The sequence below is a fragment of the Nonomuraea sp. 10N515B genome (assembly GCF_052245915.1).
In the GTDB taxonomy this organism is placed as follows: Bacteria; Actinomycetota; Actinomycetes; order Streptosporangiales; family Streptosporangiaceae; genus Nonomuraea.
Genome location: NZ_JBQQBQ010000044.1, coordinates 1 through 56,223 on the forward strand (window position 1 = coordinate 1; position 56,223 = coordinate 56,223).

Genomic DNA, 56,223 nt, shown 5'->3' on the forward strand with positions numbered 1-56,223 from the left:
TCCGAGCAGCCCGTCCGAGCAGCCCGTCCGAGCAGCCCGTCCGAGCAGCCCGTCCGAGCAGCCCGTCCGAGCAGCCCGTCCGAGCAGCCCGTCCGAGCAGCCCGTCCGAGCAGCCCGTCCGAGCAGCTCATCCGAGCAGCCCGTCCGAGCAGCTCATCCGCGCAGCCCGTCTGCGCAGCTCATCCGCGCAGCTCGGCGATGCAGGCCCATCCGCGCAGCTCGGGGGCACTGGCCCATCCGCGCAGCTCATCCAGGCACATCACCGGCGCAGTCCATCCGCCCACGTCAGCGGCGCGGTCCATCCGCGCGGTCTGCTCGCGTAGCCATCCGCGCAGCCATTCCCGCAGCCAGTAGCGCGGCCACTCGCGCAGCTCACCCCAGGCCGCCAGCTCCGTCTGGAAGCACCCGAGCTTTCCATCCATCTCGCCCAAGCCCGCCTCGGCTGACCAACCGCCTGCGAGAGGCCGTCTGTCACCCGATGCGCCTGCCTGCCGGGGCCCGACCGTCTTCTCGGCGCAACGGTTTATGCGGATGCCCATGTGTGGCCCCAAGGGTGTGCGGCCCACTGGTCTATCGCCGATCAGCGCACTTATCCACAAGGCGCAGCGACTCACGGCCCGTAATCCCCAGAATCCCGCTCGGCCCAACGGCCACCACCCCGCATCCGCCAAGGTCGGTCCCGCACCGGACCGGATCGACGCCGACCTGACCCGACCTGACGGAGGTGGCACATGGCCACGAAGAACGATCTCGAGCTTGGCAAGCAAGGCGAGGAACTAGCCGTGATCTATCTGAGGGCCAAGGGCATGGAGATCATCGAACGCAACTGGCGCTGCCGCTATGGCGAGATCGACATCATCGCCGAAGAAGGCCCCAACCTGGTCGTCGTCGAGGTCAAGACCCGATCGAGCAGGTCCCACGGCACGGCCCTGGAGTCGGTGAGCCCTGCCAAGCTGGACAGACTTCGGATGCTCACGGCCAAGTGGCTGGCCACACAGTCCCGCACGTTCGAGGCCGTCCGCGTGGATGTGATCGCCTTGGAGCGGTTCGCAGGCAACTTCGCCCTTCGCCACGTGCGGGGGGCGTTCTAGATGGCCGTGGCCCGCACCCGCAGCGTCGCCCTCGTGGGCGTGACGGGCCGTACCGTCGAGGTCGAGGCCGACGTGGGCAACGGCCTGGCGGGCATCCATCTCATCGGCCTGCCGGACATGGCACTGAGTGAGGCTCGCGACCGGGTCAGATCCGCGGTGGTCAACAGCACATACCCGTGGCCCGACGCCCGCATCATCGTCAGCCTCTTCCCTGCCAGCCTCCCCAAACGCGGATCCCAGTTCGACCTCGCCATAGCGGTGGCGATCCTGGGCGCGGCCGGGGTGGTTCCCGCCGAGCGGGTGGCGGAGCCGTTCTTCCTGGGGGAGCTCGGCCTGGACGGCCGCATCAGACCCGTACGCGGGGTGCTGCCCTCCATTCTCGGTGCGGCCAAGCACGGAGACGCCACGGTCATCGTGCCGTCCGCCAACTCGGCGGAGGCGGCCCTGGTCCCCGACGTGAAGGTGGTTCCGGTGGCGACTCTGCGCCAGCTGGTGGAGTGGCTGCGGAGGGGAGACGAACCACCAGAACATCAGGTCGTCGAGGAGCAGGTCGAGCTGCCCTCCACCACCACGGAGCGCACGATCGACCTGGCGGACGTCGTCGGTCAGCCGGTCGCCCGCAGGGCCCTGGAGGTGTGCGCGGCGGGCGGACACAACCTCTGGATGCTGGGCCCGCCCGGCACGGGCAAGACCATGCTGGCGGAGCGCCTTCCGACCCTCCTGCCCGACCTGGAGCTCGACCATGCTCTGGAGGTCACGGCGATCCATTCGGTCGCCGGTGTCCTGCCGGCCAACGCGCCCATGATGAGCAGGCCGCCGTTCGTCAGCCCGCACCACACGGCGACCGCTGCCGCCATCATCGGCGGCGGCAGCACGATCGTGCGCCCGGGGGCGGTCTCTCTCGCCCACCGCGGCGTCCTGTTCATGGACGAAGCCCCCGAATTCCCTCGTCACGTGCTGGACGCGCTGCGGCAGCCGCTGGAGTCGGGCCGCGTGACCGTATCCAGAGCGGCGGGCTCGGTCACGTTCCCGGCCAGGTTCATGCTCGTCCTGGCCGCGAACCCCTGCCCGTGCGCCCAGGCAGAGGACCAGGGGGAAGGTTGCAAATGTTCTCCCACGGTCAGGCGCCGCTACCTCGGCAGGCTCTCCGGTCCCCTGCTTGATCGCGTGGACATGAAGGTCACCGTGGCGCGCGCCTCCAAGCGTGAGCTCATGGCAGACCGCCAGTTCGCGGAATCCAGCGCAAGGGTGGCCGAGCGCGTGCTCGTGGCCCGCGAGCGAGCCGCCAAACGCCTGGCCGGCACTCCATGGCGGACAAATGCCGAAATCCCCTCATCCGTCCTTCACACCGACTACCGCCCGTCCCCCGAGGCTATGAAGCCCATGACGTCCTGCCTCGACTCGGGCACCCTCACCGCCCGCGGCCTGGACCGCGCGGTCCGCGTGTCCTGGACCCTCGCCGACCTGGCCGACAAGGACCGCCCCGAGGAAGACGAAACCACTGCCGCCCTCCACTTCTGGCTAGGTGTGACGTCGTAATGCGCGCCACCACCTCCACAACCCCCGCCCCGCACCCACTAAGCCCAGGAAAGGGTCATGACCCCACCAACGACCTCACACCACGTATGGGATGAACAGAGCCCTCCGCTCGCACCCTCACCGCCACCGCCCGACCACCCGTCCTGGGCCACCACCCACACGTCCCAACAAGCACGACCGGCTGAGAGGCCAGCGGTGCCGTCAGCTTCGCCCTCAGCCGGGACACCGGCCCGGGCGCCAGTCGTGCCCTCAGCTGGGGCGCCAGCTGCTGGGGCGTCTGTCGTGCCGCTTCCTGGGGCCTCTGCTAAGGCGTCTGCCGTGCTGCATGCTGGGCCGCTTGCCGGGCCGCCGGCTGTGCCGTCAGCCGTGCCCTCTGCTCGGCCGTCTGTCGTGCCGTCTGCTGGGGCGTCTGTCGTGCCGCTTCCTGGGGCCTCTGCTAAGGCGTCTGCCGTGCTGCTTGCCGGGCCGCCGGCTGTGCCGTCAGTCGCGCTACGAACCGACTCGGCGATCGGTGCTGAGGCCGAAATAAGTGATCGCAACGGAGTCGATCAGGAGCCTCTCGATGGTGGGGTGTACCAGCATCGAGAGACCGCTCATAGTCATGAGATCGCTCACTGTGGCGAGACCGCTCGGGGTCCTGAGACCGCTCGGGGCAGCGAGGTCGCTCAGGGTGAGGTCGCTCAGGGTCGTGAGGTTGCCCGTCGTGAGGTCGCCCAGGATCATGACGCCAGCCAGCAGCGCGAAGTCGCCCAGAATGGTGCGGCCGTCCAACATCGTGAGGCCCTCCAACGTTTCGAGGTCAGGGAGAGCCTGCCGGGCGACGACGGTGATGATCCGGAGCGGGTCGGACACTCTCGGCCTGTTGTCGAATCTCTTGAGGTGGCCGAGCACCCTCAGGCCGTCGAGTACGAGGCAAGAGCCGCGCTCATGCGGGCAGCGGACGTCGGTGACACGATCATGGGTCGCCTCGTGGCGCAGTATGGAGCCGTAGGTACGGCGCAGGCGATTCGCGCCCGCACGCTTCCGGGGGACTTCACAGTCCAGGAGGCCCGGCAGGAACGTCCCACCGACCTGACGGCACGTCTGAATGCCTGGCACGCGCGGCTGGCTGCCGCAAACCCCGCCGCCGATCTCGAAACCGGGGAGAAAACCGGCGCCCGTCTGGTTATTCCCGGCAGCCCGGAATGGCCCACTCAACTGGACCACCTCGGTCCCAGCCGCCCCCTTGGACTATGGCTGCACGGCACGGCGGACCTCCGCTTCTCCTGTCTCAAATCCGTGGCCGTGGTAGGCGCCCGATCCGCGACCGCCTACGGCGTGCACATCGCGGCCGAGTTCGGCGTCGGCCTCAGCGAGTCCGGCTGGACTGTCGTGTCCGGCGGCGCCTACGGGGTGGACGCCGCGGCCCATCGAGGAGCTCTGGTCGCCGATTCGCCGACAGTCGTCGTCCTGGCCTGCGGCGTGGACTTCTGCTACCCGACCAGCCACGACACCCTGTTCGCGGCCGTCAAAGATCAGGGTGTGGTGGTGAGCGAATGCCCGCCGGGAGTGCATCCGACCCGGGCGCGTTTCCTCATCAGGAACCGCCTGATAGCCGCCCTGTCGAGGGGCACCGTCGTGGTGGAGGCCGCCTTGCGCAGCGGCGCTCTCAACACCGCCGCCCACACCCTGACACTCCACAGGCACCTGGCCGCCGTACCCGGCCCTGTCACATCGCGCATGTCAGCCGGATGCCACAGACTCCTTCGCGAGCGCAAGGCGGTATGCGTCACCTCGGCAGAGGAGATGATCGAACTCGTCGGCGTGATAGGCGACGACCTGGCCCCGCAGATGCGGGCCCCAGCGGTCCCGAGAGACAAGCTCAACGAGTCAACGAGAAGGGTCCTGGACGCGATCCCCAAGCGAGGCGGCGCTGGCCCTGCCTCCATAGCGGTCGCGGCGGGGCTGGGCCTGGACGCCACCCTGAGCGCGCTGGGCGGTCTGGCCGCGGCAGGCTACATCGAGCGCTCCCCTGACGGCTGGCGTCTCCGCAAACAAGGAACCGCCTATCGCAAGGCATCGGAAGTCACTGTCCTGGAGCCGCCGCGGCTTGCGGAGGACGCGGATCCAACCCAGGAACCACCGTTCCCGGACGACGACGATCTCGCACGCCACGAGGATGGCCTTCCCGCCCTGGCAGACGGTTCTCAAGCGGCGGGAGCATGACGACCGGAATGGAAGATCGGGGCTTGCCCTGAGTGAGGAGGCGTATTTACACGGCTTTCTCCGACAAGCCAACAAGTGGGGGTCACTGGTTTTCATGTGCTTCCCCGGTGGCCGGGCCTGGAGGCAGACTGGGGTCTGCGGCCATCGCTTGATGTTCCTTCGATCTCGGTGCAAGCCCTCGGAGGATCGTGCGGTGGCCCGCACCATTTTCGGCCCGCGACGTGCAGGTATGGCCAGGCGAATCGCCCATCACGACCGCGCATGAGCACCACTTTCATCACATACGCCGACTGGGCTGTGCGGATGAGCCGGCTGCATGCCTGCGGGAGGTGCGCGCTCTTCGCTTCTTGCCAGGGGGTCCGCGGGGGTTGGGCGGCGATTGCGTAGGTGGGAGCGTCACTGCGTGGTTGTTCTCGAGGTGGTGTTTGGGGTTGGGTGACGGTGGGACGATCGTTTTTTAGACGGCGTTGAAGGGGAGGCCGGGCGTGGGCAGGGACGAGGTGGTGGCCGAGTTCGGCCGGTACCTGCGGTTCGAGCGCGATGTCTCGCCGCATACCGTCCGGGCCTACCTGGCAGATGTCAACTCTCTGCTCGATCACTTGGACGGGCCGATCGAGGACCTGGACATCGGGGTGCTCAGGGAGTGGCTGGCCGAGCAGCATGGGGCGGGGAGGGCGCGGGCCACGCTGGCGCGCAGGGCGGCCTGCGCTCGTACGTTCACCGCCTACTGCCATCGTCGGGGCTGGTTGCCGGTGGACCCCGGGCTGCTCCTCGGAAGCGCCAAGGCGCCTCGCTCCTTGCCTTCCGTGCTCGATCAGGAGCAGGCTCAGGCCGTCCTGGCCGAGCCTGCGACGGTGGAACCCAAGGAACTGCGGGATCAGGCTCTCCTTGAGATGCTGTATGCCACCGGCGTGCGAGTGAGCGAGCTGTGCGCGCTCGATGTCGACGACGTGGACCGGGATCGGCACATCATCAGGGTGTTGGGCAAAGGGCGCAAGGAGCGTTCGGTGCCGTTCGGATTGCCTGCCCTCCGGGCGTTGGACAGGTGGTGCATTTACGGGCGCCCGCTGTGGGTCCGGGCGGGGTCAGGGCCGGCGCTCTTCCTTGGGGTGCGGGGAGGGCGCATCGATGCGGGGACCGTTCGGCGGGTGGTGCATGCGCGGCTGGCGGCGGTGGACGGGGCTCCGGACATGGGGCCGCACGGATTGCGGCACGCTGCGGCGACCCATCTGCTGGAGGGCGGTGCGGATCTGCGTAGCGTTCAGGAGTTGCTCGGCCATGCGTCCCTGAACAGCACGCAGATCTATACGCACGTCTCGATCGAGCGCTTGCGGGCCGCGTACAGGCAAGCTCATCCGCGGGCATGACCCCTTCCATCGTCCATTTCGCCGGTGTTCCTGCCCTGGGAGTTGCGCTTGCGGACGCCGTCCGTTGTGGGGAGCGCGCTGGTCATGGTGGTGGTGCGGGCGAGGAGCGTTGATCGCGGGCTCCTCTGGCGTGGCGGCTGTGGCGGCGTTTGCGGTGTTGGCCCTTTCTCGGGTTTTGATCGCTGGTTGGCGTACGGCGGCGTCGGCGGCGTCGGTGGAGGACGGTGATCAGGTAGGCCGTTCCCAGCAGTGCGGCGGCCACGGCCACGGTGATGGTGGGTGCCGGGTGGGCCGAGGTCGCGCTGCTCAGGTCAGAACGGTTCAGAGGGCTGGGCGGGGTGGGGGTGTGTGACGACATCTGGCGTGATGCGGCGAAGCCTGTGGTCGTGGTCGAGGTGGGACGCGTCTTTGCTTCCGTTCGTGCTGGTAGTGGCGGTTGGTCCATCTGTGGTGGCGGTGGCGTCGTTGCCCGTGGAAGACGAGGAGGCCAGAAGGGAAGGAGGCGGATCGGGCCGTGGCCCAGCAGGATCAGGGGATTCAGGTAGCGGGTCTCGCGGAGGAGGCCCCAGTGCAGGCATGACTCCGGGCAGTGATCACCTGAGGGCTCGATGACGCCTAGCTCGGTCCCTGAGGTGACGGGCTGGCCGCGTTTCACCGAAGCTGCGACCGGCAGGTATGTCGTGCGTAGGCCGTCTTCATGGTCGATGGTGACCACGCCCTTGCCCGCTACGGGGCCGGCGAAGCGGACGGTGCCTTCGCCTGCTGCCAGGACTGGGGTGGCGGCGGGGGCGGCCAGGTCTATGCCGCGGTGTCCGGCGAGCCAGGGCTCGGGAGGCGGGGTGAAGCGGCGGACAATCCTGGGGTGGCCGTCTAGAGGCCAGCGCCACGTCGGAGGTGACGCGCTTGCTGGGGGAGCGGTGAGGGGGAAGAGCGTGGTGGCGAGGAAGGTGGCCAGCACGGCGGCGGCGTGGGATTTCATGGCGGGAGTGTGTTCGAGACGGCTGGGGCGGTGTTGGGCCGAGCGCCGTTCTGTGGATACTCCGTCGGTCAGTCAGATCTAGGGGCCAGGTTTCATGGTCATGAAGAAGTCCGGGGATCCGGGGCGGCTGGGGCTGGAGGGCGGCGGCGAGGGCGTAGCGGGGAGGTCCAGATCCACAGGGTGCTCACGGCGATGCCGGCGGCGCAGAGGAAGATGACCGGGCGCAGGCCGAGGACGTCGGCTGCGATGCCGCCGGCCAGGCCCCCGAGGGCAAGGACGCCTTGGACCGCGAACGTCGTGGTGGCGTTCACCCGGCCCCGCAGCTCCGGGGATGTCTCGCGGAGGATGATCGCGCCCATGCACGTGGCGAAGGCCACCACGATGCCGCCTGTGATCGTTCCGGTGACGGCCAGCAGCGAGAGCTTCCACCAAAGAGGGCCGGTCAGCAGGCCTACCGCCAGGATCTCCATGGGGAAGAAGATGACTGCCGCGAGCAGGATGCGGTTCTCGCCGTAGCGCTTCGAGAGGCGGGCCGTGATCCAGGCGCCCAGGAGGCCGCCCACGCCGTTGAGGGCGATGAGGGCGCCGATCATGCCCTTGGGGATGCCCAACGTGTTCACCATGAAGAGCATGTAAACGGCCGTGTACGCCATCGCGAAGAAGTTGATCGTGACGCCTGCCGCCAGCAGGGCGCGGAGCACCGGGTGGGTGAGTGCGGCTCGTAAGCCCGTCGTGACATCGCGCCACATGCCCCGGGAAGGGGCGGGCTCGTTCCGCTCCGGGGTGCGGATGGCGCGCAGCAGCAGGGCCGAGGTCAGGAAGGACAGTGCCTCCGCCAGTACGGCCAGCGGGGCCGTGAGGAACTGGACCAGCAGGCCGGCCAGGCTGGGGCCGCCGACCGAGGCGACCGAGTAGGAGGCATGGAAGCCGGCCATCGCCTCCGTGTGCTGGGCGGGCGGCACCACAGCTGCCAGGTGCGGGAAGTTCGCCGCCTTAAAGAGCACTCCGGCCGTGCCGATCACCAGGGCCACGATGATCAGCCATGCCACGTTGAGGAGGCCGAGGAGCCAGGCCAGGGGGACCGTGGCGGCCGCCACGCAGGAGATGAGCTCGCAAGCGATCATGAGCGGGCGGTGCCACCTGAGCCGGTCGACGATGGCGCCCGACTGGAGGGCGAACAGGAGGGCGGGCACCGAGGCGGCCGCGGTCAGCATTCCCATGTGGGTCGGGGAGGCGGTCAGCAGGGTCACCGCCGTCAGGGGGATGGCCAGCTTGGAGACCTCAGAGCCGGTGATGGAGATCGTACGGGCGGTCCACAAGAGGCGGTAGTCGCGTTGCCTGCGGAGGGGCGGCGGGTCGGCGGGAGGTGAAGGAGAATTGTGAAGGGATTGCTTCATAATTTATGAAAGTATCCCTTCATAGTTCTGAAGGCAATACTTCAGACCTTGTCCGGGTACCGTTGGCGCATGACCCGGGACAGTGACGTGCTCAGTGATCCCAAGGCGATGCGAGCGCTGGCCCACCCGGCGCGGCTGATGATCCTGAACAGGCTCGGGGTCGAGGGCAGCGCCACCGCCACGGAGGTGGCGGAGATCGCGGGCATCACGCCCAGCGCGGCCAGCTACCACCTGCGGATGCTGGCCAAGTACGGCTTCGTCGAGGACGCGCCGCCCCGGGGCGACGGCAGGGAGCGGGTGTGGCGGCCGGTCAATCGGTCGATCCGCGTCGGTGTCCAGCCTGGCGACCAGCCGGACGTCCGGGACGCCAAGCTGTCGTTGATGCAGGCGTTCCGGCGCGAGGCGAACGAGGAGGCCGATCGGGCGCTGGCCGGCATCGACCAGGAGCCGGATGAGTGGCGCGACGCGACCAGGTTCAATCGAAGCCTGATCAGGGTGGACGCGGAGGAGATGGCGCGGCTCAACGAGGCGATCCAGAAGCTCATCGAGCCGTACGTGGCCCGCGGTCGCGAGGAGGCGGACGCGCCGAGCGGGGCCAGGATCGCCGAGGTGCAGGTCAATCTGTTCCCGGTCGCGAAGCGGCCGGTTCCCGGCCTGCCCACCGAGGATCATGACGCGCGCTGATGCCCTGGGCCCGGCCGATGTGGTCCGGGCTTGAGGCGTGTTGATTTCCGGTGCCTGCCGATGTGGCCGGAGCTTGAGGCCGGGTGGGCGCCAGGGCTGGTCGATGTGATCTGAGATCGAGGGGCATGGGGTGGGAATGTCCGTTTGACCGCAGACGGTCAGCCAGGGGCGTTGTGGGAGGTAGACTTTTCGGTGGCCTGTCACCACAGGCCGACTTCGCATGCCCCACTGCGGACCGCGCCATCGGTCCGGGCCCACGGCCCGGCTGGAGCGGGTTCGGGGCATCAGGGCGGCAGCCGACGTGTTGCCGCGGCACAACCGAGAACCGCGCCCATCCGCAGGGCGCCCAGACCTGGAGGACCAGCAAATGGCCCCCGTCGTCACCATGCGACAGCTGCTCGAGAGCGGCGTTCACTTCGGCCACCAGACCCGGCGCTGGAACCCGAAGATGAAGCGCTTCATCTTCACCGAGCGCAACGGCATCTACATCATCGACCTGCAGAAGTCGCTCTCCTTCATCGATCGTGCGTACGACTTCGTGAAGGAGACCGTCGCCCACGGCGGCACGATTCTGTTCATCGGCACCAAGAAGCAGGCTCAGGAGGCCATCTCCGAGCAGGCCTCGAGGGTCGGCATGCCCTACGTCAACCAGCGCTGGCTGGGCGGCATGCTCACCAACTTCTCCACCGTGCACAAGAGGCTTCAGCGTCTGAAGGAGCTCGAGGAGCTCGACTTCGACAACGTCGCGGCCTCGGGGCTCACCAAGAAGGAGCTCCTCATGCGCCGTCGTGAGAAGGACAAGCTCGAGCGCACGCTCGGCGGCATCCGCGACATGGGCCGCGTGCCCAGCGCGGTGTGGATCGTCGACACCAAGAAGGAGCACATCGCGATCAGTGAGGCCAAGAAGCTTGGCATCCCTGTCGTCGCGATCCTCGACACCAACTGCGACCCCGACGAGGTCGACTACCCGATCCCGGGCAACGACGACGCCATCCGCGCCGTCGGCCTGCTCACCAGGGTCGTCGCCGACGGTGTCGCGGCCGGTCTGATGGCCCGCTCCGGCGCCGCCCGCGGCGACGAGAAGCCGGCCGCCGCCGAGCCGCTGGCCGAGTGGGAGCGCGAGCTCATCGAGCAGGGCACCACGGCTGACGAGGCCGCCGCCGAGGCCGCTCCGGCCGAGGCTGCTGCGGAAGAGGCTGCTGCGGAAGAGGCTGCTCCGGCTGAGGCTGCTGCGGAAGAGGCTGCTCCGGCTGAGGCCGCTGCCGAGGAGGCCGCTCCGGCCGAGGCCGCCGCCGAGGGCGAGACCGAGCAGCAGGCCTGATCCGAGCGACGGTGAGGACCGCGGGCGGCAGTCCTGACCTGATGGTGTGAACCAAAGGTCAGGGTTGCGGCCGCGGTCGTCGCCACGGCTCGGATGAGGGCAAGCAAGGCGCCACGTGCTCGGGTGAGGGCAAGCAAGGCAAGCTGACATCTGAATAACGGCGAATCACCCATCGGCTGGGCGATGCGCAAGGCACGTGTCCTGACTGGGCAAACGGCTGAACTGCGATCGGCGAGCCCGACCCGCGCCATCCTGATCAGGCGGTCTGCTGAGGCCGATCGCCGGAGGTCATGGCCGATGGTGGTGGCCGGGCTCAGGTGGTAGGTCGCGGCGAGGCTGGGCAGTATGGCCAGCGGAGCAGCGGCGGAGCCGGCCCGGGCCGGAGCAAGGTAAGGCAAGGCTTGTAGGACGGCACGCGCCTGCCGTGCACGACCAAGGGTGGGCAACCGGATCCCCGGCGCCCACCCGATCCACGACGACGAATCCCACGACGACGAAATCCCACAAGGAATAAGAGCAATGGCTTCCGTGAACATGGCCGACGTCAAGCGGCTTCGCGAGATCACCGCTGCCGGCATGATGGACTGCAAGAAGGCGCTCGAGGAGTCCGAGGGCGACTTCGACCGCGCCATCGAGCTGCTGCGCCTCAAGGGCGCCAAGGACGTGGGCAAGCGTGAGGCCCGCACCGCCTCCAACGGCCTCGTCGCGCTCAAGCAGGACGGCGACTCCTCCGCCGCGCTGGTCGAGCTCAACTGCGAGACCGACTTCGTGGCCAAGGGCGAGCGCTTCCAGGAGCTGGCCGGCCAGGTTGTCGCGCACGTCCTGGAGACCAAGCCCGCCGACGTGGCCGCGCTGCTGGAGTCCTCCTTCGACGGCAAGACCGTCAAGGAGCACCTCGACCTGGCCAACGCCGCGCTCGGCGAGAAGATCGAGATCCGCCGCTTCGCGGTGCTCGAGGGCGGCTACATCGGTGCTTACATGCACAAGACCGACCCCGCGCTGCCCCCGGCCGTCGGTGTGCTGGTCCAGCTGGACAAGCCGAACGCCGACGTCGCCAAGGACATCGCGCAGCACGCCGCCGCCATGGCCCCGCAATACCTCAAGGCCGACTCGGTGCCGGCCGAGGTCGTCGACAAGGAGCGCAAGCTCTTCGAGGAGATGACCCGCGAGGAGGGCAAGCCCGAGGCGGCGATAGGCAAGATCGTCGAGGGCCGGGTCAACGGCTGGTACAAGGACTTCACGCTGCTCCAGCAGGCGTTCGTGAAGGACAACAAGAAGAGCGTCGGCAAGTACGCCGAGGAGAACGGCGTCGAGGTCCTCGCCTTTGTCCGTTTCAAGGTCGGCCAGGCTTAGGCTTTAGGCAAGCCACCAGCCCCACGATTCACCGAATGAAGGAGGCCGCCGCCGTGCAGGACCACCGGGAGTCAGCCCACGAATCCACACGGGCGGCGGCTTCCTCATCGCCAATTCCGCTCAATCACCTGAGGTGGAAGCGGGTGATGCTGAAGCTGTCGGGCGAGGCCTTCGCCGGCAGCGAGCCACTCGGCATCGACCCGGGTGTCGTCGATCACCTGGCCGACTCGATCGCCGAGGCGGTACGCGAGGGCGTGCAGGTCGCCGTCGTGGTCGGCGGCGGCAACATGTTCCGCGGCGCCACCCTGTCGCAGGGCGGCATCGACCGGGCCAGGGCCGACTACATGGGCATGCTCGGCACGGTCATCAACTGCCTGGCCCTGCAGGACTTCCTGGAGCGCCGGGGCGTCGAGACCCGCGTGCAGACCGCGATCACCATGCAGCAGGTGGCCGAGCCGTTCCTGCCGCGCCGCGCGATCAGGCATCTCGAGAAGGGGCGCGTGGTCATCTTCGGCGCCGGCCTCGGCTCGCCGTTCTTCTCCACCGACACCGCGGCGTCCCAGCGCGCCCTGGAGATCGGCGCCGAGGCGCTGCTCAAGGGCACGCAGGTGGACGGCATCTATGACTCCGATCCACGGAAGAATCCTGACGCGGTCAGGTTTGACCATCTCGACTACGGCGAGGTGCTGCTGCGCGACCTCGCGGTCATGGACGCCACCGCGATCAGCCTGTGCAAGGACAACGATCTGCCGATCGTGGTCTTCGACCTGATGGGCGAGGGCAACATCCTGCGAGCCGTACGCGGTGAGAAAATCGGCACGCTGGTGAGTCCCGCAGGCAAATGACGGAGTGAGCCCGACACCGGCAGCTAGTAGACGACAGGGAGCCGCTGTGATCGACGAAACCCTCCTCGAAGCCGAGGAAAAGATGGACAAGGCCGTCTCGGTCGCGAAGGAGGACTTCGCGACCATCCGGACGGGCCGCGTCACGCCATCGATGTTCAACAAGATCAGTGCCGAATATTACGGCACGCCGACGCCGATCCAGCAGCTGGCGTCGTTCCACGTGCCCGAGGCGCGCATGGTGCTGATCCAGCCCTATGACAAGAGCTCGATGGGCGCGATCGAGAAGGCCATCCGCGACTCCGACCTCGGTGTCAACCCGACGGACGACGGTCAGGTGATCCGCGTGACGTTCCCGGAGCTGTCCGAGGAGCGCCGCAGGGAATACATCAAGGTCGCCAGGAACAAGGGCGAGCACGCGAAGGTCTCCATTCGCAATATCCGCCGTTCCGCCAAGGAGATCCTCGACAAGATGATCAAGGACGGCGACGCGGGCGAGGACGAGGTCAGGCGCGCCGAGAAGGAACTCGACGACCTCACTCAGAAGCACGTCGCCAAGATCGACGAGCTGCTCAAGCACAAGGAAGCCGAGCTGCTCGAGGTCTGAGCGGCGCACCTGCGGACAGCGGGTCCGGCATCTACGGCCCTCGCCCGAGGCGGCGGGGGCCGTGTCTCATGGAGAACTCTGTGGAAGAACCTACGGCTGGCACCAGCCCGAGCGGCGGCGGCCGTAGCGGACGGAACCTGCCTGCCGCGATCGCCGTCGGCGTGGTGCTGGGCGCGCTGGCGCTCGGCTCCCTCTACACGATCAAGGAGCTGTTCCTCCTGGTGGTCGTGGGCGCCGTAGGCGTCGGCGTGGTGGAGCTGACCAGGGCGTTCGCCACCCGGGACATCAACGTGCCGGCCGTGCCCGTGCTCGGTGGCCTGGTGGCGACGCAGGCGGCGGCGTACTGGGGCGGGCCGGTCTGGTTGCTCACCACGTTCGTGATATTCGCGTTCGTGCTGCTGATCTGGCGGATGTTCAGCGACGGCACGGAAGGCTACGTGCGCGACGCGACGTCGTCGGTGTTCACGCTGTTCTATCCCGCGCTGCTGGCGGCGTTCGTGCCCATGCTGCTGCGGGCGGACGACGGCGACCACCGCGTGGTGATCTTCCTTGCGGTGACCGTGGCCAGCGACATCGGCGGCTACGTCGCGGGCGTGTTGTTCGGCAGGCACCAGATGACCGCCATCAGCCCGAAGAAGACCTGGGAGGGCTTCGCCGGGTCGCTTGTGGCATGCACGGCGGTCGGGGCGTGGCTGGTGACATGGCTGCTCGGTGGCGCGCTCTGGCAGGGGGCGCTGATCGGCGCGCTGGCCGCACTGCTGGCGACCGTGGGCGACCTCATCGAGTCGATGATCAAGCGGGATCTCGGCATCAAGGACCTGGGCACGATCCTGCCCGGCCACGGCGGTCTGATGGACCGGCTCGACTCGCTGGTCACGACGCTGGTGCCGGTCTGGGTGCTGATGACGCTGTTCTTCTAACGGTGCTGGGCCTCGAGCACCTCCCTGGTGACGGGGGTCAGCCAGAGCCACCGTACGGCCTCGCCGCCGAAGGCGAATCCTGACATGTCAGGCATGTGGGGGGCGTCGGCCTGCATCAGCACACCTGAATACTGCGGCCCCAGCGGGAACGTCGACGGCTCGTGATACCACTTCGCGGTGTGCCCGTGGCCCAGCCAGGTGACCGAGTGCCACGGATACTGCGACAACCACACCAGCAGCAGCGCCGCGTCCCTGGGGTCCTCGCGGGTGGCCACGGCCAGCTCGATCCTGGCGTACGCGCCGGGTTTGTCGATCCACTGCTCGACCGTCGGCATCCGCTGGCAGCTCATCCCCACTGTGGACAGCACGCTGAAGCCACGTTTCCGGTGCGGCGGGCGCTCGGTGATCCCGACGGTCGGCAGCCGCTCGCCGCTGGCGTCCCAATACCTGCCTGCCGGCCCCAGCACCCGGTCCAGATGTCCCATCACGAATTGCTGGAACGACGGCCACGACCCCTCGCTGTGCCGCCAGCGCCAGTAGGACTTGGCGTTGGTGATCCGAGGCTCCAGCCCCTCGAGCGCCTCCGCCAGCGCCCACGCGAACGGCGATTCGCCCACCGCGTCCCGCGCGTAGCCGGGCATGCCTCTGCTCATGTCCGCCCAGCCGGGGATGACCGCCAGCAGGACGTCGTCCTCGTAGAGGGCGACCCCGTCGCCTTCCTCGAACCACAGCGCGGTGAGCTGCCCGAGCGGCCGGCGGCCGTCCGGGTGCAGGGTGTTGTGCCTGGGCATCAGCGGCGGCAGTCCGGCGTTGATCCTGGCCAGGTCCACGACGGCGGGGGCCGGGCGGTGGTTGGCGAGCCAGACGGCGCCGTGGACCGTTCCGCCGGGCGAGCACAGGTAAGCTACCGAGGAGTCCTCGTCCCGCTCGACCACGAGCGTCCGGCTGCCGTACGGGTTGCCGGCGGCGAGGACGACCTCGGCGCCACCCTCGCCTGATGCCGCCCGGAAAATCGCCATACGTGAGCACTGTAGATCCGGCGGAGACCATGACGCGACCGTTGGGACCCCCGAACGAGAACCCTCCACAAGCAGCCTGCCGCCCTACTGTCGTTTCTGGTCGAGACCGTAGCGGCAGTCTGCTTGGCAGGCTTCTCATTCGGAGGAATTCCACCTCCGATCCCAGCGTTCACTACCCTGGTCGGAAACACTTGAAGCAAAGGCAGAAACGTGTCCCAGCCCCCTGGTCAGCTCACCTTCGTCGCGCCGCGGCGGGCCAAGCCCGCACGGCACCTGGCCGACCTGTCGATGGCCGATCGGCGGGCCGCGGTGACCGAGCTGGGGGAGAAGGCCTTCCGCGCCGACCAGCTCTCACGCCACTACTTCGAGCGCCTCACCGCCGACGTCGGCGCGATGACCGACCTGCCCGCCGCCTCCCGGGAGAAGCTCGGCGCGCTGCTGCCGACCCTGCTCACCTCGGTCAGGGAGCTGGCCACCGACGGCGGGACCACGCGTAAGACGCTGTGGCGGCTGTTCGACGGCGCGCTGGTCGAGTCGGTGCTCATGCGTTACCCCGACCGGGTCACGATGTGCGTGTCGTCGCAGGCCGGCTGCGGCATGAACTGCCCGTTCTGCGCCACCGGCCAGGCGGGCCTGACCCGCAACATGTCCACCGCCGAGATCGTCGAGCAGGTCGTGGCGGGCGCACGGGCGCTGGCGGCCGGCGAGGTGCCGGGCGGGCCGGCGCGGGTGAACAACGTCGTGTTCATGGGCATGGGCGAGCCGCTGGCCAACTACAAGCAGGTGATCGGCGCCGTCCGCCGCCTGGTCGAGCCCGCGCCGCACGGGTTGGGCATCTCCGCCCGCGGCGTCACGGTCTCCACGGTCGGCCTGGTGCCGGCCATCGGCAAGCTCGCCGACGAAGGGCTGCCGGTCACGCTGGCGCTGTCGCTGCACGCGCCCGATGATGAGCTGCGTGACACGCTGGTGCCGATCAACACGCGGTGGAAGGTGTCGGAGGTGCTCGACGCCGCGTGGGCGTACGCGGCCACGACCAAGCGGCGGGTCTCGATCGAATACGCGCTGATCAAGGACATCAACGACCAGGAGTGGCGGGCCGACCTGCTGGGCAAACTCGTCAAGAACAAACTGGTGCACGTCAACCTGATCCCGCTCAACCCGACGCCCGGGTCCAAGTGGACGGCGTCGCGGCCGGAGGACGAGCGGGCGTTCGTCCGGCGGCTGCAGTTCCACGGCGTGCCGGTCACCGTGCGCGACACGCGGGGGCGCGAGATCGACGGGGCCTGCGGGCAGCTCGCCGCCGCCGAGTAGATCAGCCCTTCAGACGTCGCCAGACGTAGAACGCGAGGGCGAGCAGGCACCAGGCGAGTGAGACGGCGGCCAGCTCGGGGAGCCTGGAGACCAGATCGCCGTCGTTCGCCGCCCGCATCCAGCGCACGACCGGGACCGTGAGCCAGTACAGCGGCGAGGCGCTCAGCAACAACATCAACAGGAACCCGAGCACCAGGCTCATGATCGACAGAGCCGGTGAGGGAAGGATGGCGCGGCTGGTCAGCGCGCCCAGCGCGGTCCCGGTCAAGGCCGCCAGGGCGTGCACGGCGAGAGCGGCGCTCAGCAGGCCGGGCTCCGGGGCGCCGCTCACGCCGAGCAGGAGGGCCGCCGCCAGGCCCATCCCGGCGAAGACGGCGCACGTCGCGAACGCCGCCACGAGCCCCGCCGTCAGTTCCCGGCCCCGGCCGCCTGCCGCGACCGCGGACATCTCGCGTTGCCGGTCGGGCTCGGTGTCGAGGAGGCTCCTCGCGGCCCAGGCCAGGATGGGGATGATCAGTACGGCGCCGTCGGTGAGCACGCTCGCCTCCTGCCCGCGTGGCGCCCGGCTGCCGTGCAGGATCGCCAGCATGGCCAGGGCGAGCAGGAGGGCCTGGTAGACGCGGTGGGAGCGGATGTAGGCCGCCAGGCGGAAGGTGGCCAGGGCGATGATCATCCGCTCTCCTCGATCTCGCGGGCCTGGTAGCCCTCGTCGCGCATCCTGGCAAGGAAACGGGGGAGGTCGGCGGCGGGCAGAGTGACCGCCACAGTCGCGCTCTTCTCCTGGACGAGGGTGGCGGTGGTGGTGCTCTCCTTGAGGTGGCCGTCGAGCAGCGACCAATGACGCAGGCCGGGTAAGGCGCGCAGGCCGCCCTGGTGGTCGCTGGCGATGACGATGGCGCCGCGCGCCGCGACCTCGGCGGCGATCGCGGGCAGCGCCTCGCGGGCGTCGGCGTCGAGCCCGGCGAACGGCTCATCCATGATCAGCAGCCCGGGCTCGGCCATCAGCGCCTGGACCAGGCCGACCTTGTGCGCACTGCCCTTCGACAGCTCGCCCAGGGGCACGGCCAGAAGGTGCTCCATGTTGAGCCGTTCGGCCCACGGCTCCCAGCGGGCGCCGCGGCGTACGCGGGACATGTGACGCAAGTAGGCCGTGACCGTGAACGGCTGGTCGGCGGGGAAGCGGTCGGGCGCGAAGCCGACGACGTCCGGACGCCCGGTGATGGTGCCCTTCGTCGGCGCGGCGAGCCCGGCCAGCAGCCGGAGCAGGGTCGACTTGCCGGCCCCGTTGACGCCGCTCAGCTCGATCACGTCACCGGGCGCGAGCTGCGCGTCGGCATCCTGGATGACGAAATCATCACGCCTGCGGTAGCGGAAGAAGACCTGGGACAGACGCATGGTGGTGTAACGGTATATGCCGGGTCGCATGCTGGGCATAAAAGAGGCCCCACAATGGAGGTACCCCCAGCACGATTCAAAGAGGAGTGTGGGCTTGAACCGCTTTCCGCGCGTCATGGGTATGCGTTCAGGCTATGACCCCGTGGAGGTCGACGCCTTGATCGGGCGGATCGAGGCGACCCTGGGCAGAGGCTCGCACACCTTTGAGCCCGTCACCGCCGACGAGGTGCGTACGGCCACCTTCCGCGCCAAGCGCGGCGGCTATCACGAGACCGCGGTCGACTTCGCCCTGGAAGCGTTCGTGGTGGCGCTGGAGACCCAGGCCAAGCGGCCCGTACGGCTGGCCATGGCCGAGCCCACCGGCGAGATGCTGCGCGAGGAGTGGTTCGAGGGCCAGGCGGCACGCGTCGAGCGGGTGGCCTTCCGCCCGGGCCGGATGGGCAGCGGCTACAACGAGGACGAGGTCGACGCCTTCCTCGACCGCATCGTGGCCACCTTACGCGGCACCACCGACTTCCCCGTGACGGCGAAGGAGGTGCGCGAGGCGAAGTTCTCGACCGTGCTGTTCAGATCCGGCTACTTGATCGCGGATGTGGACTCGTTCCTCGCGAGCATCGCGGATGTGCTGGAGCAGCGCGGCTAACCGTCCTGGACGGCGGTGAGCACGCCGTGCAGGTCGGGCAGGACCTTCTGGAGGATCGTCTCGTCCGGGGCGCGCTCGCCCAGCCGGTTGATCCACACGCGGCGGATGCCGAGCCGGTGGGCGGGCACCATGTCGTGGAAATAGCTCCCCGCCACGTGCACCCAGGTAGACGGCTCGTGCGCGCGTTTGAACAGTTCGAAGTGGGCGTTGTCAGGTTTGTACGCCCCCGCGTCCTCCGACGTCACCACCGCCTCGAACGGCACCGGCAGCCGCCGCAGCGTTTCGGCGATCAGGTCGCGGTCGCAGTTGGTGAGCAGCGCCAGATTCCAGCCGGCCGCCCGCAGCGCCGACAGTTCGGCGCCCACCTCCGGGAACACCGGCCAGTAGGGGATCGTCGCGGCCGGCACGGTGGCGTCGTCCTCGTTCAGCTCCACCTTCTCCTCCGCGCAGGCCCGGCGGAGCGTCTCGGCCATGACGTGGCGATAGCGGAGCGTCGGCGACTCGACCTGCACGGCGTGCTCGTGCCGGTTGTACGCCTCCAGCAGGCGCGCCCCCTGGCCGGGCGCGATCAGCTCGGCGCTGGTGAGCAGGCCGTGCCGCCAGTCGACAAGAGTGCCAAAGCAGTCGAACGTTACCCATTTCATACGTCACATCATGCTCTCTACGACCCGTCGACTCGCGAGTTGGAGCTCAAACCGGTGGAGTGAGGTGCGGGTGCTGGGAGCGCTTGTTCGCCTCGTACGCCTCCCGCAGGGCATCCGGCGTGCCCACCTGCGCCACGGGCACGTCCCACCACGCCTCGGAGGACGGCGCGTCGTCCGCCATGCGGTCGGTGCGGACGTAGATGACCGTGGTCTCCGTCGCGGAGCGCGCCGTGTCGAGCGCCTTGCGCAGGTCGGCGACCGACTCCGCCCGCAACACGGACGCGCCCAGGCTGGCGGCGTTCGCGGCCAGGTCCACCGGCAGCGGGCCGCCGTCGAATCGGCCGCCGCCGCGGTAGGCGTAGGAGGTGCCGAGCCGCTGCGCGCCGACGCTCTCCGACAGGTGGCCGATGGAGGCGAAGCCGGAGTTGTCCACCAGGACGACGATCAGCTTGATGCCCTCGGAGATCGCCGTGACGAGTTCCTGGGCCATCATCAGGTAGGAGCCGTCGCCCACCAGCACGAACACCTCACGCTCCGGGGCCGCCATCTTGACGCCCAGCCCGCCCGCGATCTCGTAGCCCATGCAGGAGTAGCCGTATTCGACGTGGTAGTTGCCCGGGCCGCTCGGCCGCCAGAGTTTGTGCAGGTCGCCGGGCATTGAGCCGGCCGCGCACACCACCACGCCATCGTCGCTCGCGGCCGTGTTGACCGCGCCGATCACCGCCGACTGCGGCGGTGGGGAACCCTCCAGCGCGTACGCCGCCTCCACGGCCGCGTCCCAGGCCCGGGTCAGCCCGGCGGCCCGCTCGCGGTAGTCGTCCGGCACTCCGCGCCAGCCCGCGAACGCCTCGGCCAGCTCCGCGAGCCCCTCCCGGGCGTCGGCCACCAGCTGCAGGCCCGACAGTTTGGCGGCGTCGAAGCCGGTGATGTTGATGTTGAGGAAGCGCGCGTCGGGGGCGAAGATCGTCCGGGAGGCGGTGGTGAAGTCGCTGTAGCGGGTGCCGACGCCGATGATCAGGTCGGCCTCGCGGGCCAGCGCATTGGCCGCGGTCGTGCCGGTGGCACCGATGGCGCCCACGGCGAGCGGGTGCCCGTAGGGGAGTGCGCCCTTGCCTGCCTGCGTCTCGGCCACCGGGATGCCGTACGTCTCGGCGAAGAGCCGCAGCTGCTCCGTGGCGTCGCTGTAGATGGTGCCGCCGCCCGCGACGATCAGGGGGCGCGCGGCCGACTTGACCAGCTGGGCGGCCCGGGACAAGGCGGCACGCTCGGGGCGGGGCCTGGGGATGTGCCAGACGCGGTCGGCGAACAGCTCCTCCGGCCAGTCGTACGCCTCGGCCTGCACGTCCTGCGGGAGCGCGATCGTCACCGCGCCGGTCTCGGCCGGGTCGGTGAGCACGCGCATGGCCGCCAGCAGCGCGGACGGCAGCTGCTCGGGGCGGTTGATCCGGTCCCAGTAGCGGGAGACCGGCTTGAAGCAGTCGTTGACCGAGATGTCGTACGAGCGCTGGTCCTCCAGCTCCTGGAGCACCGGACCGGCCACGCGGGTGGAGAAGATGTCGCCGGGCAGGAGAAGCACCGGGAGGCGGTTGATGGTGGCGCCGGCCGCGCCGGTGATCATGTTGGTGGCGCCAGGGCCGATCGACGTCGTGCAGGCCAAGGTGGCCAGCCGGTTGCTGGCCCGGGCGTAGGCGGCGGCCGTGTGGACCATGGCTTGCTCGTTGCGGCTCAGATGGTAGGGCAGGTTTTCCGTCGAGGTGGCCAGTGCCTGGCCCAGACCCGCGACGTTGCCGTGGCCGAAGATGCCCGTGCAGCCGCCGAAGAACCTGCGTTGCACGCTGTCGCGCTCGCTCCACTGGTGGGCCAGGAAACGTACGACGGCCTGCGCCACGGTCAACCTGGTCGTCATGAAGTCCTCCCGAACGGCAGTCTAGGGTCGATGAGCTGGTCGTCCCACGACGAACGGATCCAGGCGTGGCGAGGATCGTCGCACGCTTCAGCTCTTCACATCGTCCAGTGTTCGGTTGTTAGATGGCCACTGTCCGGTCGAAGACGCAATATGCGGTGCATCTCCCCGGCAATATGTGCAGGTCTTTACGTCATATGAATGTCATGACATATTGGCCCATGGCTTACCTCCTTACCTGATCTGTCGGAGGGTTTGCATGGCATTGCGTAAAGTCGCCGCGGTCCTCGCCGTGGCCGGGATCGGATTAGCCGCCTGCGGCCAGTCGTCCGGCGGTGGCGGTGGCACCATCGAGTTGACCATCGCCCAGAACGCCATCGCGGGCGGCAAGAACGCCGCCGCGGCGGACTTCATCGCCAACTGGGTGATCCCCACGTTCGAGGCGGCCCAGAAGGCGAAGGGCAAGGACGTCAAGGTCAAGTTCGTCCCCAGCGGCGTCGACGACGAGCAGTACAAGACCAAGCTCTCCCTGGACCTCAAGTCGGGCAAGGGCGCGGACGTGATCGACATCGACGGCATCTGGGCCGGTGAGTTCGCCGAGGCCGGTTACATCAAGCCGCTGGCGGACGTGGTCGGCGCCGAGGCCGACGCGTGGGACGGCTGGGCGCAGATTCCCGAGTCCGTGCAGGGGCTGGCCACGTACAACGGCAAGAAGTACGCGCTGCCGATCGGCACCGACGGCCGCGTGCTCTACTTCAACAAGACGCTCTTCCAGAAGGCCGGCCTCCCGGCCGACTGGCAGCCGAAGAGCTGGCAGGAGATCCTCGACGCCGGGACCAAGCTGAAGTCCGCGGGCGTGCCGGTGCCGATCCAGATCAACGCCGGGACGGCGATGGGCGAGGCCACCTCGATGCAGGGCGTGCTGCCGCTGCTCGCCGGCGCGGGCGGCGAGGTGCAGAAGGACGGCAAGTGGACCGGCGCCTCCCAGCCGCTCAAGGACGCGCTCGGCTTCTACCAGAAGATCTACGGCGGAGGCCTCGGCGACCCCAAGCTGCAGCAGGAGGCCAAGGGCCGCGACAAGTCGTTCCAGCAGTTCGCCGAGGGCAAGATTGGCATCCTGATGGAAGGCGACTACTTCTGGCGGGGCGTCATCAACCCCAAGGACGGCGTGGCCCCGATGGACGATCGCGACCAGAGTGTCGGCTACGCGCTGATCCCGGCCATGGAGCCCGGCAAGGGCATCCGCGGCCAGGACTTCGTCAGCATGTCCGGCGGCGCCCTGCGCACGGTCAACCCCAACACCAAGCATCCGAAGGAGGCCTTCGAGCTGCTGGCCTTCACGCTCTCGCCGGAGGCGCTGAAGGAGGAGACGAAGGACGGCAATGTGCGCATCACACCGCGTACGGACGTCAACAAGGAGATCCTCGCCGGTGAGCCGCTGCTGACCTTCATCTCGGACAAGGTGCTGCCGCTGACGGCCTTCCGGCCGCCGGTCGCGGTCTACCCGCAGGTGTCGGTGGCGCTGCAGGAGTCCACCGCCGCGGTCGTCGGCGGCACCGCGCCCGACCAGGCGGCGACCGCGTACCAGAAGACGCTCGAAGGAATCGTCGGTGGCGCAGGCAACATCATCGCCCCCTGACCTCATTGACGAGGAAGCCCCCGCCCGCCGCTCCTACAGCCCGGACGCGGCGGGCCTGGGCCGGCTCAGGGCCGGGATCTTCGTGGCCCCCGCGCTGCTGCTCGTGGCGGCCTTCCTCGTCTTCCCCGCGCTCTGGGTGCTCTACCTGGGGCTGACCAACTACCGGCTGACCGGGATCGCCGCGGCCGAGCCGCAGTTCGTGGGGCCGGCCAACTTCATCGACGCGGTGTCCAACCCGGCGTTCTGGAACTCGACCTGGCTGACCGTGCAGTTCGTGCTGGGCTCGGCCGTCATCGGGCAGGTCGGGCTCGGTTTCACCATCGCCTGGTTGCTGCGCGACCGGCAGGGGCCGCTCAAGCGGCTGGTCGAGGGCCTGGTCATCCTGGCCTGGATCCTGCCCAGCGCGGTGGTGTCGTTCCTGTGGGTGGCGCTGCTCGACCGCGACGGCGGCACGCTCAACGCGCTGCTCGGCCTGCCCGGCTCCGCCTGGCTGCTCGATCACCCGATGTTGTCGATCATCGTCTTCAACACGTGGCGTGGCACCGCGTTCTCGATGATGTTGTACGGCGCCGCGCTCGGCAACGTGCCGCCCTCGCACCTGGAGAGCGCCCGCCTGGCCGGTGCCTCCGGCTGGCAGCAGCTCAGGGACGTGGTGTTCCCGCACATCAGAGGCCACATCCTGACGAACCTGCTGCTGATCAGCCTGTGGACGTTCAACGACTTCACCCCCTTCCTGATCACGGCGGGCGGGCCGGACGGGAAGTCGGAGATCCTGGCGGCGCACGTGTACAAGGTCGCGCTGCAGAGCGGCGAGCTGGGTTACGGGGCGGCAGTCTCCACGGTCATCCTGCTGATCAATCTGGTGGTGGCGGTGTTCTACCTGCGGTTGCTGCGGAGCAGGAAATGACGGCGCGGTTCGTGGCCGGCCGGATCGGCTTCTACACGCTGATCGCGGTGCTGCTGGCGTTCTTCACGATCCCGCTGCTCTGGCTGGCGAGCGCCCCGTTCACCTCCGACCCGACGTATGAGGTGGCGGTGCCTGACTTCACCTGGGAGAACTTCCAGGCGGTCGTGGAGCATCCGTACGCGTTGCCGTCGCTGTACAACTCGCTGGTGTTGTCGGCCGGCACGGCGGTGCTGGTGGTGGCGATGGCGGCGCTGGCCGCGTACGCGCTGAGCCGGGTGCGGCTGCCGGGGCGCGACGCGCTGCTGTACGCGTTGTTGCTGCTGTCGTCGATCATCACCGGGACGGCGGCCATGGTGCCGCTGTTCCAGCTGGCGGTGGAGCTCAACCTCATCGACTCGCACTTCGGGCTGATCCTCATCCTGACGGGCGGGCTGCTGCCGGCGGCGATCTTCATGCTGAAGGACTTCATGGACTCGACGCCGAAGTCCTATGAGGAGTCGGCGCGGGTGTTCGGGGCGTCGCCGCTGCAGATCGTGCGGCACGTGGTGGTGCCCTTGGTACGGCCGGGGCTGGCGACCATCGGGGTCTGGGCCGTGGCCAACGTGTGGGGAAATTTCCTGATGCCGTACCTGCTGCTGAGCGATGTCGAGAAGCAGCCGGCGGCAGTGATCACGTACACGCTGTACACCGAGGGCGGCCAGGCCAACCTGCGGATGTTGTCCACGTTCGGGCTGCTGTACTCGGTCCCCGTGGTGCTCATGTACCTGTTCGTCAGCAAGAAATACGGCTTCCGCTTCCACGGAGGGATCAAGCGTTAAATGGCCGCCATCGAACTACGCGGGCTGACCAAGATCTATCCCGGTGGGGTGAAAGCCCTCGACGCGCTCGACCTGGTCATCCCCGACGGCGAGTTCTTCGCGCTGCTCGGCCCCTCGGGCTGCGGCAAGACCACGTTGCTGCGGACCATCGCCGGGCTGGAGGCCGCCACCGGCGGCGCCGTGGTCATCGGCGAGCGCGACGTGACCGGGGTACAGCCGGGCGGCCGGGACGTCGCGATGGTCTTCCAGGACTACGCGTTGTTCCCGCACATGGACGTCACGGACAACATCGCCTACCCGCTGCGCATCAAGAAGGTCGCCAAGGCGGCGCGCCGCGACAAGGCGGTCGAGGTCGCGGCGCGGCTCGGGCTCGAGCACCTCATGGACCGGCGTCCCGGCCAGCTGTCCGGCGGACAGCAACAGCGGGTCGCGCTGGCGCGGGTGATGGCCACGCAGGCGCAGGCGTTCCTGTTCGACGAGCCGCTGTCCAACCTGGACGCCCGGTTGCGGCTGGAGGCGCGGACGTTCCTCAAGAAGCTCCAGCGGGAGCTCGGCGTCACCACCGTCTTCGTCACCCATGACCAGGCCGAGGCGCTGGCCATGGCCGACCGGATGGCGGTGATGGAATCGGGGCACATCCGGCAGATCGGCACGCCGGCCGAGGTGTTCCAGCGGCCCGCCAACACGTTCGTGGCCGGATTCATCGGTTCCACGCCCATGAACCTGCTGGACGGCGCCGTACGAGGTGACAGGCTGGACGTGGCAGGGTGCAAGGTGGCCGTCCCGGCCTCGGCCGAGGGGCGGCTGAGCGACGGGGAGAAGATCGTGTATGGCGTGCGACCCGAGTACATGTCCTACTCGGCCGAGCCCGCGGAGGGCGCGCTCGGCGGGAAGGTGGCCATCGTGGAGAACCTCGGCGCCTCCCATCTGGTGACCCTCGACGTCAACGACGTGACCGTGCAGGCCGTCGTGCCGGAGGGCAATGAGCCGGCGCTCGGCGAGGACGGCTACGCCGTTCCGCGGCGCGACCGGGCCCTCGTCTACCGGGACGGAGAGCTGGTGTGAGGGGTCACTGGAGCCTGGACGACCGGCTGGAGCTCACGCTGCGGGAGGTGCCGTTCGAGGTGCCCGCGGGGACCGCCGCCGTGACGGTGCGGCTGTCCTACGACCGGTCGCAGGGAGTGCTGGACCTCGGGTGCGGCTCGCCGGACGGGTTCCGCGGCTGGTCGGGCGGGGCGCGCGACGAATACACGATCACCGCCGACTGGGCGACTCCCGGTTACCTGCCCGGTGCTGTGGAGGCCGGGACCTGGCGCGTGTGGGTGCGGCTGCACCGCATCCCGCTCCAGGGGCTCGACTACACGCTGGACATCTCCACGGAGTCCGCTGTCCCTCCGGAGCCGGTCGTCGAGGAGCCGCCGCACGGGGAGCGGCCGCCCCGCCGGGAGATTCCGGATATCGATGGCATGCGGTGGTTCGCCGGAGACTTCCACGCCCACACCGTCCACAGCGACGGCAACCTGACCCTCGCTGAGCTCGCCGAGCTGGCCCACGGGCGGGGGCTCGACTTCCTGGCCGTCACCGACCACAACACCGTCAGCCACCATCCCTGGCTGGCCAAGATCGACCGCGAGATCACGCTCATCCCCGGCCAGGAGGTCACCACCGACCGCGGCCATGCGAACGTGTTCGGCGACGTCGGCTGGGTGGACTTCCGGGAGCCCGCCGACTCCTGGGTCGAGCACGCCGAGCGTGCGGGCGGCCTGATCTCCGTCAACCACCCGCTCGGCGGTGACTGCGCCTGGCTGCTGCCGATCAGCCGTCGGCCCCGGCTCGCCGAGGTGTGGAGCTCCGGCTGGTGGGATCGGCGCTGGGGCGCGCCGCTGGCCTGGGCGGACGCCTGGCGGGACGACGTGATCGCGATCGGCGGCAGCGACTTCCACAGCCACGGCTCCGACGGCCTGCCCGGCGCGCCCACGACCTGGGTGCTGGCCGAGGACACGAGCACGGTGCTGGACGGCGTGCGGGCCGGCCGCACCGCCGTCTCGGCGGGGCCGGACGCGCCGCTGCTGCTCAGGCTGGGCGGCGAGCTGCTGGCCCTGGACGCGGGCGGCCTGGTCCTGGTGCGCCCGGACGGCGGCAGGCAGCTGATCCGCGACGATCGCGCGCTGATCCCCGCAGGTGTAGGGCGGCACCGGCTGGAAACCCACGAGAACGAGGTGATGGCGCTGTGCGAGTGATGAAGGTCGCCAATGCTCCCGTGAGCTTCGGGGTGTTCGAGCTGTCCGACGCGCCGCCGCCGCTCAGCCCCGACGCGATGGTGCGCGCGCTCTCCGAAGCCGGGTACGAGGGCATCGACTCCGGGCCGATCGGTTACCTGGGCACCGGCTCCGAGCTGGCCGACCGGCTGGCAGGGAGCGGGTTGCTGCTCGCGGGCGGCTGGGTGGACCTGCGGTACGGCGACGCGGAGGCGTACGCGCGGGGGCTGCCCGCGCTGGAGGCCGCGCTGGACGTCTTCGCCGCAGCGCCGCCGGCGCCCGAGGGGATGGGTCCGCGGCCCACGCTGGCCTGCTCGGGCTCGCCGGAGAGGTTCGCCCGCCCCGGCGGGAGCGTTCCAGGGTTGCCGGCGTCCGCGTGGCCTGCTTACGCCGCCCGCGTGCAGGAGGCCGCGGACCGCTGCCGCGAGCGCGGCTTCGAGCCGGCCTTCCATCACCACCTGGGCACGTACGTGGAGACGTCCGAGGACGTGGAGCGGCTGCTCGAGCTGACCGACGTACGGCTCTGCCTCGACACCGGGCACCTGCTGCTGGCCGGGGGAGACCCGGTGGCGGCGCTGCGCGCGTGGGCCGGCCGCGTGGAGCACGTGCACATCAAGGACGGCGACACCAAGATCCTCGCCCAGGCCCTGGCCGACGGGGCCGACCTGCGCGAGCTCATGGGCCGTGGCGGATTCGCCCCGCTCGGCGAGGGCGAGCTGGATCTGCCTGCCGTGGCGCGGACCCTCGGCGAGATCGGATATGCGGGGTGGATCGTCATCGAGCAGGACACGCTGCCCGGCCGCCGCACCGTCGCCCAGAACATCGCCGACCAGGCCGCCAACCGCAGGAAGCTGGAGGAGCTGGGATTGTGAGAATCGCACTGTTCGGGTGCGGCGCGGTGACGCAGGCGGTGTACGTGCCGCTGCTGTCCAGGCGCCGCGACCTGTTCGAGGTGACGGCCGTGTGCGACCTGTCGCCTACGCTCGCGGGCGCCGTCGGAGACCGGCTCGGCGCCGCCCGGCGGTACACGGCGCTGGAGGACATGCTCGCCGCCGGCGACTTCGACGCCGTGCTCGTGCTGGCCTCCGGCTCCCACGGCGAGGCCGTGCGCCGGGCGCTGGCCGCCGGCCACGCCGTGCTGTGCGAGAAGCCGCTGGCGCTGACCCGGGCCGAGGTGGCGGCGCTGCCCGAGGGACGGCTGATGGTCGGCTACATGAAGCAGTACGATCCCGCCGTGCGCCGGGCCGAGGAACTGCTGGCCGAGCTGGGCGGACCCGGTGTCATCAGGGCGGTCGAGGTGACGGTGCTGCATCCGAGCGGGGACTCGCAACTGGCGTTCGCGAACCTGGCGCAGGCGCGGGACGTGGACGCCGGGCTGCTGGCCTCGCTGCGGGCCGCCGAGAGCGCGCTCGTGTCGCGGGCGGTAGGGGACTCGTCGCAGGTGCAGAGTTTGTACGGGGTAGCACTCGGCTCGATATGTCACGACTTGTCGCTCCTGCGGCGCTTTACCGGGTCCCCAACCGAAATTTCGTACGTCGAGACCTGGGGTCCCCCGCCCGGCTCCATCGAGATCTCGGGCCCGCTGCCCGCCCAGGGCCGGTTCTCCATCCGCTGGCACTACCTGGAGGACTACCCCGCCTACCGCGAGAGCGTGACCATCCACCACGACAAGGGCACGCTGGAGCTGGTCTTCCCCTCGCCCTACCTGATGAACGCGCCGACGACGCTCACCGTCGTGTCCGGCGGGGAGAGCCGGACCGAATGGCGGGACGTGACCGAGGCGTTCGAAGTACAACTGGCCGCCTTCCATGCTTTCGTGAACGATGGCAAGCCGCCGCTCACCGACGTGGGCGGCGCTCTGGAGGACATCGTGACGGCCCAGCGGATCGCCGCCCGCTACGCCGTACAACATGATCTGCCCCTGGGAGGGGAGGCCGCGTGAGCATGGAGATCGTCGTCGTACCGCACACGCACTGGGACCGGGAGTGGTACGAGCCGTTCCAGCGTTTCCGGCTGCGCCTGGTGGCGCTGCTGGACGAGGTGCTCGACACGATGGAGCGCGAGCCCGGCTACCACTTCACCCTCGACGGGCAGCTGGCCTGCGTGGACGACTACCTGGAGGTGCGGCCGGAGAACCGCGACCGCATCGCCGCGCTGGTCGAGTCGGGGCGGCTGGCGATCGGGCCGTGGCAGATCCTGCTGGACGAGTTCCTGTGCTCGGGCGAGAACATCGTCCGCAACCTCGAGCTCGGCATGGACCGGGCCGACAAGCTCGGCGGGTCCATGCCGGTCGGCTACCTGCCTGACATGTTCGGGCACACGGCGCAGATGCCGCAGATCCTGCGTAAGGCCGGGCTGTCGCACGCCTGCGTTTACCGCGGTGTGCCGTCCTCCGTCACCACCGACGCCTTCGCCTGGGTCGCCCCGGACGGCACGGCGCTGCGGACCCAATACCTGCCGGTGGGCGGGTACGGCAACGGCGCCCACCTCTTCTCCGACGCCGAGGGGCTGACCGGGCGTGCGGCCGAGTTCGTCACGACGATGCGGGAGTGGCACGGGCCCGAGGGTGCGCTGCTGGCCATGTACGGCACCGACCACTCCGCGCCCGTGCGCGGCCTGCCGGAGATGGTGAAGGCGATCGGCGCCCGCATGGACACCCTGTCCGGCTATATCGGGAAATATCCAGGTGAAGTAGACGGGTTGCCGCGGGTGCACGGGGAGCTGCGCTCCCACGCCCGGGCCAACATCCTCCCCGGCGTCATCTCCATCCGCCCCCACCTCAAGCAGGCCATGGGCCGCGCCGAGCGCATGGTGGAGCGGTACGCCGAGCCGCTGGCCGCGCTCTGGGGCGGCGAATGGCCGGGGCGCTTCCTCGACATGGCGTGGTGGCGGCTGGTGGACGCCAGCGGGCACGACTCGGTGACCGGGTGCGGCGTGGACGAGACCGCCCAGCAGGTGGCCGCCCGCATCGCCGAGGCCGAGCACCTCGGGCAGGCCGTCCGCGACATGGTGACCGCCCGGCTGGCGGCCGCCGTGCCGTCGGACGGCGTGCTCGTCGTCAACCCCACGCCCGGCGTACGCAGCGGCATCGTGATCGTGGACGTGGCCGGCACCGACCCGCTCGTGGACCCCTCGGGCGCACCGGTGCCGGTGCAGCCGCTCGACTACGCGCCCACGCTGCTGCTCGACGCGGAAATGGACCCCGCCACGGCGCTGACGTTCATCCACGGGACCGAGCTGTACGGGCAGCACATCACCGGCTGGGCGGTCAAGGGCGGCACCCTGACGTTCACGGTGGCGCGCGAGAGCTCGGTCGTCATCGACGTGGCCGACCTGCGCGACGCACTCGAGGGCGTGACCCGCGTGCGCATCCTCGCCGAGCCCAGGCGTACGGTCGCGGCCATGGTGGAGGCGCCGCCGCTGGGCCACACCAGCCTCCGGACCCGGCCGCACGAGCAGGTGTTCAACCCGCCGGTGCCGTCCGGCGGGCTGCCCAACGTCGAGCACCACCGGTCCTGCTGGATGGGCTCGGACTCCGCGACCCTGCTGGTGCGCGGGGACGAGGAGGTGCTGGACAACGGGCTGCTGCGGGTCACGATCAACCGTGACGGCACGCTGACCCTGGTCGGCCAGGACGGCACGACCGTGACCGGCGCGGGGCGCATCGTGGACGGCGGCGACGTCGGTGACACCTACAACCACGCGCCTCCACTGGCCGACCTGATCGTGTCCGAGCCGTTGTCGGTCGAGGTGGAGCTGGTCTGGTCGGGGCCGCTGGTGGCGGCGGTGGACGTGCGGCGTACGTACGCGTGGCCGGCCGCCGGCGACGCCCTTGACGGCGCGCCCGAGGCTCCGGCCGGCTCGCGGACGACCCGTACCGAGGAGATCCTCCTCACGACCCGGGTCGAGCTCCGGGCCGGCGAGCCGTTCGTCCGCCTCCACGTCACCTTCGACAACCGCTGCGCCGACCACCGGGTCCGGCTGCACATCCCGCTGCCTGCCGCGGCCACCGAGTCGCACGCCGAGGGCCAGTTCGCCGTCGTCACCCGCGGCCTGACCGCCGAGGGCGGCTGCGGTGAGACGCCCCTGCCCACCTTCCCCGCCTCGTCGTGGGTGGCGGCCGGCGGGGTGGCGGCGCTGCTGGAGCACGTGACGGAGTACGAGCTGGTGGACGGGGAGCTGGCGCTGACCTTGTTGCGCTCGGTCGGCTACCTGTCCCGCAATCGCAACGCCTTCCGCCCCGAACCGGCCGGTCCTCAGCTGCCGACCCCGGCGGCGCAGTCGCGGGGCGTCCGGTCGGTGAGCCTAGCGCTGATGCCGTACCAGGAGTCCTGGGGCGAGGTAGTACCGCACGCGGAGGCCTTCCGCCATGACCTGGTGGTGGTGCCGGGGGCCGGCGATCGCGCCCTTCCGCTGCCGGCGCCTGCGGCCGGGCTGTCGGTGACAGGGGACGGCGTGGTGATGACCTCGCTGAGGATGCGTGATGAGTGGCGGGAACTCCGCGTGGTCGCTCTGACTCCCAACGACACGGAAGCCGTAATTTCGGGCAACCTTCTGCAAGCCCGACATGCTGATCTGCGAGGGCGTCCGGGCGAATCAGTGCACGTCGAAGGCGGTGAGGTGCGGCTTCCCCTGAAGGCGTGGGAAATCGCGACCATCCAAATTCGTCAACTCTAGGTAATGGCTCGAACGCATGTAGTAATGTCACGGCATGGTTACGGCGCAACATGAGGCGTTGAACAAGGTCGCGACTTTCGATCTTGGATACACCAGGGACATGCTGCGGGCGCTGTTCGATCTGCCGATACCGGAGTCGGGTGAGGTGCACTACGCCTCGCCCGACTTCTCGGAGGCGGATCCGGCCGCGTGTCGGGCAGATGGTGCGGTGCTCTTCAGGAATGGAGAGGAGAAATTCGGCGTCATTCTCGAGACGCAACGCGCCCGGGACAAAGACAAGATCTACGCGTGGCTGGAGTACATCGCGAACTTCCGGGCGCGTGAGAAATGTCCGGTCTGTCTGATCGTCATCTGTCCCAGGCGCAGGGTGGCTCGATGGGCGCTCCGAGCCATCGAGACCGGTCACCCCGAGCTGAGACTGATCCCCTTGGTCATCTACTCGGACAACACACCTGTCATCACCGACGTCGCCCAGGCCTTGGAAAACATCGGGCTGGCGATCATGTCGGCTGTCACGAAGAGCGAAGACCCCCAGATCAACGCGATCATCGCGGCGGTGGAGCAGGCTCTGTACCGCATCGACCCAGGGAAGGCCTGGCGGTACGCTCGGTATATCAGCATGTCACTCTATGGAACCGCGCAGAAAGAGTGGGAGCGTAGAATGTCGACGATGACGTATCCGTATCAGGGCGAGTACGCCGAGAGTCTCCTGGCCGAGGGCGAGGCGCGAGGCAAGGCTCGGGGCGAGGCTCAGGGCGAGGCCAAGGCCGTGCTCTACGTCCTCGAGGATCGCGGGTTGGTGGTGTCCGACCAGGTCCGCGAGCGCGTCATGGCCTGCCAGGACGAAGCCATCCTGCGTGCCTGGCTACGGCGAGCGATCGTCGTCGAGTCCGCGAAGGCACTCTTTGACTGAGTCGCACCGTGCCCTGGCCTGAGAAACGACGAAATCGGTAGGCCGACACCCCTAGAAGCAGCATCTCTCACCCCTCAACACACCTTGCCGCCTTGTGGTCAGCCACAACACACACCGTCATACTTCAGGTGACCTCCAATTGCCCCAGGTCAGAAGCATGACGAACACTGGCCGACATGACTATCGGCCCCGTCGACTCCTCCAAGGTCCCGCGCTTTGCGGGGCCCGCCACCTTCGCCCGCCTGCCCCGCCTCGACCAAGTGGAGCGGGCGGACGTCGCTGTTGTGGGGGTGCCCTTCGACGCCGGCGTGTCCTACCGGCCTGGCGCCAGGTTCGGGCCCGCGGCGGTCAGGGAGGCTTCCCGGTTGCTGCGGCCGTACCATCCGGCGCTTGACGTCTCGCCGTTCGAGCACGTGCAGGTGGCCGACGCTGGGGACATCGCGGCCAATCCCTTCGACATCGGTGCCGCCATTGAGGCGATCGAGGGGGCGGCCGAGGGCATCGACGCGAAGCTCGTCACCATCGGTGGGGATCACACGATCGCGCTGCCGCTGCTGCGGGCCGCCGCCAGGAAGCACGGGCCGGTTGCGTTGCTGCACTTCGATGCGCATCTCGACACGTGGGACACCTACTTCGGCGCCGAGTACACGCACGGGACGCCGTTCCGGCGGGCCGTGGAGGAAGGGCTGCTCGACACCGAGGCCGTCAGTCACGTCGGGATCCGGGGGCCGTTGTACGGCAAGAAGGACCTCCAGGAGGATCGGCGGCTCGGCTTCGGGATCGTGACCGCGGCCGATGTGCTGCGGCGCGGGCTGGACGAGGTGATCGACGCGTTGCGGCAGCGGGTCGGCGAGCGGCCGCTGTACGTCTCCGTCGACATCGACGTGCTCGATCCCGCGCACGCCCCGGGGACGGGGACTCCTGAGGCGGGCGGGCTCACCAGCCGGGAACTGTTGGAGATCCTGCGTGGCCTGGCCGGTTGCGACCTGGTCGGGGCTGATGTGGTCGAGGTGGCGCCGGCCTACGACCATGCGGAGATCACCTCCATTGCCGCCTCCCACGTGGCGTACGACCTCGTCAGTTTGCTAGCGATGCAGGAGAAGAAGCAGACATGAGCGGCATCACCGAGATCGAGACCTACGGGGTCGAGCGCATCCCCGACGCCGACCGCACCGCGCGCCCGCTTGATCTGTTCAGGGTGGCGTTCGGCGGTGCGAACACCTTCGCCACCTGCGTGCTCGGGGCCTTCCCCATTTTGTTCGGCCTGTCGTTCTGGCAGGGGCTGGCGGCCACCGTGCTCGGGCTGGTGGTGGGGGCCCTGATCCTGGCGCCGCTGTCGTTGTTCGGGCCGCTCAACGGGACCAACAACGCCGTCTCCTCGTCGGCCCACCTGGGCGTGCACGGGCGGATCGTGGGCTCGTTCCTGTCGCTGCTGACCGCGATCGCGTTCTTCTCGATCTCGGTGTGGTCGTCGGGGGACGCCTTGGTGGGTGGCGCGCACCGGCTGGCCGGGCTGCCCGACACCGACCTGTCCTATGGCGTCGCGTACGGGATCTTCGCGGTGCTCGTGCTCGTCGTCTGCGTGTACGGCTTCAGGTTCATGCTGTTCGTCAACAAGATCGCGGTTGCGGCGGCGTCGCTGCTGTTCGTGCTGGGGGTCTTCGCCTTCGCCGGCGACTTCGACCCGTCCTACCCCGGCACGCTCCCGGTGGGCGATCCGCTGTTCTTGCCGTCGTTCATCGGCGCGGCGTTGATCGTGTTGTCGAATCCCGTGTCGTTCGGCGCGTTCCTTGGTGACTGGTCCCGCTACATCCCGGCGAACACGCCGCGCTCGCGGGTGACGGCCGCCGCGTTCCTGTCGCAGATCGCCACCATCCTGCCGTTCTTCTTCGGCCTGGCGACGGCGTCGATCATCGCGACCAAGGCCGCCGAATACGTGGACCCGGCCGCGCCCAACTATGTCGGCGGCCTGCTGGCGGTCTCGCCGGGCTGGTATTTCGTGCCGGTCTGTCTCATCGCGCTCATCGGCGGCATGTCCACGGGAACCACTTCCCTCTACGGCACCGGGCTCGACTTCTCCAGCGTCTTCCCCCGGTTCTCGCGCGTGCAGGCGACCGTGTTCATCGGCACGCTGTCGATCGTGTTCATCTTCGTCGGGCGGTTCGCCGCGAACCTCACCCAGAGCATCTCGACGTTCGCGACCCTGATCATCACGTGCACGGCGCCCTGGATGGTGATCATGATGCTGGGGTATGTGACTCGGCGTGGCTGGTACGACCCCGAGGCCCTCCAGGTCTTCAACCGGCGCCAGCGCGGCGGCCGCTACTGGTTCACGCACGGCTGGAACTGGCGCGGGCTGTCGGCATGGCTGGTGTCCGCGGGTCTGGCGCTGATGTTCGTGAACCTGCCCGGGCAGTTCGTCGGGCCGCTCGGCGATCTGGCGGGCGGGGTGGACGTCTCGCTGCCGGTCGGCCTGGCCGTGGCGGGCCTGCTCTACCTGGTGCTGCTGGCCGCCTTCCCCGAGCCGCGTGAGGTCTACGGCCCTGAGGGGCCGCGCCTGGTCCGCGTGGCCGACACGCCGGTGCTGCCCATCGTGGACGCGGCGACCGAGCCGGTGACGTGATGGAGCTTGTCGACCTGTCTGTCCCGATCGAGGAGGGCATGCCCGTCTATCCGGGCGATCCCGAGGTCTCCGTCGGCCCGGCGCTCACCGTGGCGCGGGACGGGGTCAACGTGCTGGAGCTGCACCTGGGCTCCCAATCGGGCACGCATGTGGATGCCCCCTTCCACGTCGACGACTCGCTGCCGACGCTGGACGACCTGCCGCTGGAGCGCTTCTACGGGCCCGCCGTCGTGGTGGATGCCACCGGCCTCGCGCCGCGCTCGCCGATCGGGGCGGGGGCCTTCCAGAACGTCGAGGGTCCGATCGTGCTCGTCGCCACCGGGTGGTCGGCGTACTGGGGGACGGACGCCTACCAGGGGCATCCGTTCCTCACCGAGGAGGCCGCGGCGCGGCTCGTCGAGCGCGGGGTCAGGACGGTGGGGATCGACGCGCTGAGCGTGGATCCCACGCCGGCTAAGGACTTCCCGGCGCACCGGGTGTTGTGCGGCGCGCACGCCGTCATCACCGAGAACCTGACCGGTCTGGAGCGGCTCCTGGACGCGCAGGCACGCGGCAGGCCGATCGAGGTTTCCCTGCTGCCGATCCGGCTCGCGGGAGCGGACGGGGCGCCCGTCCGGGCCGTCGCGAGGGTCGGTTAGCGGGTGCCCCAGGAGTAGGTCTGCTTACGCAGCTTCAAGTACACGAACGACTCCGTGGCCCGCACGGCGGGAATGGCGCGGATCTTGCTGAGGATCTCCAGCAGGTGCCCGTCGCCCTCGCACACCACCTCGACGATGACGTCGAAGGAACCGGCCGTGAGGACCACGTAGTCGATCTCCTCGATGGCCGCCAGCTCGTCCGCCACCGACTCCAGGTCGCCCTCGATGTTGACCCCGATCATCGCCTGCCGGGGGAAACCCAGCGTGAGGGGGTCGGTGACCGCGACGATCTGCATGACGCCGGCGTCCTGGAGGCGCTGCACGCGCTGGCGTACCGCGGCTTCGGACAGGCCGACCGCCTTGCCGATGGCCGCGTACGGCATGCGCCCGTCACGCTGGAGTTGCTCGATGATCTGTTTGGACAGATCGTCGAGCACGACGGGGGCAGCGCTCGGGTTGTCGCGGCGTACGCGGGGCGGCGTGGTCATCGAGAGGAGTCCTCCTAGCGGTCCGGCGTTTCGGGGGCGTTCCCGCTTGGTTGCCGTCCTGGTGCGACATGTTGTCAGTTCCAGGCAGTCTGTCAAGCGAATTCGTAGCAATTTGATATCTTCACCACGAAATCCCTTGTCCGGATGCTTTCACTCTGTAAGAGTCGCGGCATCTCAGCCACCTCACGAGGAGGTCAGTACGTTGACCACCCGTCTGCAGAACTACATCAACGGTGAGTTCGTGGACGCCAAGAGCGGCCGCTTCTCCGACATCATCGACCCGTGCACGGGCGAGGCCTACATTCAGGCCCCGATCTCCGGCCAGGAAGACGTCGACGCCGCCTTCGCCGCCGCGGCAGCCGCGTTCGACTCGTGGGGCAGGACCACTCCGGGTGAGCGGGCCAACCTGCTGCTCAAGGTCGCCGACGCGATCGACGCGCGGGCCGACGAGATCAACGAGGCCGAGTGCCGCAACACCGGCAAGCCGCGCGCCCGCATGGCCGAGGACGAGACGCCGGTGGCGTCCGACCACTTCCGCTTCTTCGCGGGTGCGGCCCGCACGCTCGAGGGCCCCACGGCCGGAGAGTTCCTCGCCGAGCACACCAGCGTCATCAGGCACGAGCCGATCGGCGTGATCGGCCAGGTCACGCCGTGGAATTACCCGATGATGATGGCGGTGTGGAAGATCGCCCCGGCCCTCGCGGCCGGCAACACGGTCGTGCTCAAGCCGTCCGACACCACCCCGGCCTCCACGCTCAAGCTCGCCGAGATCCTCGGTGAGGTGCTGCCCGCGGGGGTCTTCAACGTCGTCACCGGCGACCGCGAGACCGGAGCGCTCGTGGTGAGCCACCCGACGGCCTCCATGGTCGCGATCACCGGCTCGGTCGGCGCCGGCATGTCCGTGGCCAAGAGCGCCGCCGACGACCTCAAGCGGGTGCACCTGGAGCTCGGCGGCAAGGCGCCGGTCGTGGTCTTCGAGGACGTCAAGGACCTGCGCAAGGCCGCCGCCGACATCGCCACCGCGGGCCTCTACAACGCCGGGCAGGACTGCACCGCCGCCTGCCGGGTGCTCGTGCACGAGAGCGTGCACGACGAGTTCGTGGCCGCGCTGACCGAGGCGGCCGCCGGCACCGTGACCGGTGACCTGGACAACGAGGACGCGTTGTACGGGCCGCTCAACAACGAGAACCAGCTGGCCAAGGTCCAGGGCTTCATCGAGCGGGTCCCCGCCCACGCCAAGGTCCTCACCGGCGGTCAGCGGGTCGGCGACAAGGGCTACTTCTTCGCCCCGACCATCGTGGACGGGCTCAAGCAGGACGACGAGATGGTGCAGAACGAGGTCTTCGGGCCCGTGATCACCGTGCAGACGTTCGCCGACGAGGCCGACGCCCTCGCCAAGGCCAACGACGTCAAGTACGGCCTGAGCGGCTCGGTCTGGACCTCCGACCACGGCCGCGCGATGCGCATGTCCAACCGGCTGGACTTCGGTGTGGTCTGGGTCAACACCCACATCCCGTTCGTGTCGGAGATGCCGCACGGCGGCTTCAAGCACTCCGGCTACGGCAAGGACCTGTCGGTCTTCGGCCTGCACGACTACACCAGGGTCAAGCACGTCATGCACTACATCGGTGAATAGGCGACGATGACCACCAGTGCCATTGAGCTAGAGAACGTCGTCAAGGAATACCTCTCGCACGGCGAGGTGGTCCAGGCGGTCAAGGGTGTCTCGCTGGACATCGCCGAGGGGGAGTTCTTCTCCCTCCTCGGCCCGTCCGGCTGCGGCAAGACCACGACCATGCGGATGATCGCCGGCTTCGAGGCCCCGTCGAAGGGCCTGGTGAAGCTGCTCGGCCAGGACGTCACGAACGTCCCGCCGAACAAGCGCGACGTCAACATGGTCTTCCAGTCCTACGCGCTCTTCCCGCATATGAGCGTCTGGGACAACGTGGCCTTCGGCCTCAAGCAGCGCAAGACGCCGCAGGAGGAGATCAAGCGGCGGGTCGGCGAGATGCTGGAGATCGTCGACCTGACCGGCCGGGAGAAGCGCCGGCCGCGCGAGATGTCCGGCGGCCAGCAGCAGCGGGTGGCACTGGCCAGGGCTTTGGTCAACCGGCCGCGGGCGCTGCTGCTGGACGAGCCGCTCGGGGCGCTCGACCTCAAGCTGCGCCAGGCCATGCAGATCGAGCTCAAGCGCATCCAGCGCGAGGTCGGCATCACGTTCGTGTACGTCACGCACGACCAGAACGAGGCGCTCACCATGAGCGACCGCATCGCCGTCATGAACGACGGCCTGGTCGAGCAGCTCGCCGGGCCGCGCGAGATCTACGAGCGGCCCGCGACCTCGTTCGTGGCCGGCTTCATCGGCACCTCCAACCTGCTGGCGGGGACGGCCACCGGTGGCGAGCTGAAGATCGCCGGCGGGCGGGTGCTGGTGCCCGGTCGTGAGGGCGACGTGACGGTGACCGTGCGGCCAGAGAAGATCACCATCGGCACGGAGCAGCCCGTGAACGGCGTGAGCTCCGTCCGCGGCACCGTGGCCGAGGTCGTCTACCTGGGCACTTACAACAGCTACGCGGTGAGTCTCGCTGACGGGGCCGAGATCACCGTGTTTCAGCAAAATGCGCATGACGCCACGGCCACGGCGGAGCGGGGCGACTCCGTGTGGCTGTCGTGGCAGGCGCAGCACTCGTACGTGATTGGAAGTTGATAGCACCTCATGAACCCCCGTCTCCGCACCCGTCGTGACGCCTTCAGGATCGCCGGCTTCTCCGCCGCCGGGCTCGCCCTCGCCGCCTGCGGCGTGCAGGGGCAGAAGGCCGCACCGCCCAAGGCCGACGCCGTCCAGGACTTCTGGTCCAAGCAGACCAAGCACGGCAAGGTCGTCTTCGCCAACTGGCCCGAGTACATGCCCGAGGACCAGGCCCCGCTGAAGAAGTTCCAGCAGGCCACCGGCATCTCGTACGAGTACAAAGAGGTCATCCAGGAGAACGCCGAGTTCTTCGGCAAGTCCGAGCCCGTGCTGCGCGCCGGGCAGTCGCTGGGCTACGACATCGTCGTCATGACCAACGGCATCCAGCTCCAGAACATGCTCCAGCTGGGCTACGTGCTGCCGCTCGACCACTCCAAGCTGCCGAACTTCGCGGCCAACGCGGGCCAGAAGTACAAGGAACGGTCCTACGATCCGGGCAACAAGTACACGATTCCGTACACGTCCGGTGTGACCGGGATCGCGTACAACACCGAGCACGTCAAGGAAGACATCACCAGCATCCAGTCGTTGTTCGATCCCAAGTACAAGGGGCGGGTCGGCATGATGGCCGACGCCCAGGAGATCGGGAACTTCGGGATGTTCGCGCTGGGCATCGACCCGGAGAAGTCGACCGAGGCAGACTGGCGCAAGGCCGGGGACAAGCTCAAGGAGCAGCGCGACGCCGGAATTGTCCGGAAATATTACGACCAGAGCTACATCGATGCCGTGTCCAAGGGCGACGTCTGGCTGACCATGGCCTGGTCGGGCGACGTCTTCCAGCGCCAGCTCGCCGGCGAGCCCGTCAAGTTCGTGGTGCCCGAGGAGGGCGGCACGATCTGGACCGACAACATGCTCATCCCCAAGGGCGCCGCCAACCCGGTGGACGCGCTCATGCTCATGGACTACCTCTACCAGCCGGCCGTGGCCGCCGAGCTGGATGAGTTCATCCAGTACGTGACCCCGGTCCCGGCGGTGCAGGACCTGCTCAGGGAGAAGGCCAAGACGGCCAAGGGCGAGGACAAGAAGGCGCTGGAGGACATGGTCGACAGCCCGCTCATGTTCCCGACCGAGGCCGACTACGCCAAGCTGCGCGGCTACACGCCGCTGACCAGCCAGACGCAGCAGGTCTTCAACCCGATCTTCCAGTCCATCACGCAGGCGTAGCGGATGCGGCGGCTCACCCCCTACCTGCTGGCGTTGCCGAGCTGGATGTGGCTGGCGATCTTCCTGGTCGTGCCCATGGTGGCGATGGCGTCGGTGTCGTTGCAGACCGGCAACGCCATCGACGGCTTCGCCATGACGTTCAGCTTCTCCAACTACGGCGACGCCATCGGCAGGTACAGCACCCAGCTGGTCCGCTCGCTCTTCTACGGCGCGATGGCGACGGCGGCCATGCTGGTCATCGGGTATCCGGTGGCGTACTGGATCGCGTTCAAGGGCGGCCGGCGCAAGTCCGTCTACCTGTTCCTGATCCTGCTGCCGTTCTTCGTGTCGTTCGTGCTGCGGACGATCTCGTGGAACTTCCTGCTGGCCGACAACGGCATCCTGTTCGGCACGCTGAAGGACTGGGGGCTGCTGCCCGACGACTTCCACGTGCTGGCCACGACGTTCGCGGTGGTGGGTGGGCTGACGTACAACTTCCTGCCGTTCATGATCCTGCCGATCTACGTGTCGCTCGAACGCGTGGACCCGCGGGTGGTGGAGGCGGCGCAGGACCTGTACGCCACCCGCACGGGGGCGTTCCGGCGGGTGGTGCTGCCGCTGTCGTTGCCGGGGGTGTTCGCCGGGGTGTTGATGACCTTTGTGCCCGCCACGGCAGACCCGATCAACGCCGCCATCCTGGGCGGGACCTCCAACACGATGATCGGCAACATCATCCAGACCGAATACCTGACCAACCTGAACTACCCGACCGCTTCGGCGCTGTCGTTCACGTTGATGGCGGTGCTTCTCGTGGGCATCTTCATCTACGCCAGGGCGCTCGGCACGGAGAACGTCCTCGAGGCGGCCGCGCGATGAGAGGCACCAGGCTCGGGGACAAGCTGCTCCACGTCTACACGTGGCTGGTCATCATCTGGCTGTCGTCGCCGATCGCCGTGATGATCCTGTTCGGGTTCAACGACAAGAAGAGCAAGTCCAACACCACGTGGCAGGGCTTCACGCTGCGCTGGTACGGCGAGCTCTTCGACATCTCCGACCTGACCGTGGCCCTGCGGAACTCGCTGGTCATCGCGGCCGTCAGCACGATCATCACGGTCGTGATCGGCACCATGCTCGGGCTGGCGCTGGGCCGGCACCGCTTCCGCGGCAAGGGGGTCACGAACTTCCTCATCTTCGCCGCGATCTCCACGCCCGAGCTGGTCATGGGCGCGTCGCTGCTGTCGCTCTTCGTCTCGGGGAACGTGCCGCGTGACGCGAACACGATCATCATGGCGCACGTGTTGTTCTCGCTGTCGTTCGTGGTGGTGACCGTGCGGGCGCGCATCGTCACCCTCGACCCGTCGCTGGAGGAGGCCGCCAGGGATCTCGGGGCCACGGCGTGGGGGACGTTCCGGCAGGTGACGCTGCCTGCGATCATGCCCGGCGTGCTCGCCGGGGCCATGTTGTCGTTCGCGCTGTCCATCGACGACTACGTGGTCACGAGCTTCGTCAACGGCTCGACCATCACGTTCCCGCTGTGGATCGTCGGCGCGGTGAAGACGGGAATCCCACCGCAGGTCAACGTCATGGGTACGCTGATCTTCGGCATCGGGGTGCTGATCGCGATCGGTAACGCGGTCGCGGCGAGGCGCCGTACCTGAGATTTTCCGTAGGGATGTGGGATTTGTGGATCCGCTGAAGGCGCTTGCTGACGCGGAGCGCAAGCCGTACTGGCTGGACAGCCCGGCCAGACCCGAGCCGCAACCGCGGCTCGACCAGAACACCAGCGCCGACCTCGTCGTGGTCGGCGGCGGCTTCTCAGGGCTCTGGACCGCCCTGATGGCCAAGGAACGCGACCCGTCGCTGGACGTGGTCCTGCTCGAAGGGCGCAGGATCGGCTGGGCGGCCACCGGCCGCAACGGCGGGTTCTGCATGGCGACGCTCACCCACGGCCTGGCCAACGGGCTGGAGCGGTGGCCGGACGAGATCGACCGGCTGGAACGCATGGGGGTGGACAACCTCGACGAGATCGAGGGCACGCTGGAGCGTCACGGCATCGACTGCTCCTTCGAACGCACCGGCGAGCTGCACGTGGCCACCGAGCCGTGGCAGCTCGACGGGCTCAACGAGCACCTGGACCTGATCTCCGAGCTCGAGCTCGACTACCTGCCGCTCGACCAGGACCAGGTGCGGGCCGAGGTCGACTCGCCGACTTACCTGGGCGGGCTCTGGGAGCGCAGCGGCTGCGCCATGCTGGACCCGGCTCGGCTGGCGTGGGGGCTGCGGGAGGCGTGCCTGCGGCTCGGCGTCCGCGTGCACGAGCGCAGCCCGGTCCGCTCGCTGCACGACGACGGCACGAAGATCACGCTGCGCACCCCCTACGGAGCCGTCACCGCGCCAAAGGTCGCGCTGGGCACCGGCGTCTTCCCGCCGCTGCTGCGGCGGCTCAAGCACTTCGTGGTCCCCGTGTACGACTACGCGCTCATGACCGAGCCGCTGACCGACGCGCAGCTCGCGCTGGTGGGCTGGCGCAACCGGCAGGGCGTCGGCGACTCCGCCAACCGGTTCCACTACTACCGGCTCACCGACGACAACCGCATCCTGTGGGGCGGCTACGACGCCGTCTACTACAACGGCGGCCTGGTAAAACCGGAGTACGACCAGCGCGACGAGACGTTCGTCACGCTCGCGCGGCACTTCTACGACACCTTCCCCCAGCTCGCCGAGGTGCGCTTCACCCACCGGTGGGGCGGCGTGATCGACACCTGCAGCCGGTTCAGCGCCTTCTACGGCCAGGCGCACGGCGGACGGCTGGTCTACGCCATCGGCTACACCGGCATGGGCGTCGGGGCCACGCGCTTCGGCGCGAACGTCATGCTCGACCTGCTGGCCGGCGAGCGTACCGAGCGGACCGAGCTGCGGATGGTCAAGGAGAAGCCGATCCCGTTCCCGCCCGAGCCGATGCGGTCGGGGGTCATCCAGTTCACCCGATGGTCGATCGCCCAGGCCGACCAGCACCAGGGCAAGCGCAATCTGTGGTTGCGCGCGCTCGACCGGATGGGGCTGGGATTCGACTCGTGACCTGAGGGCAGGAGACCGCCGACCCCCGATGAGAGCTCGGGGGTTTGCGTGTGCGTGTGATGTGGCTGGCCGGCGCCGGGCTGGCGCTCGTGGCGGCGTGTGGGGCCCAGCGGGCGCCGACGGTGCCCGCCGTCGCGAGGGCTCCGGTCAAGGCAGCGCGCTGTGTACTGAAATTTCCGGATATGCGGGCGGGCGCCGCCGCCCGCGCCCGGCTCGTCCGTGACATCTCCCGGTATCTGAGCCACCGCCCGGGCCGGGTCGTCTTCGCGGCGCAGGACCTCGTCACCGGGATCACACTGGGGCGAGGAGCGCACCAGCACGACATGATCACCGCGAGTGGCGCCAAGGTCGACATCCTGGCGGCGCTGCTGGCGGCCCGCTCCGGCGGGCTGGACGAGGGCGAGCGCGATCTGGCCGACCGCATGATCAGGGAGAGCGACAACGGCGCCGCGGACGCGTTGTGGTCGCGGGCCGGCGGAGGCGGCGCCCTGAGCGCCTTCTACGGCCGGGTGGGACTGCGGGAGACCACGCCGGGGCCGAGCCACTTCTGGGGCGGCACCACCACCAGCCCGGCCGACCGCATCCGCCTGCTGAAGGCGCTGATCCGCGGGGGCAAGGGACTGAGCAAGGCGGATCGGCGGCTGGTGCTCGGGCTGATGCAGCGGGTCCAGAAGGACCAGGCGTGGGGCGTCAGCGCCGCCGCCCGCCCCGGGGACCGGGTGGCGCTGAAGAACGGGTGGACGCCGCGGCCGTTCAGGAACAACACGTGGGCCGTCACCAGCTACGGCCGCGTCGTGGGAGCCGGCCGGGACCTGCTGCTGTCGGTGCAGACGGACGGGCAGCCGGGGGAGGGCACGGGCATCGAGACCATCGAAGGGGTGGCCAGGATGATCGGCGCCCGCCTCGACGCCCTCGTCCCGAGCACCACCCGGCCCTGCCCGACCAATCCCGTTCTCTGAGTCACGCGCGGGCCAGGACCTCCTCGGGAATCTCCTTCGGCACGCCGCGCAGCCCCACCAGCGCCAGCAGCGCGACCACGGCCAGCAGGGCCGCCGTGACCAGCGCGGTGACCTGCAGTCCCTCGATGAACGCCGTCTGCGCGGCCCGCATGAGCTGTCCGGCCTGCTCGGCAGGCAGCTGCGCGGCCGTGCCCACCGCCCCGGCGATCGACTCCCTGGCGCCCTCGCCGGGAACCCCGGCAGGCAACTCCAGGTTGGCGCGGTAGGCGCTGTTCAGCACGGTGCCCAGGATCGCGATGCCGAGCGCCCCGCCCAGCTCGAACGCCGTCTCCGACACCGCGGCCGCGGCCCCCGCACGCTGCCTGGGTGCGGTGGCCAGCACGTTGTCGTTGTTGACGGTGAAGGCGAACCCGATGCCGATGCCGCCGATCACCATGACGGGCAGCAGCGCCAGGTAGTTCAGCTCGGTGCCGAGCGTGCTGTAGTAGAGGAACGCGCCCGCGTTCATGGCCAGGCCAAGGGCGACCACGCCGTTCCTGCCGATGCGGGGGATCAGCTGGGCGGCCAGCACCCCGCCGATCGCGCCGCTGAGGCCGCCTGGCAGCTGGGCCAGCCCCGCCTGCAGCGGCGACCAGCCGAGCACGAGCTGCAGATACCAGGCGAACATCAACATCATGGCGGACATCGCGAAGATCGCCAGCAGGTTCGTGACGATGGACGCGGTGAACGCCCTGCGGGCGAAGAGCCGCACGTCGATCAGCGGCTCGGCCAGCCGCGTCTGCCGCCAGGCGAACAAGGCCAGCAGCGCCACCCCGCCCACGCCCGCCACGAGCACGTCGGCGTGTTCGATGCCCTTGTGGGCGGCCTCCTTGATCGCGTAGACGACCGACACCACGCCGGCGAACGACAGGACGACGCTGAGGAGGTCCAGCCGGCCCGCGTCCGGGTTGCGGGACTCGGGCAACACCAGGATGCCGCCGGCCAGCACCAGCAGCATGATCGGCACGTTGATCAGGAACACCGAGCCCCACCAGAAGTGGTCGAGCAGCAGCCCGCCGACGACGGGGCCCACGGCGAAGCCCGCGGCGCTCATGCCGCTCCAGATCCCGACGGCCGTCGTGCGCTCAGCGGGCTCGGTGAACACATTCCTGACGATCGACAGAGTGGAGGGCATGATCGTGGCGCCGGCCACGCCGAGCAGGGCTCTGGCCGCGATCAGCAGCTCGGCGTTGGGCGCGTACGCGGTCACGACCGAGGCCGCGCCGAACGCCGCCGCGCCGATCAGCAGCAGGCGCTTGCGGCCGATGCGGTCGCCGAGGTTGCCCATGGTGATGAGCAGGCCGGCGAGCGCGAAACCGTAGACGTCGCCGATCCAGAGTAGTTGCGTGGAGCTCGCGCCAAGGTCGGTCACCAGCCTCGGCAGGGCCAGGTGCAGGACGGTGAGGTCGAGCGACAACAGCAGGGTGGCCAGGCACGCGATCGCCAGGCACGACCATTTGCTTCTCATGGCGCCACTGTCCTGCGGGCGCCTGACCGCCCGCCTACCGTTCGCTGACCATCCTGCTGACCTCGCTCAGCGCGGCGTCGATGCGGACGCGGGTCTCCGCGGCGCTGTACCAGTCCTCCGGGCATTCGTCGCGGGCCTGGGTCAGCACGGCCCGCGCCTCCGCCAGATCCCCGCGGGCCAGCGCCACCTCGCCCAGGCCGAGATGGGCCCACGCGATGGTCTCCACGGACCCGTTCATCCGCGACAGATCGGCCGCGAGCCCGTAGTCGTCCCGTGCCCGCGCCGGGTCGCCCAGTCCCTGCAGGGCGTCGCCGCGCCGGCACAGAGCCTCGGCGATCTCGGTCTTGGCGCTCAGCTCGCGGGCAATCGTGAGTGCCTCGTCGGCCAGCGCGTACGCCGTCGAGTGGTCACGCTGCTCCTGGTAAAGCTGGCCGAGCCCGGACAGCGCCAGCACGGTGCCCCAGCGCTCGCCGATCGCCTTGAACGCGGCCAGGCCCAGATGGAAATGGGCCACCGCTTCCTCCATCCGGCCGAGGCTCTGCAGCACGAACGCCGCGCCGGTGCAGCCCAGCGCCGCCTGCCAGGGCGGGAGCGTGCGAGAGTTAAGCGTGATCTCCTCGTAGGCCATTTGGAAGTCGTCGGGCGGCCCGGTGTACATCGACAACATCATCATGAGGAACTCGACCCGCGCCGGCAGATGATTCCACTCCAGCAGGCCTCTGGCCACCGCCACCAGGTCACGCAGCTCGTCCTCCATCCCTCCCCGCCAGGCGGCGACGAGCACGCACATGACGTACTCCTCGTCCAGACCCTCGGGACAGGTGGCGGCGAGCCGGATCACCAGCGCGCTCGCGAGAGCGGCGCTCGTGACGCGGTCGCCGCGCAGGTACCAGTAGCAGGCGGCGTGGGCCACCAGCCGCAGCGCCGTCTCCACCTGCCCCGACTCGGTCGCCCAGCGCACCGCCGCGTTGACGTCGTCGCTCTCCTCGTCCAGCCGGGCCAGCCACTCCATCTGCTCGCGGGTCCGCAGCCGCGCGTCGGCCGCCTCGACCAGGTCCAGGTAGTAAGCGGCGTGGGCGTCACGCATCGCGCCCACTTCGCCGGATTCGGCCAGGTGCTCGGCGCAGTACGCCCGGATCGTCTCCAGCATCCGGTAACGCCCGCCGACCACCTCCACCAGCGACTTCTCCGCCAGCGAGAACAGCACCTCCTCCGGCAGCCCGCACACCCGCTCGGCCGCCTCCGGCCGCGCGCCGCCCACGAACACGCTCAGCCGCCTGGCCAGCCGCTGCTCGCTCTCGTCCAGCAGGTCCCAGCTCCACGCCACGACCGCGCGCAGCGTCTGGTGCCGGGGCAGCGCCGCCCGGCTGCCGCGTGTCAACAGCCTGAACCGGTCGTCCAGCCGGGCCGCCACGTCGGACACCGACAACGTACGCAGCCGCGCGGCGGCCAGCTCGATGGCCAGCGGCAGCCCGTCGAGCGCCCGGCAGATGCGCACCACCTGCGCGGCGTTGTCCGCGTGCACGGCGAAGCCCGGCTGGACGGCGGCGGCCCGGTCGGCGAACAGCCGGACGGCCGGGTAGTCCAGCGGGTCGTCCACCTCGGGCGGCGGCAGCCGCAGCGGCGCCACGGGCAGGATGGACTCGCCGGTGATGCCGAGCGCCTCCCGCCCGGTCGCCAGCACCCGCAGCCCGGGGCACGAGGCGAGCAGCAGGTCGGTCAGCTCGGCGGTGGCCGCGATGAGGTGCTCGCAGTTGTCCAGGACGAGCAGCAGCTTGCGGTCGGCGAGCGCGGTGACCAGCCGGGTGACCGGGTCCACGGCAGGACGGTCGGGCGTGTGCAGGAGGGAGTCGCGGATGTCGAGTGCGGCCAGCACGGCCCTGGGCACGTCCGCGTCGTCGGTGACCGGCGCGAGCGGCACGAAGCAGACGTCGCCCGGCTCCTGCTCGGCCGCTTCGATCGCGAGTCTGGTCTTGCCCGCGCCACCCGGACCGATCAAAGTGACGAGCCGGCCGCTCTGTAACCTCTCGCCGACGAGCGCCAGGTCTTCGGCACGGCCGACGAAGCTGGTGAGCTGGGCCCGCAGCCCCTGCCGCTGGGTGGCCGTCCTGGCCGCGGGGGCGCCGAGCGCCGGATCGGCCCGCAGCACGGCCAGGTGCGCGGCGGCCAGCTCCGCCCCGGGCTCGATGCCCAGCTCCTCGTCCAGGATCTTCCTGGCCTCGTCGTAGACGGTCAGCGCCTCGGCCTGCCGGCCGCTGCCGTACAGGGCGCGCATGAGCTGGGCCCGCGGTCGCTCGCGCAGCGGATGGGCGGCGATGAGCTGGCTCAGCTCGGCGACCAGCTCCCGGTGCCTGCCCAGGTCGAGATCGGCCTGGACGCGGTCTTCCGTGGCGGCCAGCCGCAGCTCCTCCAGTGCGGTCGCGGCGGCCTCGGCGTAAGGGGCGTCGGTCAGCGGAGCGCCGCGCCACAGTTCCAGTGCCTCGCGCAGCAGCGCGGCCGCCCGTGCCGGGTCGCCGCCCTCCAGCGCCTGCCTGCCCGCCTGCGCGAGCTGCTCGAACCGCCGCGCGTCCACGTCCTGCGGGTCGGCGACCAGCCGGTATCCGGCCGGGTGGAACTCCACCAGGTCCCGCCCCAGCGCCCTGCGCAGCCTGGACACCTGCGACTGCAGCGCGTTGGCCACGCCCTCGGGGGGACGGGCGCCATAGATGCCGTCAACGAGCTGCTCCGCGCCGACGATGCGCCCGGCGTGCAGGGCGAGCAGCGTGAGCAGGGCCCGCACCCGGGGCCCGCCGAGCGCGACGGGTTCGCCGTCCTCGCCCAGCGCGGTGGTGGGCCCGAGGATCTGGAAGCGCATGCGTCGATTATCGCGGCTACGGCAAGAACGCGGTCATCTCCGCATAGGTCGGCATCGGGGGTACAGGCTCGCCGCGGATGCCGAGCACCATCGCCAGCGCGCCCTGGATCGCCGCCCGATACAGCAGGGACCCGGTGCTCACCCTGGCCACGCCGGCCTCGGCGAGCTGGGCCGGCGTGGGGCCGCCCGGCTGGTAGAGCACGTTGAGCGGCAGCGGCGTGCTCGCCGCCACCTCCGCGATCTCGCCGAGATCGCTCAGCCCCGGTACGAAGATCCCGTCGGCGTGGCCGTACGCCCGGACCCGCTCGAGGGTGCCGCCGGTCCGCAGCCAGCACGTGTCCGTACGGGCGTTGACGAACACGCCGTGGCCCGTGGCCGCTTCGATGATGCGCTGATGCAGGCCGATCGGGCGCAGCGTGCCGTCGGGGCGGCCGTCCTCCAGGTTGACGCCGGCCACGCCGAGTGCGCCCAGGCTCGCCACCAGGTCGGACACCTCGGCCGGGTCGTCGCTGAAGCCGCCCTCGATGTCCACGGTGACCAGGACGCCGAGGTCCTTGATCGACTCCGCCAGCTCGATCGTCTCGGCCCGGGTGGCGCCGGCCGCGTCCGGCTTGCCGTGCACGGCGGCCACGCCGAGGCTGGTCGTGCCGATCGCCGGGAACCCCTGCGCGGCCAGGACGGCGGCCGAGCCGTAGTCCCAGGCGTTGGGCAGCAGCAGCGGGTCGCCGCGACGGTGCAGGTCGCGGAAATTCACAGCAGTCCCTCCAGGACGCCGGCGGCCAGGGCGAGCGCGTGGCCGGGGGCCGGGCACGGGCGGAGGCCGTGGCCGAACGTCAGGTGCGGGGCCGGGCCTCGCGTCGGGTCGAACCGGTCGGGATCGGCGAACACGCCGGGGTCCCGGTTGACGGCCACCAAGTCGATCGTCACCTCACCACCGGTGCGGGTGTCCAGCCGGCGCGTGGCCTTGAGCGGCGGATCATGCCGGAGCGTCTCGTGCAGCAGGGCCTCGACGTCGAAGCCGGTCCGGGTGCTGTGCGGCGCGGCGGACGAGGGCGGGCTCGGCTGGGCGGCCGGGCGTGCGGCGTCGCAGGAGGCGTGCCTGAGCGCGTTCTCGATGAGTCCCTCTGTCGCGGCGTACGCCTGCAGCAGCAGCGTGACGGCCGGCAGGTCGGCCTGGTCGAGCAGGGTGGCGACGGCGGCATCGGCCTCCGGGCTCTCCTCGCCCGACAGATAGCCGCTCGCCGCGGCCGGCACGGCGGCGGTGTCCTTGACACCGAGCGCGGCCCCGAGGACCCGCGTCGGCACGCCCCGCCACTCGCCGCCCCGCTCCAGGGTCATGGCCCTGGCCGCGGATCGGAGTTCGGCGGGGTCCAGCGCGGCCAGCCGCTCCACGACCGCGCGGCGCCGCCGGGCGTGCGAGTCGCCGGTGCTGAACCGCGACACGTGCGCCCGCAGCCACGCGAGCGTCCCCTCCCGGCCGTCCTGGGACACGGGAGGCGGCACATATCTGGGGTCATCGAGGACCGTCCGGGCTTCGGCATGGCGGGTGATGGGCATGGAACCCACGTTAGGAGGCGGTTCTTTCGACGGGGGTCGAAGCATGCTCGCCCGCGGTCAGGCGGCGATCCGCTCCTCCTCGGGCCCGGCCGTCGCGGAGGTGGGCTTCGCCGGCGCGGTCCGGTTGGCCATCGCCGGCCGTTCGGCGGCGGACGCCAGCGCCATCACCATGATGAGCACCATCTCGGCCAGCACCACGGCGCGTTCGAGCGGCCCGTAATAGGCCACACCGTTGATCAGCGGCGAGGTGATGGTGGCGGGGTGTGCCGCCAGGTACGCCGCCAGCGTCAGCGCGGAGGCCACGCTCATGGCCCGGACCGCGTTCCAGAGGGGCATCGCCGCCCGGCCCCTCACCAGGGTCCAGCCGGCGACCGGCAGCGAGGTGAACACCACCGCCGCCGACCAGCGGTGGATCTCGCCGGAGAGCGAGCCGACCTGCGAGCTGCCGGGATCCGTCGGGAAGATCGCGCTCATCATCAGGCCTGCGGCCCCGGCCAGCAGCAGGACCCGGGTGGCCGCCGTACGCGCCGGGTCGGCCGCCGCCAGCCCGTACGCGAGACACAGGCACGCCCCCGCCAGCGCCAGCATCCCGATCAGCACCGGCACGAGCCCGCCGTTAACGAGCGCGTAGTCGCTGAGCAGCGGCTGAGCGGGCAGGGCGACCTGTGCGTACGCGAGCGCGCACGCCGACACCACCGTGCCGAGTAAGGTGCCCCAGACGCTCTGCCGTGGGGTCATCGCGCCACCTCGTCGTAGATCGTCTCGAACCGGGCCAGCGACGACTGGTCGTCGTGGGTGAGCGCCAGCTCCCTGCTGGCCTTGCCGAGCCTGGCCCGCAGATCGTCGTCGGCCAGGATACCGGTCAGGTGCCTGGCCAGCCCCACCACGTCGCCCGGCTGGAACAGGAACCCGTTGTCGTCCACCAGGTGCGGCAGCGCCATCGCGTCCGCGGCCACCACGGGCAGGCCCGTGGCCATGGCCTCCAGCGTGGCGATGCTCTGCAGCTCGGCGATGCCCGGCATGGCGAACACGTCGGCCGCCGCGTACGCCTGCGGCATGCTCTCGTCGGGCACGAAGCCGAGGAAGAACACCCGGTCGGCCACGCCGATGCGCCTGGCCAGCTTCTCCAGCTCGCCGCGCTGGTTGCCCTTGCCGACGAGCGCCACCTGGGCGTCGGTCTCGTTGAGCACCAGGGGCAGCGCGCGCACCAGCTCGTCGAGGCGCTTCTCCTCGTCCAGCCGGCCGACGAACAGGATCGTGTGCCGGTCGGGCAGGTCGAACAGCTTGCGCGCCCACGCCTTGGGCTCGGTGTGCGGGTGGAACCTGCCCAGGTCGATCCCGCAGGACACCGGCTCGACGGTACGCGCGAACCCCTGGTCGGCCAGGAGCTTGGCGGCCAGCGGGGTGGGCGTGGTGATGTGATCGGCCCGGTTGAAGATCCGGTTGAAGTCGCGCCAGGCGAGCTGCCCCGCCTTCACCCGCAGCCGGTCCGGGAGGTGCACGAACTGGAAGAGGTTGTCGGGCATGAAGTGGTTGGTGGCCACGACGGGCACGCCTACGCGGCGGGCGGCGGCGATGGCGGCCCGGCCGACCACGAAGTGACCCTGGGTGTGCAGCACGTCGGGCTTGATCTCGGCGACCAGCCGGTCGAGCCGGGTCGGCACGGTGAACCGCATGGTGGGGTGGAGCAGGATCGGGGCCGAGCGCAGCCGGTGCACGATCACACCGTCCACCACCTCGGCGCTGGCCGGGCCGACGTCGGACTGGCAGACCACGTGCACGTCGTTGCCGCGCGCGGCCAGGCCCGTGGCCAGGCGGTGGGTGAAGTACGCCGCGCCGTTCACGTCGGGCGGGTAGGTGTCGGTCGAGATCAGCACGCGGCGGGGGCGTTCGGGCGCGGGGGCAAGATCGGCACGGGCGGTAACGCTGTGTAGGGGCATGGCCATGACGGTGACTCCAAATTCACACGAGAACCCGGCTGGGGGAGGGCCGGAAGACGAACGGGGCCGAAAGAAACGAAGCAGGCGAGCATGGGATCAGGCGAGCTCGTTGCGGGCCTCCAAGGGGCTGGTCCGGGCCAGGGCGACGGTGCCCGCGGCGGTGAGCGCGGCAGCTGCGATCGGCGCGATCCCGGTCGGCAGCGGCTCGCCGAGCAGCAGCGCGCCGAACGCCACCGCGGTCAGCGGGTCGGCGATCTGCAGCGAGGCGAAGGAGACGCCGAAGTGGCCGACGGCGTAGGCCCGCTGCAACATCACCAGTGCCAGCAGCAGCGGCACGGGCAACGCCAGCAGGTACCACCAGTTCCACGTGCCGTCCACGAGCACCCGCATGAGCGTGGCCGTGGCGCCGTACAACACGCCTGAGCTGGTCGCCAGCAGTGCCGCCCGGGCCGCGGGCGAGACCACCTGGGAGCCGGCCCACAGCAGCACCGCCGCGACGCCGGCCACCCCGAGCAGGGTGAGCACGCCGTTGGGGTCGAGGTGGGTGGGCCCCTCCGACTCGGGGACCATCAGGACCAGGAGGATCAGCCCGCCCGCCACCACCGCCGCCGCGCCCAGCTCCTGGCGGGAGGGCTTGCGCCCGTGCAGGGTGGCGGCGATGGGAAGGGCGAACAGCAGGCTGGCCACGCCCATCGGCTGGACGATGGTCAGCGGGCCGAGTCCGAGCGCGACGATGTGCAGGCCGCCACCCACCACGATGGAGGCGCCGCCGAACAGCCAGCGCGGCTTCCGCAGCAGGGCGAGCAGCCCCGGCTTGGCCGAGCCGGCGGCCTCGAACTGCTGCAGGGCGGCTCCGAGCGCGAAGAACAGCGAACCGACCAGGGCGATCGCCGCGGCCAGCACAGTCATCAGCACTCCTTTCAGACGGATGGTTGCCAGGTTGTGTCAAACGGACGTGTCTGCTGGAAGTCGTTCTGGAGAAGCTTGGATGGCGCGTCGCTTCCTGAGCCATCTCACGAGCTCCACGACCCCGGTGATGGACACCGCGATGCCCAGGCCGAGCAGCAGACCCTTGATCGGGTCGTTCTCGAACGCCATCCCGCCGAAGAACCCGATCAGGCCGGAGTACACCGCCCACGAGCTCGCCGCGATCGCGTCGAAGAACGTGAACGAGCGCAGCGGATGGCGGACCGCGCCCATGGTCAGCGTGGTCGCGGTGCGCCCTCCGGGGATGTACCTGGCCACGACCAGGACGAGCCCGCCCCGCTCCGCCAGGGCGTCGCGGGCCCAGATGAACGCCTTCTTGTTCCTGAGCCTGCCACCGGACTTGTTGCCGATCAGATAAGAGATGTGATCACCCGCGAACGCGCCGAGTGCCGCGACCACCATCACCAGGGCCAGGTTCGTCTCCCCGGACGCGGCGAAGACCCCCGCCGTGATCACCGACGTCTCGGCCGGCACGATCGGGAAGAACCCGTCGAGCAGGGCCAGGCCGAACAGCGCCGCGTATAACCACGGTGACGACATCGCCTGATGGACCAGGTCGAGAATGGCGTGCGACATGAGCGTGTACTCCGATCCTTAGGGCACTCACACAGCGTCTCTGTGTGCGACGGTCCGGGACATCGGGGATGCCCCGGGTCGAACGCGGACCCGTCCCCTATGCGGGTCAGGGCCGGTACCCCTTGAAGGTAGAAACTCCGCAGGTCATGGCACATCGGACGATCGGCAGGCACCACCCCCGACTTTGGTCGGGGTCGGTGACGCGACCTCCGGGTGACACCATCGATCCAACCCGTTCGGGCAGCTGAACGCAGGAGTGGAGGTAGGCGCTTTCGGGGTGGGGCTAGCCATACCTCGACGGTGCGCTCCGCTCTACCCTGACTTTCGTCAGGGCCGCCTCCTGCCTTTGGAGGAGGTCCGGCATCCACCACGCGGGGATAACGTCGGAGCCGTGAACCGTCTGCGCTCGCTGCGCCGGGAGACCCGCCGCCAGGTGGTCTACGACCTGCTGCTCTGGGTCGTCCTCGGCATCTTCATCGCCGCCATGGGGCCCGATCCGCTCAAGGATCCGGCCGCCTTCGGCATGGTGACCGCGCCCCGGCTCGCGCTCGCCGCCGTGGCGGTGCTGGTCGGGCGGCGCTGGCCGCTGGCCGCGCTGGTGTTGCTGCTGCCACTTGGGCCGTGGCGGTTCAGCGACGGGTTCGCCACCGTGGATCTGAGCTGGTTGATCCCCAGACGCAATGTGAAGATCCTCCCGTTGCTGCCCACTTCGCCGTTCATCATGTGGTACGCCTACCTCACGGGCCGGCGGCTGATCAGGACGTGGCCGGCGCTCGCGGCGTTCGGCCTGATCACGGCCGTCGGCATGGGCGTGGTGCTGGCCATGGGCGGCGATCTGGCCCTGTGGGTGTCCATGGTCACCGGCTTGCTCGGCACTTACCTCGTGCCCTATCTCATGGGACTGCTGCGGCGGCGGTTGCTGCAGCAGCGGCGGCAGGCCAGGCTGTCCGCCGAGGCGCAGGCCCGGCTGCGGGAGCGGGCCAGGATCGCCAGAGACATGCACGACTCGCTCGGCCACGATCTGGCCCTCATCGCGGTCCGGGCCGCCGGGCTGGAGCTGGCTCCCGGGCTCGATCCCCGGCAGGTCAAGGCGGCCGGGGAGCTGCGGGTGGCGGCGGCGGACGCCACCGAGCGACTTCGGCAGATCATCGGGCTGCTGCGCGAGGACGCCGACGCCTCGCCGCTGTCGCCCGTGGACGAGGACGTGGCCGAGCTGGTGCGGCGGGCCAGGGACTCGGGCATGGCGATCACCCTCGACCTGGACGGCGGGCCAGTGCCCGGCCTGGCGCGCGCCGTGGTGCAGGAAGGGCTCACCAACGCCGCCAAGCACGCCCCCGGGGCCGCCGTGCGGGTCACGGTCGCACCTCACCGCGTGAGCGTGCGTAACGGGCCGCCCCGCTCCCGGCCCAGCGCGCGGCCCGGCGGTCTGGGGCTGGCGGGGCTGCGGGAACGCGTACGGCTGATGGGCGGCACGCTGACGGCCGGGCCCGCCGCGGGCGGCTTCGAGCTGGCCGTCGAGCTTCCCCGTACGGGGGAGGAGGGAGCGGTCAGGCGTGGGCCACGTGCAGCCGGTGCAGGACCCGCTTGAAGGCGAAGATCGAGAAGGCGATCGCCAGACCGCTGATCACGGCCACCGCTGAGGTCCGCAGGATCATGAACGCGCCCAGCGACCCGGCCAGCGACTCATAGACGGCCAGGGCGATGCTCAACGTCGAGTTCATCAGCAGCACGAACGCCCACAACAACGTGATCCTGGCGAAAAACCTGCGGATCCGCTCGTGCTTGAGCACCGCCGACGGCAGATGGATGTAGTCGAGCGTGAGCTTCTGCACGAGCGGCTTGTTCAGCCGCACGGAGGCAAGGAAGGCCATGCTGATGCAGATCGTGCCCATCTCCGGCTGGATGAAGAACCACATCCAGGTGCCCGTCCAGAACGACACCAGCGCCCGGATCGTGATCGCGAACGAGGCCAGCCACATCGTCGCGGGCACCTTGACCCGCCTGACCAGCCGCCACGCCACGCCCAGGTAGACCCAGGCGACCGTTGCGACGAGCGCCCACTTGAATCCGAGAACGACCATGGCCAAGTAGAAGACCGCCAGCGGGGCCACGACGCCTTCGAGCAGCCGGGGGGCCGCCTGCCGGGCGAGAGCGGTGAGGCGGGGGAGGGCGACAGGGGGATGATTCAAGGCTGCTCCGCAGATAGGCCGACGATCAGCGACTACCCGGGCTTCGAGGGACCAGGCTATCCAGATGGACCGCACGCGCTAACCGATGCGGCGACCCCTGCGTCCCCGGGAAGCACGCCGGTGGCCTACCGTACCCGAGCCGCAGGAGTGCGACCGCCTCTTTGTGCACGTTCCATCTGTTTCCTACGAAATCAGCAGAGCCTTGAACCACGCTTTCAGCCGAGTGAAGCGGTGGCCAACTTCGCACCGAATCCCACGAAGACGGCGCCGACGCACGAGGTCAGACCGGCGCTGAGCCGTCGGCGCCGGCGGAACTGAGCGGCCAGGAACGTTCCGCCGAAGATCAGCGACGTCAGGTAGAGAAAGCTGAAGACCTGGATCACCGCGCCGAGGATCAGGAACGACAGCGCCGGCGTCGCGTACGCCGGGTCCACGAACTGGACGAAGAAGGAGATGAAGAACAGAATCGCCTTCGGGTTCAGCAGGCTGATCATGAGGGCCTT

Annotated in this window: 53 protein-coding genes (1 of these 53 only partly in view); 33 read left to right on the top strand and 20 right to left on the bottom strand. The window is 69.6% G+C overall.

The features are described 5' to 3' along the window. Window positions 1-179: 179 nt before the first annotated feature. Window positions 180-422, bottom strand: a complete 243-nt coding sequence (locus ACTWQA_RS41950) for a hypothetical protein (RefSeq protein WP_443164459.1) — start codon at window positions 420-422, stop codon at window positions 180-182. 309 nt (window positions 423-731) lie between these two features. Here ACTWQA_RS41950 and ACTWQA_RS41955 point away from each other — a divergent pair, with 309 nt between their 5' ends. Continuing rightward, the gene (locus ACTWQA_RS41955; RefSeq protein ID WP_443164460.1) at window positions 732-1,091 is read left to right on the top strand and encodes a YraN family protein; all 360 of its coding nucleotides are present in this window, start codon (window positions 732-734) and stop codon (window positions 1,089-1,091) included. Then, window positions 1,092-2,630 carry a YifB family Mg chelatase-like AAA ATPase gene (locus ACTWQA_RS41960; RefSeq protein WP_443164461.1) on the top strand — a complete coding sequence of 513 codons (1,539 nt, stop codon included), beginning with the start codon at window positions 1,092-1,094 and terminating at the stop codon, window positions 2,628-2,630. A gap of 489 nt (window positions 2,631-3,119) precedes the next feature. Here ACTWQA_RS41960 and ACTWQA_RS41965 read toward each other — a convergent pair whose 3' ends face one another. Further along, window positions 3,120-3,521: a hypothetical protein gene (locus ACTWQA_RS41965; RefSeq protein ID WP_443164462.1), complete on the bottom strand. Its 402-nt coding sequence runs from the start codon at window positions 3,519-3,521 to the stop codon at window positions 3,120-3,122. On the opposite strand from ACTWQA_RS41965, the gene dprA reads away from it, so the two are divergent. Next, the gene (gene dprA, locus ACTWQA_RS41970) at window positions 3,510-4,835 is read left to right on the top strand and encodes a DNA-processing protein DprA (protein WP_443164463.1); all 1,326 of its coding nucleotides are present in this window, start codon (window positions 3,510-3,512) and stop codon (window positions 4,833-4,835) included. The genes ACTWQA_RS41965 and dprA overlap by 12 nt on opposite strands. Before the next feature lie 503 nt (window positions 4,836-5,338). Next, window positions 5,339-6,202 carry a tyrosine recombinase XerC gene (locus ACTWQA_RS41975; RefSeq protein ID WP_443164464.1) on the top strand — a complete coding sequence of 288 codons (864 nt, stop codon included), beginning with the start codon at window positions 5,339-5,341 and terminating at the stop codon, window positions 6,200-6,202. 82 nt (window positions 6,203-6,284) lie between these two features. Here ACTWQA_RS41975 and ACTWQA_RS41980 read toward each other — a convergent pair whose 3' ends face one another. Then, a complete protein-coding gene (locus ACTWQA_RS41980) occupies window positions 6,285-6,971 on the bottom strand; it encodes a peptidoglycan DD-metalloendopeptidase family protein (protein WP_443164518.1) in 687 nt (228 codons plus the stop codon). Here ACTWQA_RS41980 and ACTWQA_RS41985 point away from each other — a divergent pair. Beyond that, a complete protein-coding gene (locus tag ACTWQA_RS41985; RefSeq protein WP_443164523.1) occupies window positions 6,900-7,076 on the top strand; it encodes a hypothetical protein in 177 nt (58 codons plus the stop codon). The genes ACTWQA_RS41980 and ACTWQA_RS41985 overlap by 72 nt on opposite strands. A 203-nt stretch (window positions 7,077-7,279) precedes the next feature. Here the strand turns inward: ACTWQA_RS41985 and ACTWQA_RS41990 are convergent, their stop codons facing one another. Beyond that, window positions 7,280-8,578: an MFS transporter gene (locus tag ACTWQA_RS41990; RefSeq protein ID WP_443164465.1), complete on the bottom strand. Its 1,299-nt coding sequence runs from the start codon at window positions 8,576-8,578 to the stop codon at window positions 7,280-7,282. 69 nt (window positions 8,579-8,647) lie between these two features. Here ACTWQA_RS41990 and ACTWQA_RS41995 point away from each other — a divergent pair, with 69 nt between their 5' ends. The 6 genes from ACTWQA_RS41995 to ACTWQA_RS42020 all read left to right on the top strand — a co-directional run bounded on the left by ACTWQA_RS41995 (window position 8,648) and on the right by ACTWQA_RS42020 (window position 14,305). After that, on the top strand, window positions 8,648-9,262 hold the full coding sequence (locus ACTWQA_RS41995; RefSeq protein WP_443164466.1) for an ArsR/SmtB family transcription factor: 615 nt from the start codon (window positions 8,648-8,650) through the stop codon (window positions 9,260-9,262). 367 nt (window positions 9,263-9,629) lie between these two features. After that, window positions 9,630-10,583: a 30S ribosomal protein S2 gene (gene rpsB / locus ACTWQA_RS42000; RefSeq protein WP_443164467.1), complete on the top strand. Its 954-nt coding sequence runs from the start codon at window positions 9,630-9,632 to the stop codon at window positions 10,581-10,583. Between the two features lie 519 nt (window positions 10,584-11,102). After that, window positions 11,103-11,936: a translation elongation factor Ts gene (gene tsf, locus ACTWQA_RS42005; RefSeq protein ID WP_443164468.1), complete on the top strand. Its 834-nt coding sequence runs from the start codon at window positions 11,103-11,105 to the stop codon at window positions 11,934-11,936. Window positions 11,937-12,082: 146 nt separating this feature from the next. After that, window positions 12,083-12,781 (top strand): UMP kinase, encoded by a 699-nt coding sequence (pyrH, locus tag ACTWQA_RS42010; RefSeq protein WP_241563775.1) that lies wholly within the window; start codon window positions 12,083-12,085, stop codon window positions 12,779-12,781. 46 nt (window positions 12,782-12,827) lie between these two features. Further along, entirely contained in the window at window positions 12,828-13,385 is a 558-nt protein-coding gene (gene frr, locus ACTWQA_RS42015; RefSeq protein WP_305918205.1) for a ribosome recycling factor, read from the top strand. An 80-nt stretch (window positions 13,386-13,465) separates the two neighbouring features. After that, on the top strand, window positions 13,466-14,305 hold the full coding sequence (locus ACTWQA_RS42020; protein ID WP_443164469.1) for a phosphatidate cytidylyltransferase: 840 nt from the start codon (window positions 13,466-13,468) through the stop codon (window positions 14,303-14,305). Here ACTWQA_RS42020 and ACTWQA_RS42025 read toward each other — a convergent pair. Next, window positions 14,302-15,324, bottom strand: coding sequence for a suppressor of fused domain protein (locus tag ACTWQA_RS42025; protein WP_305918203.1), 1,023 nt, complete (start codon window positions 15,322-15,324; stop codon window positions 14,302-14,304). The genes ACTWQA_RS42020 and ACTWQA_RS42025 overlap by 4 nt on opposite strands. 210 nt (window positions 15,325-15,534) lie before the next feature. Here ACTWQA_RS42025 and rlmN point away from each other — a divergent pair, with 210 nt between their 5' ends. Further along, on the top strand, window positions 15,535-16,635 hold the full coding sequence (rlmN, locus tag ACTWQA_RS42030; protein WP_443164470.1) for a 23S rRNA (adenine(2503)-C(2))-methyltransferase RlmN: 1,101 nt from the start codon (window positions 15,535-15,537) through the stop codon (window positions 16,633-16,635). Window position 16,636: 1 nt separating this feature from the next. Here rlmN and ACTWQA_RS42035 read toward each other — a convergent pair whose 3' ends face one another. Then, window positions 16,637-17,308: a hypothetical protein gene (locus tag ACTWQA_RS42035; RefSeq protein WP_443164471.1), complete on the bottom strand. Its 672-nt coding sequence runs from the start codon at window positions 17,306-17,308 to the stop codon at window positions 16,637-16,639. Next, a complete protein-coding gene (locus ACTWQA_RS42040) occupies window positions 17,305-18,060 on the bottom strand; it encodes an ABC transporter ATP-binding protein (RefSeq protein ID WP_443164472.1) in 756 nt (251 codons plus the stop codon). The genes ACTWQA_RS42035 and ACTWQA_RS42040 overlap by 4 nt, the downstream gene beginning before the upstream one ends. A 91-nt stretch (window positions 18,061-18,151) precedes the next feature. On the opposite strand from ACTWQA_RS42040, the gene ACTWQA_RS42045 reads away from it, so the two are divergent. Then, window positions 18,152-18,673: a DivIVA domain-containing protein gene (locus tag ACTWQA_RS42045; protein ID WP_443164473.1), complete on the top strand. Its 522-nt coding sequence runs from the start codon at window positions 18,152-18,154 to the stop codon at window positions 18,671-18,673. On the opposite strand, the gene ACTWQA_RS42050 is transcribed toward ACTWQA_RS42045, so the two are convergent. Continuing rightward, window positions 18,670-19,317, bottom strand: a complete 648-nt coding sequence (locus ACTWQA_RS42050; protein WP_443164474.1) for an HAD-IA family hydrolase — start codon at window positions 19,315-19,317, stop codon at window positions 18,670-18,672. The two genes, ACTWQA_RS42045 and ACTWQA_RS42050, sit on opposite strands and share 4 nt — an antisense overlap. A 46-nt stretch (window positions 19,318-19,363) precedes the next feature. Then, window positions 19,364-21,223 carry a 3D-(3,5/4)-trihydroxycyclohexane-1,2-dione acylhydrolase (decyclizing) gene (gene iolD / locus ACTWQA_RS42055; protein ID WP_443164475.1) on the bottom strand — a complete coding sequence of 620 codons (1,860 nt, stop codon included), beginning with the start codon at window positions 21,221-21,223 and terminating at the stop codon, window positions 19,364-19,366. Between the two features lie 256 nt (window positions 21,224-21,479). On the opposite strand from iolD, the gene ACTWQA_RS42060 reads away from it, so the two are divergent. From ACTWQA_RS42060 to ACTWQA_RS42115, 12 genes are all read left to right on the top strand, one after another. Further along, entirely contained in the window at window positions 21,480-22,859 is a 1,380-nt protein-coding gene (locus tag ACTWQA_RS42060; protein WP_443164476.1) for an extracellular solute-binding protein, read from the top strand. Then, a complete protein-coding gene (locus tag ACTWQA_RS42065; protein ID WP_443164477.1) occupies window positions 22,831-23,766 on the top strand; it encodes a carbohydrate ABC transporter permease in 936 nt (311 codons plus the stop codon). The genes ACTWQA_RS42060 and ACTWQA_RS42065 overlap by 29 nt, the downstream gene beginning before the upstream one ends. Continuing rightward, entirely contained in the window at window positions 23,763-24,584 is an 822-nt protein-coding gene (locus ACTWQA_RS42070; RefSeq protein WP_327584767.1) for a carbohydrate ABC transporter permease, read from the top strand. The genes ACTWQA_RS42065 and ACTWQA_RS42070 overlap by 4 nt, the downstream gene beginning before the upstream one ends. Then, a complete protein-coding gene (locus ACTWQA_RS42075) occupies window positions 24,585-25,649 on the top strand; it encodes an ABC transporter ATP-binding protein (protein WP_443164478.1) in 1,065 nt (354 codons plus the stop codon). Further along, window positions 25,646-26,824, top strand: coding sequence for a CehA/McbA family metallohydrolase (locus tag ACTWQA_RS42080; protein ID WP_443164479.1), 1,179 nt, complete (start codon window positions 25,646-25,648; stop codon window positions 26,822-26,824). Before ACTWQA_RS42075 ends, ACTWQA_RS42080 begins: the two co-directional genes overlap by 4 nt. Beyond that, window positions 26,824-27,714 carry a TIM barrel protein gene (locus ACTWQA_RS42085; RefSeq protein WP_443164519.1) on the top strand — a complete coding sequence of 297 codons (891 nt, stop codon included), beginning with the start codon at window positions 26,824-26,826 and terminating at the stop codon, window positions 27,712-27,714. The genes ACTWQA_RS42080 and ACTWQA_RS42085 overlap by 1 nt, the downstream gene beginning before the upstream one ends. Further along, window positions 27,711-28,784 carry a Gfo/Idh/MocA family protein gene (locus ACTWQA_RS42090; protein ID WP_443164480.1) on the top strand — a complete coding sequence of 358 codons (1,074 nt, stop codon included), beginning with the start codon at window positions 27,711-27,713 and terminating at the stop codon, window positions 28,782-28,784. Before ACTWQA_RS42085 ends, ACTWQA_RS42090 begins: the two co-directional genes overlap by 4 nt. A 2-nt stretch (window positions 28,785-28,786) precedes the next feature. Next, window positions 28,787-31,519, top strand: coding sequence for a glycoside hydrolase family 38 N-terminal domain-containing protein (locus tag ACTWQA_RS42095; RefSeq protein ID WP_443164520.1), 2,733 nt, complete (start codon window positions 28,787-28,789; stop codon window positions 31,517-31,519). A gap of 58 nt (window positions 31,520-31,577) precedes the next feature. Continuing rightward, on the top strand, window positions 31,578-32,432 hold the full coding sequence (locus ACTWQA_RS42100) for a hypothetical protein (RefSeq protein ID WP_443164481.1): 855 nt from the start codon (window positions 31,578-31,580) through the stop codon (window positions 32,430-32,432). Between the two features lie 176 nt (window positions 32,433-32,608). Continuing rightward, entirely contained in the window at window positions 32,609-33,547 is a 939-nt protein-coding gene (gene speB / locus ACTWQA_RS42105; protein ID WP_443164482.1) for an agmatinase, read from the top strand. Continuing rightward, a complete protein-coding gene (locus ACTWQA_RS42110; RefSeq protein ID WP_443164483.1) occupies window positions 33,544-35,055 on the top strand; it encodes a purine-cytosine permease family protein in 1,512 nt (503 codons plus the stop codon). Before speB ends, ACTWQA_RS42110 begins: the two co-directional genes overlap by 4 nt. Continuing rightward, window positions 35,055-35,693 carry a cyclase family protein gene (locus ACTWQA_RS42115; RefSeq protein ID WP_443164484.1) on the top strand — a complete coding sequence of 213 codons (639 nt, stop codon included), beginning with the start codon at window positions 35,055-35,057 and terminating at the stop codon, window positions 35,691-35,693. Before ACTWQA_RS42110 ends, ACTWQA_RS42115 begins: the two co-directional genes overlap by 1 nt. On the opposite strand, the gene ACTWQA_RS42120 is transcribed toward ACTWQA_RS42115, so the two are convergent. Next, window positions 35,690-36,181, bottom strand: a complete 492-nt coding sequence (locus tag ACTWQA_RS42120) for an Lrp/AsnC family transcriptional regulator (RefSeq protein ID WP_327584758.1) — start codon at window positions 36,179-36,181, stop codon at window positions 35,690-35,692. The two genes, ACTWQA_RS42115 and ACTWQA_RS42120, sit on opposite strands and share 4 nt — an antisense overlap. 202 nt (window positions 36,182-36,383) lie before the next feature. On the opposite strand from ACTWQA_RS42120, the gene ACTWQA_RS42125 reads away from it, so the two are divergent. From ACTWQA_RS42125 to ACTWQA_RS42155, 7 genes are read left to right on the top strand one after another with little or no spacing between them, the layout of a single operon-like run. Then, window positions 36,384-37,817: a gamma-aminobutyraldehyde dehydrogenase gene (locus ACTWQA_RS42125; protein WP_443164485.1), complete on the top strand. Its 1,434-nt coding sequence runs from the start codon at window positions 36,384-36,386 to the stop codon at window positions 37,815-37,817. 6 nt (window positions 37,818-37,823) lie between these two features. Then, a complete protein-coding gene (locus ACTWQA_RS42130; protein ID WP_443164486.1) occupies window positions 37,824-38,888 on the top strand; it encodes an ABC transporter ATP-binding protein in 1,065 nt (354 codons plus the stop codon). A 9-nt stretch (window positions 38,889-38,897) separates the two neighbouring features. Continuing rightward, the gene (locus tag ACTWQA_RS42135; RefSeq protein WP_443164487.1) at window positions 38,898-40,094 is read left to right on the top strand and encodes a polyamine ABC transporter substrate-binding protein; all 1,197 of its coding nucleotides are present in this window, start codon (window positions 38,898-38,900) and stop codon (window positions 40,092-40,094) included. Window positions 40,095-40,097: 3 nt separating this feature from the next. Beyond that, complete coding sequence (locus ACTWQA_RS42140; protein WP_305918182.1) at window positions 40,098-40,949, top strand: ABC transporter permease; 852 nt, start codon at window positions 40,098-40,100, stop codon at window positions 40,947-40,949. Further along, the gene (locus ACTWQA_RS42145) at window positions 40,946-41,731 is read left to right on the top strand and encodes an ABC transporter permease (RefSeq protein ID WP_443164488.1); all 786 of its coding nucleotides are present in this window, start codon (window positions 40,946-40,948) and stop codon (window positions 41,729-41,731) included. Before ACTWQA_RS42140 ends, ACTWQA_RS42145 begins: the two co-directional genes overlap by 4 nt. Before the next feature lie 25 nt (window positions 41,732-41,756). Further along, on the top strand, window positions 41,757-43,151 hold the full coding sequence (locus tag ACTWQA_RS42150) for an NAD(P)/FAD-dependent oxidoreductase (protein WP_443164489.1): 1,395 nt from the start codon (window positions 41,757-41,759) through the stop codon (window positions 43,149-43,151). Between the two features lie 59 nt (window positions 43,152-43,210). Further along, the gene (locus ACTWQA_RS42155) at window positions 43,211-44,110 is read left to right on the top strand and encodes a serine hydrolase (protein WP_443164521.1); all 900 of its coding nucleotides are present in this window, start codon (window positions 43,211-43,213) and stop codon (window positions 44,108-44,110) included. Window position 44,111: 1 nt separating this feature from the next. Here ACTWQA_RS42155 and ACTWQA_RS42160 read toward each other — a convergent pair whose 3' ends face one another. The 8 genes from ACTWQA_RS42160 to ACTWQA_RS42195 form a co-directional block, all read right to left on the bottom strand. Next, a complete protein-coding gene (locus ACTWQA_RS42160; RefSeq protein ID WP_443164490.1) occupies window positions 44,112-45,617 on the bottom strand; it encodes a DHA2 family efflux MFS transporter permease subunit in 1,506 nt (501 codons plus the stop codon). A 34-nt stretch (window positions 45,618-45,651) separates the two neighbouring features. Continuing rightward, entirely contained in the window at window positions 45,652-48,471 is a 2,820-nt protein-coding gene (locus ACTWQA_RS42165; protein WP_443164491.1) for a BTAD domain-containing putative transcriptional regulator, read from the bottom strand. Between the two features lie 16 nt (window positions 48,472-48,487). Further along, window positions 48,488-49,225 (bottom strand): isocitrate lyase/PEP mutase family protein, encoded by a 738-nt coding sequence (locus tag ACTWQA_RS42170; RefSeq protein WP_443164492.1) that lies wholly within the window; start codon window positions 49,223-49,225, stop codon window positions 48,488-48,490. Continuing rightward, a complete protein-coding gene (locus tag ACTWQA_RS42175; protein WP_443164493.1) occupies window positions 49,222-50,028 on the bottom strand; it encodes a cytochrome P450 in 807 nt (268 codons plus the stop codon). Before ACTWQA_RS42175 ends, ACTWQA_RS42170 begins: the two co-directional genes overlap by 4 nt. 57 nt (window positions 50,029-50,085) lie before the next feature. Continuing rightward, the gene (locus ACTWQA_RS42180; RefSeq protein ID WP_443164494.1) at window positions 50,086-50,766 is read right to left on the bottom strand and encodes a DUF998 domain-containing protein; all 681 of its coding nucleotides are present in this window, start codon (window positions 50,764-50,766) and stop codon (window positions 50,086-50,088) included. Continuing rightward, entirely contained in the window at window positions 50,763-51,968 is a 1,206-nt protein-coding gene (locus ACTWQA_RS42185; protein WP_443164495.1) for a glycosyltransferase, read from the bottom strand. The genes ACTWQA_RS42180 and ACTWQA_RS42185 overlap by 4 nt, the downstream gene beginning before the upstream one ends. A 96-nt stretch (window positions 51,969-52,064) precedes the next feature. Beyond that, window positions 52,065-52,877: a DMT family transporter gene (locus ACTWQA_RS42190; protein ID WP_443164496.1), complete on the bottom strand. Its 813-nt coding sequence runs from the start codon at window positions 52,875-52,877 to the stop codon at window positions 52,065-52,067. Window positions 52,878-52,913: 36 nt separating this feature from the next. Continuing rightward, window positions 52,914-53,531, bottom strand: a complete 618-nt coding sequence (locus ACTWQA_RS42195; RefSeq protein WP_305918172.1) for a DedA family protein — start codon at window positions 53,529-53,531, stop codon at window positions 52,914-52,916. Window positions 53,532-53,922: 391 nt separating this feature from the next. On the opposite strand from ACTWQA_RS42195, the gene ACTWQA_RS42200 reads away from it, so the two are divergent. After that, window positions 53,923-55,119, top strand: a complete 1,197-nt coding sequence (locus tag ACTWQA_RS42200; protein ID WP_443164497.1) for a sensor histidine kinase — start codon at window positions 53,923-53,925, stop codon at window positions 55,117-55,119. Here ACTWQA_RS42200 and ACTWQA_RS42205 read toward each other — a convergent pair. Next, entirely contained in the window at window positions 55,079-55,720 is a 642-nt protein-coding gene (locus ACTWQA_RS42205) for a VC0807 family protein (RefSeq protein WP_327584743.1), read from the bottom strand. The genes ACTWQA_RS42200 and ACTWQA_RS42205 overlap by 41 nt on opposite strands. A 215-nt stretch (window positions 55,721-55,935) precedes the next feature. Beyond that, on the bottom strand, window positions 55,936-56,223 hold the 3' end of the coding sequence (gene leuE / locus ACTWQA_RS42210) for a leucine efflux protein LeuE (protein ID WP_327584742.1). Its footprint extends 360 nt past the window's final position; the window shows 288 of its 648 coding nt (coding positions 361-648); its start codon lies off the right edge, out of view; it ends in the stop codon at window positions 55,936-55,938.

What these genes read in the sequence shown, in the direction of transcription:
- ACTWQA_RS41950 (WP_443164459.1), bottom strand. Translation starts at nt 422, where the DNA reads ATGGATGGAAAGCTCGGGTGCTTCCAGACGGAGCTGGCGGCCTGGGGT.
- ACTWQA_RS41955 (WP_443164460.1), top strand. Translation starts at nt 732, where the DNA reads ATGGCCACGAAGAACGATCTCGAGCTTGGCAAGCAAGGCGAGGAACTA.
- ACTWQA_RS41960 (WP_443164461.1), top strand. Translation starts at nt 1,092, where the DNA reads ATGGCCGTGGCCCGCACCCGCAGCGTCGCCCTCGTGGGCGTGACGGGC.
- ACTWQA_RS41985 (WP_443164523.1), top strand. Translation starts at nt 6,900, where the DNA reads ATGGTCGATGGTGACCACGCCCTTGCCCGCTACGGGGCCGGCGAAGCG.
- ACTWQA_RS41990 (WP_443164465.1), bottom strand. Translation starts at nt 8,578, where the DNA reads ATGAAGCAATCCCTTCACAATTCTCCTTCACCTCCCGCCGACCCGCCG.
- ACTWQA_RS41995 (WP_443164466.1), top strand. Translation starts at nt 8,648, where the DNA reads ATGACCCGGGACAGTGACGTGCTCAGTGATCCCAAGGCGATGCGAGCG.
- rpsB (WP_443164467.1), top strand. Translation starts at nt 9,630, where the DNA reads ATGGCCCCCGTCGTCACCATGCGACAGCTGCTCGAGAGCGGCGTTCAC.
- tsf (WP_443164468.1), top strand. Translation starts at nt 11,103, where the DNA reads ATGGCTTCCGTGAACATGGCCGACGTCAAGCGGCTTCGCGAGATCACC.
- pyrH (WP_241563775.1), top strand. Translation starts at nt 12,083, where the DNA reads ATGCTGAAGCTGTCGGGCGAGGCCTTCGCCGGCAGCGAGCCACTCGGC.
- ACTWQA_RS42025 (WP_305918203.1), bottom strand. Translation starts at nt 15,324, where the DNA reads ATGGCGATTTTCCGGGCGGCATCAGGCGAGGGTGGCGCCGAGGTCGTC.
- ACTWQA_RS42035 (WP_443164471.1), bottom strand. Translation starts at nt 17,308, where the DNA reads ATGATCATCGCCCTGGCCACCTTCCGCCTGGCGGCCTACATCCGCTCC.
- ACTWQA_RS42040 (WP_443164472.1), bottom strand. Translation starts at nt 18,060, where the DNA reads ATGCGACCCGGCATATACCGTTACACCACCATGCGTCTGTCCCAGGTC.
- ACTWQA_RS42045 (WP_443164473.1), top strand. Translation starts at nt 18,152, where the DNA reads ATGCGTTCAGGCTATGACCCCGTGGAGGTCGACGCCTTGATCGGGCGG.
- ACTWQA_RS42050 (WP_443164474.1), bottom strand. Translation starts at nt 19,317, where the DNA reads ATGAAATGGGTAACGTTCGACTGCTTTGGCACTCTTGTCGACTGGCGG.
- iolD (WP_443164475.1), bottom strand. Translation starts at nt 21,223, where the DNA reads ATGACGACCAGGTTGACCGTGGCGCAGGCCGTCGTACGTTTCCTGGCC.
- ACTWQA_RS42060 (WP_443164476.1), top strand. Translation starts at nt 21,480, where the DNA reads ATGGCATTGCGTAAAGTCGCCGCGGTCCTCGCCGTGGCCGGGATCGGA.
- ACTWQA_RS42070 (WP_327584767.1), top strand. Translation starts at nt 23,763, where the DNA reads ATGACGGCGCGGTTCGTGGCCGGCCGGATCGGCTTCTACACGCTGATC.
- ACTWQA_RS42075 (WP_443164478.1), top strand. Translation starts at nt 24,585, where the DNA reads ATGGCCGCCATCGAACTACGCGGGCTGACCAAGATCTATCCCGGTGGG.
- ACTWQA_RS42085 (WP_443164519.1), top strand. Translation starts at nt 26,824, where the DNA reads ATGAAGGTCGCCAATGCTCCCGTGAGCTTCGGGGTGTTCGAGCTGTCC.
- ACTWQA_RS42095 (WP_443164520.1), top strand. Translation starts at nt 28,787, where the DNA reads ATGGAGATCGTCGTCGTACCGCACACGCACTGGGACCGGGAGTGGTAC.
- speB (WP_443164482.1), top strand. Translation starts at nt 32,609, where the DNA reads ATGACTATCGGCCCCGTCGACTCCTCCAAGGTCCCGCGCTTTGCGGGG.
- ACTWQA_RS42110 (WP_443164483.1), top strand. Translation starts at nt 33,544, where the DNA reads ATGAGCGGCATCACCGAGATCGAGACCTACGGGGTCGAGCGCATCCCC.
- ACTWQA_RS42115 (WP_443164484.1), top strand. Translation starts at nt 35,055, where the DNA reads ATGGAGCTTGTCGACCTGTCTGTCCCGATCGAGGAGGGCATGCCCGTC.
- ACTWQA_RS42120 (WP_327584758.1), bottom strand. Translation starts at nt 36,181, where the DNA reads ATGACCACGCCGCCCCGCGTACGCCGCGACAACCCGAGCGCTGCCCCC.
- ACTWQA_RS42130 (WP_443164486.1), top strand. Translation starts at nt 37,824, where the DNA reads ATGACCACCAGTGCCATTGAGCTAGAGAACGTCGTCAAGGAATACCTC.
- ACTWQA_RS42135 (WP_443164487.1), top strand. Translation starts at nt 38,898, where the DNA reads ATGAACCCCCGTCTCCGCACCCGTCGTGACGCCTTCAGGATCGCCGGC.
- ACTWQA_RS42140 (WP_305918182.1), top strand. Translation starts at nt 40,098, where the DNA reads ATGCGGCGGCTCACCCCCTACCTGCTGGCGTTGCCGAGCTGGATGTGG.
- ACTWQA_RS42145 (WP_443164488.1), top strand. Translation starts at nt 40,946, where the DNA reads ATGAGAGGCACCAGGCTCGGGGACAAGCTGCTCCACGTCTACACGTGG.
- ACTWQA_RS42155 (WP_443164521.1), top strand. Translation starts at nt 43,211, where the DNA reads ATGTGGCTGGCCGGCGCCGGGCTGGCGCTCGTGGCGGCGTGTGGGGCC.
- ACTWQA_RS42160 (WP_443164490.1), bottom strand. Translation starts at nt 45,617, where the DNA reads ATGAGAAGCAAATGGTCGTGCCTGGCGATCGCGTGCCTGGCCACCCTG.
- ACTWQA_RS42165 (WP_443164491.1), bottom strand. Translation starts at nt 48,471, where the DNA reads ATGCGCTTCCAGATCCTCGGGCCCACCACCGCGCTGGGCGAGGACGGC.
- ACTWQA_RS42175 (WP_443164493.1), bottom strand. Translation starts at nt 50,028, where the DNA reads ATGCCCATCACCCGCCATGCCGAAGCCCGGACGGTCCTCGATGACCCC.
- ACTWQA_RS42180 (WP_443164494.1), bottom strand. Translation starts at nt 50,766, where the DNA reads ATGACCCCACGGCAGAGCGTCTGGGGCACCTTACTCGGCACGGTGGTG.
- ACTWQA_RS42185 (WP_443164495.1), bottom strand. Translation starts at nt 51,968, where the DNA reads ATGCCCCTACACAGCGTTACCGCCCGTGCCGATCTTGCCCCCGCGCCC.
- ACTWQA_RS42190 (WP_443164496.1), bottom strand. Translation starts at nt 52,877, where the DNA reads ATGACTGTGCTGGCCGCGGCGATCGCCCTGGTCGGTTCGCTGTTCTTC.
- ACTWQA_RS42195 (WP_305918172.1), bottom strand. Translation starts at nt 53,531, where the DNA reads ATGTCGCACGCCATTCTCGACCTGGTCCATCAGGCGATGTCGTCACCG.